This is a genomic window from Pseudomonas sp. HP_14 (genome assembly GCF_055283875.1).
Genome location: NZ_JBTOQI010000033.1, coordinates 230,686 through 288,356 on the forward strand (window position 1 = coordinate 230,686; position 57,671 = coordinate 288,356).

41 protein-coding genes and 4 tRNA genes (2 of these 45 only partly in view) are annotated in these 57,671 nt (G+C 58.0%); 21 read left to right on the forward strand and 24 right to left on the reverse strand.

The window, feature by feature from the left end; genetic code table 11:
• The 3 genes in view from ACYASS_RS18720 to nirB are tightly spaced (at most 55 nt apart) and all read right to left on the reverse strand, a layout consistent with a single transcriptional unit that may run on beyond the window.
• On the reverse strand, positions 1 to 1,214 hold the 5' portion of the coding sequence (locus tag ACYASS_RS18720; RefSeq protein ID WP_463587204.1) for a methyl-accepting chemotaxis protein. The gene continues 415 nt to the left of window position 1, outside the view; only the first 1,214 of its 1,629 coding nucleotides appear in the window; its start codon is at positions 1,212 to 1,214; its stop codon lies off the left edge, out of view.
• 55 nt (positions 1,215 to 1,269) lie between these two features.
• Positions 1,270 to 1,656, reverse strand: a complete 387-nt coding sequence (gene nirD, locus ACYASS_RS18725) for a nitrite reductase small subunit NirD (RefSeq protein ID WP_463587205.1) — start codon at positions 1,654 to 1,656, stop codon at positions 1,270 to 1,272.
• On the reverse strand, positions 1,656 to 4,217 hold the full coding sequence (nirB, locus tag ACYASS_RS18730; RefSeq protein WP_463587206.1) for a nitrite reductase large subunit NirB: 2,562 nt from the start codon (positions 4,215 to 4,217) through the stop codon (positions 1,656 to 1,658). The genes nirD and nirB overlap by 1 nt, the downstream gene beginning before the upstream one ends.
• A 464-nt stretch (positions 4,218 to 4,681) precedes the next feature.
• Between nirB and trhP the strand changes: the two genes are divergently transcribed.
• From trhP to ACYASS_RS18745, 3 genes are all read left to right on the forward strand, one after another.
• Positions 4,682 to 6,037, forward strand: a complete 1,356-nt coding sequence (gene trhP, locus ACYASS_RS18735) for a prephenate-dependent tRNA uridine(34) hydroxylase TrhP (protein ID WP_463587207.1) — start codon at positions 4,682 to 4,684, stop codon at positions 6,035 to 6,037.
• A 168-nt stretch (positions 6,038 to 6,205) separates the two neighbouring features.
• Positions 6,206 to 6,529 carry a helix-turn-helix transcriptional regulator gene (locus ACYASS_RS18740; protein WP_463587208.1) on the forward strand — a complete coding sequence of 108 codons (324 nt, stop codon included), beginning with the start codon at positions 6,206 to 6,208 and terminating at the stop codon, positions 6,527 to 6,529.
• Positions 6,529 to 7,794, forward strand: a complete 1,266-nt coding sequence (locus ACYASS_RS18745) for a type II toxin-antitoxin system HipA family toxin (protein WP_463587209.1) — start codon at positions 6,529 to 6,531, stop codon at positions 7,792 to 7,794. Before ACYASS_RS18740 ends, ACYASS_RS18745 begins: the two co-directional genes overlap by 1 nt.
• A gap of 220 nt (positions 7,795 to 8,014) precedes the next feature.
• On the opposite strand, the gene ACYASS_RS18750 is transcribed toward ACYASS_RS18745, so the two are convergent.
• From ACYASS_RS18750 to ACYASS_RS18765, 4 genes are all read right to left on the reverse strand, one after another.
• A tRNA-Gly gene (locus ACYASS_RS18750) sits at positions 8,015 to 8,090 on the reverse strand.
• 2 nt (positions 8,091 to 8,092) lie between these two features.
• A tRNA-Glu gene (locus tag ACYASS_RS18755) sits at positions 8,093 to 8,168 on the reverse strand.
• Positions 8,169 to 8,271: 103 nt separating this feature from the next.
• Positions 8,272 to 8,347 (reverse strand) — tRNA-Gly (locus tag ACYASS_RS18760).
• Positions 8,348 to 8,351: 4 nt separating this feature from the next.
• Positions 8,352 to 8,427: transfer RNA gene (locus ACYASS_RS18765), tRNA-Glu, on the reverse strand.
• Between the two features lie 286 nt (positions 8,428 to 8,713).
• Here ACYASS_RS18765 and ACYASS_RS18770 point away from each other — a divergent pair.
• Positions 8,714 to 9,472, forward strand: coding sequence for a hypothetical protein (locus ACYASS_RS18770; RefSeq protein ID WP_463587210.1), 759 nt, complete (start codon positions 8,714 to 8,716; stop codon positions 9,470 to 9,472).
• 49 nt (positions 9,473 to 9,521) lie between these two features.
• Here the strand turns inward: ACYASS_RS18770 and ACYASS_RS18775 are convergent, their stop codons facing one another.
• Together ACYASS_RS18775 and ACYASS_RS18780 are read right to left on the reverse strand one after the other, a co-directional pair.
• Positions 9,522 to 10,004: a GAF domain-containing protein gene (locus ACYASS_RS18775; protein WP_463587211.1), complete on the reverse strand. Its 483-nt coding sequence runs from the start codon at positions 10,002 to 10,004 to the stop codon at positions 9,522 to 9,524.
• Positions 10,001 to 10,891, reverse strand: coding sequence for an ATP-binding protein (locus ACYASS_RS18780; protein WP_122665768.1), 891 nt, complete (start codon positions 10,889 to 10,891; stop codon positions 10,001 to 10,003). Before ACYASS_RS18780 ends, ACYASS_RS18775 begins: the two co-directional genes overlap by 4 nt.
• A gap of 203 nt (positions 10,892 to 11,094) precedes the next feature.
• Here ACYASS_RS18780 and ACYASS_RS18785 point away from each other — a divergent pair, with 203 nt between their 5' ends.
• Positions 11,095 to 13,437: a hybrid sensor histidine kinase/response regulator gene (locus ACYASS_RS18785; protein WP_463587212.1), complete on the forward strand. Its 2,343-nt coding sequence runs from the start codon at positions 11,095 to 11,097 to the stop codon at positions 13,435 to 13,437.
• On the opposite strand, the gene ACYASS_RS18790 is transcribed toward ACYASS_RS18785, so the two are convergent.
• Both ACYASS_RS18790 and msrB read right to left on the reverse strand, forming a co-directional pair.
• Entirely contained in the window at positions 13,438 to 13,923 is a 486-nt protein-coding gene (locus ACYASS_RS18790; RefSeq protein ID WP_463587213.1) for a glutathione peroxidase, read from the reverse strand. It lies immediately after the preceding gene.
• A 261-nt stretch (positions 13,924 to 14,184) separates the two neighbouring features.
• Positions 14,185 to 14,583, reverse strand: a complete 399-nt coding sequence (gene msrB / locus ACYASS_RS18795; protein ID WP_463587214.1) for a peptide-methionine (R)-S-oxide reductase MsrB — start codon at positions 14,581 to 14,583, stop codon at positions 14,185 to 14,187.
• A gap of 191 nt (positions 14,584 to 14,774) precedes the next feature.
• Between msrB and ACYASS_RS18800 the strand changes: the two genes are divergently transcribed.
• Both ACYASS_RS18800 and htpX read left to right on the forward strand, forming a co-directional pair.
• Positions 14,775 to 15,986, forward strand: coding sequence for a pyridoxal phosphate-dependent aminotransferase (locus ACYASS_RS18800; RefSeq protein ID WP_122665772.1), 1,212 nt, complete (start codon positions 14,775 to 14,777; stop codon positions 15,984 to 15,986).
• Between the two features lie 323 nt (positions 15,987 to 16,309).
• A complete protein-coding gene (gene htpX, locus ACYASS_RS18805) occupies positions 16,310 to 17,197 on the forward strand; it encodes a protease HtpX (protein ID WP_027902444.1) in 888 nt (295 codons plus the stop codon).
• A 237-nt stretch (positions 17,198 to 17,434) separates the two neighbouring features.
• Here htpX and ACYASS_RS18810 read toward each other — a convergent pair whose 3' ends face one another.
• Complete coding sequence (locus ACYASS_RS18810; RefSeq protein WP_463587215.1) at positions 17,435 to 18,091, reverse strand: thiopurine S-methyltransferase; 657 nt, start codon at positions 18,089 to 18,091, stop codon at positions 17,435 to 17,437.
• Between the two features lie 103 nt (positions 18,092 to 18,194).
• Here ACYASS_RS18810 and ACYASS_RS18815 point away from each other — a divergent pair, with 103 nt between their 5' ends.
• Positions 18,195 to 18,962 carry a DODA-type extradiol aromatic ring-opening family dioxygenase gene (locus tag ACYASS_RS18815; protein ID WP_463587216.1) on the forward strand — a complete coding sequence of 256 codons (768 nt, stop codon included), beginning with the start codon at positions 18,195 to 18,197 and terminating at the stop codon, positions 18,960 to 18,962.
• Between the two features lie 169 nt (positions 18,963 to 19,131).
• Here ACYASS_RS18815 and ACYASS_RS18820 read toward each other — a convergent pair whose 3' ends face one another.
• On the reverse strand, positions 19,132 to 20,841 hold the full coding sequence (locus tag ACYASS_RS18820) for a DEAD/DEAH box helicase (RefSeq protein ID WP_243246608.1): 1,710 nt from the start codon (positions 20,839 to 20,841) through the stop codon (positions 19,132 to 19,134).
• A 386-nt stretch (positions 20,842 to 21,227) separates the two neighbouring features.
• Here ACYASS_RS18820 and ACYASS_RS18825 point away from each other — a divergent pair, with 386 nt between their 5' ends.
• On the forward strand, positions 21,228 to 22,019 hold the full coding sequence (locus tag ACYASS_RS18825) for a crotonase/enoyl-CoA hydratase family protein (protein ID WP_463587217.1): 792 nt from the start codon (positions 21,228 to 21,230) through the stop codon (positions 22,017 to 22,019).
• Positions 22,020 to 22,185: 166 nt separating this feature from the next.
• Here ACYASS_RS18825 and ACYASS_RS18830 read toward each other — a convergent pair whose 3' ends face one another.
• Positions 22,186 to 22,941: a spermidine synthase gene (locus tag ACYASS_RS18830; RefSeq protein WP_243246606.1), complete on the reverse strand. Its 756-nt coding sequence runs from the start codon at positions 22,939 to 22,941 to the stop codon at positions 22,186 to 22,188.
• A gap of 207 nt (positions 22,942 to 23,148) precedes the next feature.
• Between ACYASS_RS18830 and ACYASS_RS18835 the strand changes: the two genes are divergently transcribed.
• Together ACYASS_RS18835 and ACYASS_RS18840 are read left to right on the forward strand one after the other, a co-directional pair.
• Positions 23,149 to 24,495 (forward strand): class II 3-deoxy-7-phosphoheptulonate synthase, encoded by a 1,347-nt coding sequence (locus ACYASS_RS18835; protein WP_463587218.1) that lies wholly within the window; start codon positions 23,149 to 23,151, stop codon positions 24,493 to 24,495.
• 299 nt (positions 24,496 to 24,794) lie between these two features.
• Positions 24,795 to 25,355, forward strand: coding sequence for a hypothetical protein (locus ACYASS_RS18840; protein ID WP_463587219.1), 561 nt, complete (start codon positions 24,795 to 24,797; stop codon positions 25,353 to 25,355).
• Here ACYASS_RS18840 and ACYASS_RS18845 read toward each other — a convergent pair.
• Complete coding sequence (locus ACYASS_RS18845) at positions 25,334 to 26,566, reverse strand: winged helix-turn-helix domain-containing protein (protein ID WP_463587220.1); 1,233 nt, start codon at positions 26,564 to 26,566, stop codon at positions 25,334 to 25,336. The two genes, ACYASS_RS18840 and ACYASS_RS18845, sit on opposite strands and share 22 nt — an antisense overlap.
• 48 nt (positions 26,567 to 26,614) lie before the next feature.
• Positions 26,615 to 26,851, reverse strand: a complete 237-nt coding sequence (locus ACYASS_RS18850) for a DUF1127 domain-containing protein (RefSeq protein WP_463587221.1) — start codon at positions 26,849 to 26,851, stop codon at positions 26,615 to 26,617.
• Between the two features lie 67 nt (positions 26,852 to 26,918).
• Here ACYASS_RS18850 and ACYASS_RS18855 point away from each other — a divergent pair, with 67 nt between their 5' ends.
• Positions 26,919 to 27,800 carry a LysR substrate-binding domain-containing protein gene (locus tag ACYASS_RS18855; protein WP_463587222.1) on the forward strand — a complete coding sequence of 294 codons (882 nt, stop codon included), beginning with the start codon at positions 26,919 to 26,921 and terminating at the stop codon, positions 27,798 to 27,800.
• Between the two features lie 4 nt (positions 27,801 to 27,804).
• Here the strand turns inward: ACYASS_RS18855 and ACYASS_RS18860 are convergent, their stop codons facing one another.
• Positions 27,805 to 28,551, reverse strand: coding sequence for a sulfite exporter TauE/SafE family protein (locus ACYASS_RS18860; RefSeq protein WP_463587223.1), 747 nt, complete (start codon positions 28,549 to 28,551; stop codon positions 27,805 to 27,807).
• 205 nt (positions 28,552 to 28,756) lie between these two features.
• Between ACYASS_RS18860 and ACYASS_RS18865 the strand changes: the two genes are divergently transcribed.
• Both ACYASS_RS18865 and ACYASS_RS18870 read left to right on the forward strand, forming a co-directional pair.
• Positions 28,757 to 29,224 (forward strand): MarR family winged helix-turn-helix transcriptional regulator, encoded by a 468-nt coding sequence (locus ACYASS_RS18865; protein WP_463587224.1) that lies wholly within the window; start codon positions 28,757 to 28,759, stop codon positions 29,222 to 29,224.
• A 499-nt stretch (positions 29,225 to 29,723) separates the two neighbouring features.
• Positions 29,724 to 30,143 carry an organic hydroperoxide resistance protein gene (locus ACYASS_RS18870; RefSeq protein ID WP_020290626.1) on the forward strand — a complete coding sequence of 140 codons (420 nt, stop codon included), beginning with the start codon at positions 29,724 to 29,726 and terminating at the stop codon, positions 30,141 to 30,143.
• Between the two features lie 302 nt (positions 30,144 to 30,445).
• Here ACYASS_RS18870 and ACYASS_RS18875 read toward each other — a convergent pair whose 3' ends face one another.
• Together ACYASS_RS18875 and earP are read right to left on the reverse strand one after the other, a co-directional pair.
• The gene (locus ACYASS_RS18875; RefSeq protein ID WP_027900557.1) at positions 30,446 to 31,015 is read right to left on the reverse strand and encodes an elongation factor P; all 570 of its coding nucleotides are present in this window, start codon (positions 31,013 to 31,015) and stop codon (positions 30,446 to 30,448) included.
• Positions 31,016 to 31,112: 97 nt separating this feature from the next.
• Positions 31,113 to 32,258 (reverse strand): elongation factor P maturation arginine rhamnosyltransferase EarP, encoded by a 1,146-nt coding sequence (gene earP / locus ACYASS_RS18880; RefSeq protein WP_463587225.1) that lies wholly within the window; start codon positions 32,256 to 32,258, stop codon positions 31,113 to 31,115.
• 119 nt (positions 32,259 to 32,377) lie between these two features.
• On the opposite strand from earP, the gene ACYASS_RS18885 reads away from it, so the two are divergent.
• From ACYASS_RS18885 to dkgB, 6 genes are all read left to right on the forward strand, one after another.
• Positions 32,378 to 32,776: a hypothetical protein gene (locus ACYASS_RS18885; RefSeq protein ID WP_463587226.1), complete on the forward strand. Its 399-nt coding sequence runs from the start codon at positions 32,378 to 32,380 to the stop codon at positions 32,774 to 32,776.
• Positions 32,777 to 32,779: 3 nt separating this feature from the next.
• Positions 32,780 to 33,262, forward strand: coding sequence for a GreA/GreB family elongation factor (locus tag ACYASS_RS18890; protein ID WP_463587227.1), 483 nt, complete (start codon positions 32,780 to 32,782; stop codon positions 33,260 to 33,262).
• 123 nt (positions 33,263 to 33,385) lie between these two features.
• Positions 33,386 to 33,583, forward strand: coding sequence for a hypothetical protein (locus tag ACYASS_RS18895; protein ID WP_122665794.1), 198 nt, complete (start codon positions 33,386 to 33,388; stop codon positions 33,581 to 33,583).
• 220 nt (positions 33,584 to 33,803) lie between these two features.
• The gene (locus tag ACYASS_RS18900; RefSeq protein ID WP_243246599.1) at positions 33,804 to 34,349 is read left to right on the forward strand and encodes a DUF1003 domain-containing protein; all 546 of its coding nucleotides are present in this window, start codon (positions 33,804 to 33,806) and stop codon (positions 34,347 to 34,349) included.
• Positions 34,350 to 34,534: 185 nt separating this feature from the next.
• Complete coding sequence (locus ACYASS_RS18905) at positions 34,535 to 35,071, forward strand: PaaI family thioesterase (RefSeq protein ID WP_463587228.1); 537 nt, start codon at positions 34,535 to 34,537, stop codon at positions 35,069 to 35,071.
• A 318-nt stretch (positions 35,072 to 35,389) separates the two neighbouring features.
• A complete protein-coding gene (gene dkgB, locus ACYASS_RS18910) occupies positions 35,390 to 36,193 on the forward strand; it encodes a 2,5-didehydrogluconate reductase DkgB (RefSeq protein ID WP_463587229.1) in 804 nt (267 codons plus the stop codon).
• 144 nt (positions 36,194 to 36,337) lie between these two features.
• Here the strand turns inward: dkgB and ACYASS_RS18915 are convergent, their stop codons facing one another.
• Positions 36,338 to 37,672: a lysine N(6)-hydroxylase/L-ornithine N(5)-oxygenase family protein gene (locus ACYASS_RS18915; RefSeq protein ID WP_463587230.1), complete on the reverse strand. Its 1,335-nt coding sequence runs from the start codon at positions 37,670 to 37,672 to the stop codon at positions 36,338 to 36,340.
• Between the two features lie 310 nt (positions 37,673 to 37,982).
• Positions 37,983 to 39,857, reverse strand: a complete 1,875-nt coding sequence (locus tag ACYASS_RS18920) for an MFS transporter (protein ID WP_463587231.1) — start codon at positions 39,855 to 39,857, stop codon at positions 37,983 to 37,985.
• Positions 39,858 to 40,221: 364 nt separating this feature from the next.
• Between ACYASS_RS18920 and ACYASS_RS18925 the strand changes: the two genes are divergently transcribed.
• Positions 40,222 to 43,695, forward strand: coding sequence for a PAS domain-containing hybrid sensor histidine kinase/response regulator (locus ACYASS_RS18925; protein WP_463587274.1), 3,474 nt, complete (start codon positions 40,222 to 40,224; stop codon positions 43,693 to 43,695).
• A 147-nt stretch (positions 43,696 to 43,842) separates the two neighbouring features.
• Here ACYASS_RS18925 and ACYASS_RS18930 read toward each other — a convergent pair whose 3' ends face one another.
• The 3 genes from ACYASS_RS18930 to ACYASS_RS18940 all read right to left on the reverse strand — a co-directional run.
• Complete coding sequence (locus ACYASS_RS18930; protein ID WP_463587232.1) at positions 43,843 to 45,255, reverse strand: diaminobutyrate--2-oxoglutarate transaminase; 1,413 nt, start codon at positions 45,253 to 45,255, stop codon at positions 43,843 to 43,845.
• Positions 45,256 to 45,382: 127 nt separating this feature from the next.
• Positions 45,383 to 46,873 carry a DASS family sodium-coupled anion symporter gene (locus tag ACYASS_RS18935; protein ID WP_463587233.1) on the reverse strand — a complete coding sequence of 497 codons (1,491 nt, stop codon included), beginning with the start codon at positions 46,871 to 46,873 and terminating at the stop codon, positions 45,383 to 45,385.
• A gap of 384 nt (positions 46,874 to 47,257) precedes the next feature.
• Positions 47,258 to 57,671: the 3' portion of a non-ribosomal peptide synthetase gene (locus ACYASS_RS18940; RefSeq protein WP_463587234.1), read on the reverse strand. 2,639 nt of this gene lie beyond the right edge of the window; 10,414 of the gene's 13,053 nt are visible here — the last part of the coding sequence; its start codon lies off the right edge, out of view; it ends in the stop codon at positions 47,258 to 47,260.

The following is a 57,671-nucleotide window of genomic DNA, read 5'->3' on the forward strand; positions in this document are numbered from 1 at the left end:
GCAAAACCCCGGCCGGCATCACCGGCACGAGCAGCCTCGATCGCCGCGTTGAGCGCCAACAGATTGGTCTGTTCGGCAATGCTGCGGATCACATCCAGTACGCTGCTGATGTCCTGCACCCGCCCGGCCAACTGCTGAATACGCCCGGATGTGTCGGTGACACCGTCCGCCAGCGTACTGATCGAGGCAACGGTTTCCTGAACCTGTTGCCGACCACGCTGGGCGGTTTGTTCCGACTCGCGGGACGCTTCACTGGTACTCACCGCGTTGCGCGCCACTTCATCGACGGCCGCTGTCATCTGGTTGACTGCCGCCGCTGCCTGTTCGATTTCCAGTCCCTGGGCCTGCAGGCTGTTACTGGTCTGGCTACTGACTGCACTCAGTTGCTCGGAGGAACTGGCCACGCGATCCACTGAGCTGGCAATGCCGCGGACCATTTCATTGAGGTTCTGCTGCATGTCACGCATGTTCATCATCAGGCTGCCGCTGTCGCCAGCGCGCAGCGGCACCGCAATCGTCAGGTCACCCTGTGCAATCCGGCTCAGGATCCGCGCCGCCTCATCAGGCTCACCGCCCAACGGACGAATCACGCTACGCGTCACGATCACCGCCGCAGCTACTACTAGCGTGATGCACGCCAACAACAGGGCCAGCAAATTACGCTGCGCATCGCTGTACAAACGTTGCGCGACTTGCTCGCGCTCAGCGAAAACCCGCCCCTGCAACGCCATCAATTCATCCAGGCTTTTATAGACTTCCTGCTCGGCGGGGATGACTTTTTGCTGTAGCTGAGTCATGGCTGCATCGGTTGCACCCTGCTTGATCAGGGTTTGCACCTGAACGAAGGTTGCAACGTACGCCTCGCGATTTTTCTTCAGGGCCTGATAACCGCTTTTGCCTTCAGGCATGTAGAGCAACGGCTCAAGGGTCTCGAACGCCTGACTGATGCGCTTTTTAGTGGCATCGATGGCATCGTGCGTTTGCTGGTTGTCTTTGTTGAGCAGCAAGTCTCGGGTGTTCTTGCCGTTATCACGCACGCCAGTGGCAATGACCATCATGGGTGCGATTTTCGGCCAGTCTTCCTTGACGATGACCACCGCTTGATCCTTGAGTGTCGCCATGTCCTGCAAGGCATAAAGAACCATGCCAGCCAAAGCCAAAGGAGCAATTGCGAAGCCGATGACAATCCGTTTAGCGGTACTCAGTTTGGCCATTTTACTGCTCCATGTTCAGACAACTGCCCGACGGCCAAACCGTCGGGCAGACCACTCACTCCACTGCGAGCTGTACAGCCTGGCCGTCAAAACGCACAGGCCAGACCCGCAAACGCTGCTCCGGATACTCCAGACAGCTGCCATCCTTCAAACGAAAGTGCTGCTTGTACAGCGGCGAGGCAATCACCAGATCGCCCTTGATGCTGCCGATCAATCCACGCCCAATGACATTGACCCCGGACTGAGGATCGCGATTGTCCACCGCGTAAAGCTGACCGTCCTCGGCGTCCGGCAGGTAGAACAGCGCGACCTGCGCGCCGTCCAGCCATACCACCACGCCTGAGTTGGTCACCAGATCTTCGCGGTTGCAAACCGTATGCCACGCGGCATTCAGGTTCTGTGCAAAGGTAGATTCGCTACGCTGGATAGTTGCCAGGCTCATCAGAGTGCCTCCTCGACGACAGGAATAAGGTTCAATTCAGCAGCCGTGGCCGGACGACGCTGGCCGCGCTCTTCAACAAAATGAATGTCCGGGTCAGCACGCTTGTCGTTGACGAAGGTGCGGAAGCGCTTGAGCTTTTCCGGACTCTTGAGGGTGTTGGCCCATTCGCATTCGTAGCGGTCGACCACCAGTTGCATCTGCGCTTCCAGCTCTGCGCCCAGCCCAAGGCTGTCGTTGATGATCACGTCCTTGAGGTAATCCAGGCCGCCCTCCAGGCTTTCACGCCATACCGAAGTACGTTGCAGCTTGTCCGCGGTGCGGATGTAGAACATCAGGAACCGGTCGATGTAGCGGATCAGCGTGTCGTCATCCAGGTCGGTGGCGAACAGTTCGGCATGGCGCGGACGCATGCCGCCATTCCCGGAGATGTAGAGGTTCCAGCCCTTCTCGGTGGCGATCACGCCGACGTCTTTGCTCTGCGCTTCGGCGCACTCACGGGTACAGCCGGAGACCGCGAACTTGAGCTTGTGCGGTGAGCGCAAGCCTTTGTAGCGATCCTCGATGGTCAGGGCCATTTGCACGCTGTCCTGCACACCGTAACGGCACCAGGTACTGCCGACGCAGGACTTCACCGTTCGCGTCGATTTACCATAGGCATGCCCGGTCTCGAACCCGGCTTCGATCAGCTCCGACCAGATGTCTGGCAACTCATGCAGTTGCGCGCCAAACAGGTCGATGCGCTGGCCACCGGTGATCTTGGTGTACAGGTCATATTTCTTGGCAACGACGCCAATGGCGATCAGCTTGTCTGCGGTGATTTCGCCACCCGCGATGCGCGGCACGACCGAGTAAGTGCCGTTCTTCTGCATGTTGGCCATGAAGGTGTCGTTGGTGTCCTGCAAAGGCACCAGCGAGGCGTCCATGATCGGCTGGTTCCAGCACGATGCCAGAATCGACCCCACGGCCGGTTTGCAGATATCGCAACCGGTATGCCCACGACCGTGTTTGGCAAGCAGTTCTTCAAACGTCTGCACACCCTCGACGCGAACCAGCGCGTACAACTCCTGACGGGTGTAGGCAAAGTGTTCGCACAGGCTTTTATCAACGCTGACGCCACGGGCAATCAGCTCGTGTTCAAACACCGTTTTCAATAAAGCGGCGCAACCGCCGCAACCGGTGCAGGCCTTGGTCGAAGACTTGAGCACACCCAGATCGGTACAACCGCCATCAATGGCCGAGCAGATCGCGCCTTTCGTGACGTTGTGGCACGAACAAATAGTCGCGGTTTCCGGCAGCGAAGCAGGACCCAGGGTCGGTGCGCCCGCTGAGCTTGGCAGGATCAGGCTGGCCGGTTCGGCCGGCAGCGTGATTGCGTTCTGCATGTATTGCAGCAGGGTGTCGTAGTAGCTGTTGTCGCCCACCAGCACCGCGCCGATCACATGCTTGCCGGATGCATCGACCACCAGACGGCGATAGCTGGCGGTGGTCTGATCGATGAATTGATAGCTGCGCGAGCCTGGTGTGTGGCCGTGGGCATCGCCAATAGAGCCTACGTCGACCCCCAGCAGTTTCAGTTTGGTGGACATATCTGCGCCCATGAAGGGATCAGCTTCGCCACCGCACAAGGCCGTCGCTACGGCGCGTGCCATCTGGTAACCCGGCGCAACCAGGCCAAAGATGCTGCCGTTCCATGCCGCGCACTCACCAATCGCGTAGATATCCGGATCACTGCTCAGGCACTGGCCATCAATGCTGACGCCGCCGCGCGGACCAATGTCCAGACCGCACTGGCGAGCCAGCGCATCCTGTGCACGAATACCTGCCGAGAACACGATGAGGTCGGTTTCGAGGAATTCGTCGTTGCCGAAGTTCATCCGGTAGCGATATTCCTCACCCGCCGTGATCGACTGCGTACCACGAGCCAGATGCACGCCAACCCCGAGTTGCTCGATACGATCCTTGAGGGCAATACCGCCCTGCTCGTCCAGCTGCACCGGCATCAAGCGCGGCGCGAACTCTACGACGTGTGCTTCGAGGCCAAGGCTTTTCAGGGCATTCGCCGCTTCCAGCCCCAGCAAGCCGCCACCAACCACCACGCCACGAATGGCATTGGTGGCCGCAGTGCGGATTGCATCCAGATCTTCGAGGGTGCGGTAAACCAGACGTGAATCACCGTGGGCGCCTTCAATCGGCGGCACAAACGGGTAAGAACCAGTGGCCAGCACCAGCTTGTCGTAATGCACACTGCCGCTGGCGGTAATGATTTTGTGGCCGTCGCGGTCAATCTCCAGCACTTGAGTGCCCAGGTGCAGCGTGACGCCAGGCGTCTGATACAGCGCAGCATCGGAAAGCGCCAACGACTCCGCGTCACGGCCGGTGAAGTACTCGGACAAATGCACACGGTCATAAGCGCGCATGAGCTCTTCGCCAAACACATGCAGTTGATAGTGCTGCAGCGCGCCACCGGCGATCAATTGCTCGACACAGTGGTGTCCGACCATGCCATTGCCGATCACGATCAGGGTTTTCAGGGGGTTCGAAGGATCAATACTGGCGTTCATAGATAGCACCCGACCAAAGCCAATCACGGAATAAAAAGCAAAAAAAAGCGCCTGAAACCTTGCGGTTTCAGGCGCCTTTGCCTGTTCGTTTGGTGGTTAACCCGGCCTCTATGCCTGATCCACCCATAGTGCCCTGGCCTTGTTGGCTGATCGATCTTCGTTGACCGACGGGGCTGCCCACTCGACTACGTTCGCGGTGGACCTGACTGGAGATAATGCAGCGTTTGTGCCAGCCAGCGCCTAAACCAAAAAACCCTTGTAAAGCCCGACTCCAGATACGGATATACCGGCTGCTCAATGCGATGCGATTCGTCACCCGGCGCATCCCCATGGTGCAAACCGGGCATTTGCGGCTTTATATAAGTGCAGAAATTTTTCTGCAGCGACGTTCAGACATGGATCCAGATCAATAAAAAAGCCAGGCAAGTCGACTACCCTCGCGATTTCGCGACCGACGCCCACTCATGCCAAACCTTGCTGCTTCGACCTCCTTAGCTCCCAGCCCCGCTCCCGAACTGCTGGCCCCGGCCGGCACCTTGAAAAACATGCGCTATGCCTTCGCCTACGGCGCCGATGCGGTGTACGCGGGTCAGCCGCGCTACAGCCTGCGAGTGCGCAATAACGAATTCGACCATGCCACGTTGGCGATCGGCATCCAGGAAGCGCACACGCAGGGCAAACGTTTTTACGTCGTAGTGAACATCGCGCCACACAACGCCAAACTGAAGACCTTCCTCAAAGATCTGGAGCCGGTGATCGCCATGGGGCCCGACGCGTTGATCATGTCCGACCCCGGCCTGATCATGCTGGTGCGCCGTCATTTCCCACAGATGCCGATTCACTTGTCGGTACAGGCCAATACCGTGAACTGGGCCAGCGTCGAATTCTGGCAACTTCAGGGCGTGAGCCGAATCATCCTGTCCCGTGAGCTGTCGCTTGAAGAGATCGACGAAATACGCCAGCGAGTGCCCGCCATGGAGCTGGAAGTTTTTGTCCACGGCGCACTGTGCATGGCCTACTCCGGCCGCTGCCTGTTGTCGGGCTACATCAACAAACGCGACGCCAATCAGGGCAGTTGCACCAATGCCTGCCGCTGGAAATATTCAGCTCGGGAAGCGACGGAAAATCAACTTGGCGACATCGTGCAGACCTTTCAGCCGGAACCGACGCTAGGCCAAGGCACGCCGACTGATCAGGTGTTTCTGCTGCAGGAAGCCAACCGCCCGGACGAACTGATGCCCGCCTTCGAAGACGAGCACGGCACCTACATCATGAACTCCAAGGACCTGCGCGCCGTACAGCATGTCGAGCGTCTGACGCACATGGGCGTGCACTCACTGAAAATCGAAGGCCGAACCAAATCCCACTTCTATTGCGCACGCACCACGCAGGTCTACCGCCGCGCCATTGACGACGCGGTAGCCGGTCGTGAATTCGACCGCAGCCTGATGGGCGATCTGGAATCTCTGGCCCAGCGCGGCTACACCGAAGGCTTCCTGCGCAGGCATGTGCATGATGAATATCAGAACTACCAGCACGGCAACTCGATTTCGGAGAAGCAGCAATTCGTCGGCGAACTGACCGGCGAACGACGTAACGGGCTGGCTGAAGTCCGGGTCAAAAACCGCTTCAATCTGGACGATAACCTTGAACTAATGACGCCCAGAGGCAACATCCACTTCGATCTGGAGTACTTGCAGAACGTAGAAGGCGAAGCCATCGGTGTTGCACCGGGGGATGGCCATACGGTTTACATACCGATGCCTGAAGGAGTGGATTTGAGGTTTGGGTTGTTGATGCGGGATGTGCGAGAGGGGTGAGGCCTACTGATGATGTCCTCTGCCCTTTAAAAAGAATCATGTAAGGCTCACGAGGCAAAAAATGTTAACTATATGGCTCTTTTTATAGAAATGTAATCTATATGGCTCTTTAACCTTGACGAGAGCCATATAGATTACATACTGCGTATCTCACACCGAGACAGCGCTATGAAAACCACACTGCTTGATCAAATCCGCCAACGTCGACTTGCTCTTGGATTAAAAATTCAGGAGATGCCGTTACTTGCAGGTCTCACAAGACAGCAGTACGGCAAAATCGAAGCAGGCGGTAACCCACGACTCAACACACTCGATCAGATTGCTGAAGGATTAGAGTCAGCGTTGGTTCTTGTGCCCAAATCGAGGCTTGCTGCCGTTCAACGGCTTCTTGCCAACGAAGACCAGCCTGCCCTCAATCAACGTTACCCTGAAACTACAGGGCAAACTCAGACAGTGACCGAAGAAGCTGAAAACCCGTGGGGAGACCTCTAATGGTCAAAGAAACGGTTTCAGCTTTACGACTGACCCTTCAGGGTGAAAACGTCGGTTACGTTGCAGGCTACTCCAATGGCAAGAACGTATTTACGCTAGCGCCCGAGTACGTCCACAACGAGAGCCGGCAGCCATTAACACTGTCCCACAGCAACCCCGTATCTCTGGCCCGTCAACTGGCGACAAGCCATCCGTACATCAGCAGCCATAAATTGCACGCAGTGCTCAGCAACCTGCTTCCCGAAGGCGCATTACGGGATTTCCTGTCGCAGGCGATGAAGGTTCATCGGGACAATGAATTCCCGCTGCTCGGCTGGCTGGGCCGAGACCTCCCAGGAGCTCTGATTGCTCACCCGCTGGATGCCTCGGAAATCCCGCAAATGGCTCTCCGGCACCACGGAAAAATCCAGCCTACCGTTATCGATATTCCTGACAGCCGAGCGCATTTTTCCCTGGCCGGTGTGCAAATGAAATTTTCCATGCGAGACCAGGATGGGCGCTACATAACCGGTGCCCCCGACGCTCCGGGAGACTGGATTATTAAAACGCCGTCGACCGTGCATCCTTTTGTGCCGCTCAATGAATACACAGCAATGACACTCGCCGCCCTTGCTGGCGTCGACATCCCCGAGATAAAGCTGATCCCGATGAGCAACATCGAGGCGCTCCCCAACATAAATCTGCCGAACGAGCAGTACGCCTTCGGAATACGTCGATACGATCGATTGCCAGACAACCAGCGCGTCCATTCAGAAGACTTTGCGCAGATTTTCTTTGCCTACGCCCACGACAAATATCGCGCTGCCAGTTATGACCAGATAGGGAAGCTGATTTATCAAAACTCGCGTCAAGGCCAGCGAGACGCCGCGCAGATGGCGGTTCGACTACTGATCAACATCTTGCTGGCGAACGGCGACGCGCATCTCAAGAACTGGAGCATGATTTATCCAGATGGCCGCAACGCCGAGCTCTCACCTGCTTACGACATCGTGGTAACCAAGGCCTACATCCCAGACGAGAGCCAATTTGCTCTGAATATGGGCAGGAGCAAAAACTGGTACGAGGTCTCCATGGAGGACTTCAGGAAGTGGGCGGAATATGGGGATATTCCGTGGCGTCCGGTGCTCTACAACCTCAGAGCGGCGCTGGAGAAAGCACGCACCTTCTGGCCACCTGCGCTGGATGGGAGTCAGATGGCGGAAGATCAGAAGAAGGTTTTGCGTGAACATTGGAAGCAGCTTCATGCTGATTTCCGGATTGGGTGACTTGCAGCGGATCTTTGCCCTGCTACTGACACCACGCTGTCGCACAGCGAACATGTGGCCTGTAGGCGCTGCCGAAGGCTGCGATGGCGGTGTCTGAGGATAAACGTTTCGCAGCCTTCGGCAGCGCCTACAGAAATGCACTTCCCATAAGCGTAAAGCCAGAGATCAAAAAACGCACAAACAAAAACGCCGCTCTATTGAGCGGCGTTTTCGTTAAATATGGAGCGGGAAACGAGACTCGAACTCGCGACCCCGACCTTGGCAAGGTCGTGCTCTACCAACTGAGCTATTCCCGCAATGGCGTCCCCTAGGGGACTCGAACCCCTGTTACCGCCGTGAAAGGGCGGTGTCCTAGGCCACTAGACGAAGGGGACACACTAACTGAAACACATGGTGTGTATTTCAGTGCCCAAATCCAGGTCCGAAGACCGGGTTCTGGTTTCACTCAGCCTCGCCCTAAAGCAAGACTGCATAAACTGGAGCGGGAAACGAGACTCGAACTCGCGACCCCGACCTTGGCAAGGTCGTGCTCTACCAACTGAGCTATTCCCGCAATATGGCGTCCCCTAGGGGACTCGAACCCCTGTTACCGCCGTGAAAGGGCGGTGTCCTAGGCCACTAGACGAAGGGGACACACGTACAACTTCACTGCTTAACTTGCGCTTGGCTAGGTGCTTTACGCTGTAAGTGGCGCGCATTCTATGGATGGATTGAGGGGTCGTCAACCCCAATGTGAAAATTTATCTAAATCAATGACTTCGCCTGCTTTAACCGACCGCTTGGCGCCGTATGCTTCAGCTATTTATGGATTGGCCGACAAACTACAAGCAGTGCATCTATGCGCAATAGTGCTTAGCCACTACACTCACTTCAATTTTTCGACTACAGCTATATAGAGGTTCGCGCGGTGACTCCACTGATGATTACCCTGATGGTAGTAGCCGGCATTGCGCTCCTGATCGCGATCGGCTATCTCAACCATGTGGCAGAAAACTCCAAGCTGGATAAAGCGCGAACGAAGATCGAGCTCAGCGACCGCCTGCGCCGCTGCACTGAAATTTCCGAGACGTTCCCGGGCCAGCTGGTTACCCCTGCTTTAAAGCTGTTGATGACCCGTCTTGAGCTCAATGTCACGCAACGCATGCTGGCCTTGGACAAGACCAACGCACAGCTGAAAACCCGCGTCGATGAACTGAACACCCTGGTTGCGCAAGGCGATGCCATTGCGGTGAGCAACCCGGCGAGCCCGATCCTGACTGAAGCCAAGGCCAAAGACGTACGCTTTCTGTTAGAAGCGCTGCATGGCCAGGTCACTCGCGCCGCTCACGACGGTTTCCTGCAGACCAGCGAAGCCAAGCACTGGATTCGCGAGATCCGCAACATTCTGGTGATGCTGCATATCGAGTTCTTCAACAACCTGGGCCAGGCTGCACTGCAACAGGATCAGCCAGGTCAGGCGCGTCTGGCGTTCGAGCGTGGCGTGCAGTACCTGAAAAACCAGCCCGACCCTGTGACCTATCAGGCCGCTTTGCTGGCGATGGAAAAACAGCTGGCCCGTGCCAACTCCATGGTACTGACCAACATCGCACCGACCGAAGACGACGACAACGCCCTGACCGAAGGCCTGAAGGCTGACGACACCGAATCGGAATGGAAGAAAAAGGTCATCTACGACTGATAGACGACGGATTGGCGCATACGCCCGGGGCGTGTGCGCCAATGAGGTTTCAGCAATCAGTTGCTTTCAGAAAGATAGCTGCCAACTGCTCTATGCCCGCCTGATCCAGCTCCGAAAAACGTCCAACGCTCGGACTGTCCAGATCCAACACCCCAATCAAGCGCCCTTCCTTCACCAACGGCACAACCAGTTCGCTGTTCGATGCGCTGTCGCAGGCGATATGGCCCGGGAACTCATGCACATCTTCTACACGCTGGGTTTGCCGACTCTGCGCAGCGGCGCCGCACACACCACGGCCAAAAGGGATACGGACACAGGCAATCTGCCCCTGAAACGGCCCCAGCACCAGTTCTTCATTACGATTCAGGTAAAAGCCCGCCCAGTTCAGGTCATCGATCTGGCTGTACAAAAAGGCCGAGAACTGCGCGGCGTTCGCGATGAAGTCTTTCTCGTCCGCCAGCAGGGACTCCAGTTGAGCGGCCAGCAAGCTATAGCCATCCAGCCCCGCGCCAGCACTTTGCAAATCAATCATGGTTGTTGCTCCAACAATTTCAAACCTACCCAGTAACGTGCGAATTGATAGGCACACCGGCCATTGCGGTTGCCCCGTCCGGTCGCCCAGCGGATCGCGTGCTTGTCCAGTTCCTCATCGCGCTGCCAGGCAAGACCGGCAGCCAGAGCGAGTTGCGTGATCCAGTGCTCAACCACATTCAGGTAATGCTCCTGAGTGAAGGGATAGAACGACAGCCACAGACCAAAACGATCCGACAGGGCAATTTTGTCTTCTACCGCTTCGCTTGGGTGCAACTCGCCATCAACCTGTTGCCAGTTGAGATTGTCGCTCTCCTTTTCCGGTACCAGATGACGCCGGTTGGAGGTGGCGTAGAGCAATACGTTGTCCGGTGCCTGCTCCAGAGAACCATCAAGCACACTCTTCAGAACCCGGTAGTCGCTCTCCCCTGCCTCAAAAGACAGGTCGTCGCAAAACAATACGAAGCGCTGCGGCAGCTTTTGCAGTTGCTCGACGACACGTGGCAAATCACCCAAATGGTCGCGTTCGATTTCAATCAGCCGCAAGCCCGCCTGGGCATACTCGGCGAGCAGCGCGCGAATCAGCGAAGATTTACCCGTCCCGCGCGAACCCCAGAGCAACGCATGGTTAGCGGGCAAGCCATCAATGAACTGACGCGTATTGCGCCCTAACTGCTCACGCTGAAGATCCACCCCAATCAAATCAGACAAGCGCATGTCGAGGCTGACCTCAAGCGGCAACAGATAACCGCTACGGCCTTCACGAACCCAGCGTGCCGCCATGGCGTGTGACCAGTCGACCGCTTCGCGGGGCGCAGGTAGCAGGGGCTCCAGTCGCGCCAACACGGCGTCGGCGCGTTCGAGAAAAGCATTCAAACGAGAATCCACAATGGCTCCTTGATTAATACGCGGTAAACACGGTGGAACAGGCTTGAGCCGTTACACATATGAATAAAAATGTGCCGACGCCCTCCCGGCTAAAGCCGGCCCACCTTCATTTCAATCCAGTTAACTATAAGTTGCTTGATGAGAGCCAGCGCCGATCGGCTATGCTTGCCCCCGCGAAGGAAACGAGAAGTGGCAAAACCCTTATGGATATAGCGTTTACTAACCGGCTCTCGTATAAACAGGCTCGCCTGACAGTGCTGCTCGGCTTCATTCTGGGAACGCTGCTAAGCGTGTTTCAAATTGCCATCGATTATGCCAGCGAAGATGCTTCCATCGATCGTGAAATTCGCTCTCTGCTGGAAATCAGCCACAACACCGCTTCGCGTATTGCCTACAACATCGACGCCGAACTGGCTCAGGAACTGACGCTGGGTCTGCTGCAATCACCTGCGGTAGTCGGTGCCAGACTGACCGATAACAACAATGTGGTGCTTTCCAGTGTCGAGCGCCCGTTCTCGCAGAGTCGCTACCGGATCGTCAGTGACTTCCTCTTCGGTGAGAGCCGCCAGTTCGAAGCCCCCCTGAATCTGGCGCATTTACCCAATGAATCGATTGGCACGCTGCGCCTGAACGTCGACACCTTTGCTTTTGGCAACCATTTCCTGCAGCGCTCGGGCATCACGCTGCTCAATGGTTTCATGCGCAGCCTGATTCTGGCGGGCGTGCTGACTTTGCTGTTCTATATGACGCTGACCAAACCCTTGGTGGGCGTGATACGCGCCCTGGCTAAACGTGATTCAAGCAACCCGACACCGACCCCGCTGCAATGCCCGCCGAAACACGAAAACGATGAAATTGGCGTGCTGGTAGATGTCGCTAACCGCCAGTTCGCCAGCATCGCCTCGGAGCTGGCGCGAAGAGTAGAAGCCGAAGACCGTTTAACGGCGCATCGCAATGAACTGGAAGACATCGTCTCTGCCCGCACCACTGAGCTGAAGGCCAGCAACGCGCGGCTTAGCAAGTCCAATGAAGAGCTGAAGATAGCGCGCAGTACCGCACTGGAGATGGCTCAGGCCCGCACGGCGTTCCTGGCCAACATGAGCCATGAAATCCGCACGCCGCTCAACGGCCTGCTGGGCATGCTCGCTCTGGCCCTGGACAGTTCGCTTAATGCCGAGCAGCGCCAGCAACTGTCGATCGCCCATGACTCCGGCAAGGTATTGGTCGAACTGCTCAACGACATCCTCGACATGTCCAAATTCAACGCAGGCCAATTGCAGATGGAGCGCATCCCCTTCGATCTGGGCGTACTGGTCGAAGACACGGCAAACCTGCTATCCCAGAATGCCGCACCCGGCGTCGAGCTGACGTGTTTCATCGATACGCAATTCCCGTCGCTGGTTCTGGGTGACCCCACGCGAGTCCGGCAGATCGTCAGCAATCTGCTCTCCAACGCGCTGAAGTTCACCCGTTTTGGCCGGGTAGATGTGCGATTAAGTAATGACCTGGACCCCGAAACCCAGGAAAACAGCGTTCGCATTGAAATCAGTGACACCGGCATCGGTATCGCCCAGGAAGCACAGGCAAGAATTTTCCAACCCTTTACCCAGGCTGAAGCAGCGATTACCCGACAGTTCGGGGGAACAGGGCTGGGCCTGGCCTTGACTCACAACTTGTGTGAGGCAATGTCCGGTCGCTTGAGCATTCAGTCGCAGTCCGGCTTCGGCAGCCAGTTCTGCGCCGACCTGCCCTTGCCCATCCATCATGCTGCCGTCGTCCCGCCACCGCTCAAGGGGCACGTCGTGGTAGTCAGCAAGGCAAGCAGCGGCCTGCTGGAACTGCTGGGCAACCTGCTTCCTGAATGGGGCATCGACTTTCGGCGCTGGAACATGGACGAGCAGATGCTGGACATGAGTGCCGAGACCCGCCCCGACCTGGTGATCACGGATTGCCCGGAATGTCTGTTCGGCATGCGCCCGGCGATTGATGTCCCTATCCTTCTGGTCACCGCTTACGGCAATTTCATGCCCAGCGATCAGGTGGGCGCCCTGGCGCCCTTGCAGCAGCATGCCCGACCATTGGCGCGCAATGTGCTCTATCAAAGCCTGACCAGGGCCCTGCAACCGGACCACGTGCCAGACCTCAATACAGAGGCGACTGACAGCAGAGGTTTGCGCCCGGCTAGAATTCTTCTGGTGGAAGACAACCCGGTGAATCAACTCGTGGCCAAAGGCATGTTAAGCAAACTGGGCTGCGAGGTAACGGTCAGCAGCCACGGAGGCGAAGCACTGGACCAACTGGAGCACAACACCTTTGACCTGATCCTGATGGACTGCAACATGCCCGTCATGGATGGCTACGAAGCCAGCCGCCAGATCCGCCACAGCGGACGCTGGCCACAACTGCCTATCATCGCACTGACCGCCAACGCCATGCCCGAAGAGCGCGAACGCTGCCGGGCTGCTGGCATGAGTGACTATCTGGCCAAACCGTTTCGCCGCGCCGAGTTGATCAGCCTGCTGGACCAATGGCTGCCTGCAGACTGATTACTTGAGCAGCGCTTCAATTTCGCGGGAGAGGTCCTCCGGCTTGGTCAGCGGTGCGAAACGCTTGACCAACTGACCATCCTTGCCAATCAGGAATTTGGTGAAATTCCATTTGATGCGCTCTGAGCCCAGCAGCCCAGGTGCCTGCTTTTTCAATTGAACGAACAACGGATGTGCGTCGCTGCCATTAACATCGATTTTCTTGAACAGCGGGAAACTCACCCCGAAATTCATCTCGCAGAACTCGGAGATTGCCCCCTCATTACCGGGTTCCTGCTTACCGAACTGGTTGCAGGGGAAGCCCAATACGACCAGCCCCTGATCCTTGTAATCCTGCCAAAGCTTCTCAAGCCCTTTGTACTGCGGCGTGAAACCACACTTGCTGGCCGTGTTGACCACCAGCACAGCCTTGCCGGAGAAATCCGCCAGGGTTTTCGATTCGCCCTTGATGGTCGTTACCGGAATGCTCAGCAGATTGGCGCTCATGACAGTGATCCTTGTTGAAAGCGGGTCATGAAATTAGCGCGCCAGTGCCTGGCGCGCATCTCAATTTCCGGGAGTGATGGAGGCTTATAAGTGGCTCGGGGCTGTGACACTGCTTATGCGGCCGTGATTTGAAATGCAAACCAATGTGGGAGCTGAGCTTGCTCGCGATAAGGCTGGACGCGATCTAAAGTGAATCGCGTCCAGCCTTATCGCGAGCAAGCTCGGCTCCCACAAGTCAAGCATGCAGGGTGACCCATCCTTTTAAGCGTCGCGAGGCACCAGATCCAGGCACACCGAGTTGATGCAGTAACGCAGGCCGGTGGGCGGCGGACCGTCAGGGAATACATGTCCCAGGTGCGCATCGCATTTGGCGCAAACCACTTCGGTGCGAATCATCCCGTGGCTGACATCTCGTACCTCAACCACCGCGCTGCCCTCAAGAGGCGCATAGAAGCTTGGCCAGCCGCAGCCGGAATCAAACTTGGTGGTGGAATCAAACAGCGGCTCATTGCAACAGATGCAATGGTAGACGCCATCCGTTTTGGTGCTGTTGTATTTACCGGAGAACGGACGCTCGGTACCCTTGAGGCGGCAAACGTTGTACTGCTCCGGGTCAAGCATGGCCCGCCATTCCTCCAGCGTTTTGTCCAACTTTTCCACAGGTACACCTCCGCAGTCGAAAAAGCCTGATCTGTATCTTCTCCACAGATCAGGTGGCACGTATCATTGCGCCTCGTTAGGCGCCAGTCTGTCACTCACGTTTCGTCCATACAAACTCATTTTACGGCGTCATACCCGGCGAACCAGGTTTACAACTCGCTACGGCTCGTCCATTTTCGGGATCAATCACCATGCAGTTCAGCAAATCGAACAAGCTCGCCAACGTCTGCTACGACATTCGCGGCCCAGTGCTCAAGCACGCCAAACGCCTGGAAGAGGAAGGTCATCGTATCCTCAAGCTGAACATCGGCAACCCTGCGCCATTTGGTTTCGAAGCGCCGGACGAAATCCTGCAGGACGTGATTCGCAATTTGCCGACAGCCCAGGGCTACAGCGACTCAAAAGGCCTGTTCAGCGCACGTAAGGCCGTCATGCAGTATTACCAGCAGAAGCAGGTCGAAGGTGTCGGCATCGAAGACATCTATCTGGGCAACGGCGTATCCGAGCTGATCGTGATGTCGATGCAGGCCCTGCTCAATAATGGCGACGAAGTGCTGATCCCGGCCCCGGACTATCCGCTGTGGACCGCTGCCGTCAGCCTTGCTGGCGGCAACCCGGTGCACTACCTGTGCGACGAGCAGGCCAACTGGTGGCCGGATCTGGCCGACATCAAGGCCAAGATCACCCCGAACACCAAAGCCATGGTGATCATCAATCCGAACAACCCGACCGGCGCCGTGTACTCCAAAGAAGTACTGGAAGGCATGCTGGAACTGGCGCGTCAGCACAATCTCGTGGTCTTTTCCGACGAGATCTACGACAAGATCCTGTACGACGACGCCGTGCACATCTGCACCGCCTCTCTGGCGCCTGACGTGCTTTGCCTGACGTTCAACGGCCTGTCCAAATCCTATCGTGTTGCGGGTTTCCGCTCCGGCTGGGTGGCCATCTCGGGTCCCAAGCACAACGCGCAGAGCTACATCGAAGGCATCGACATCCTGGCCAACATGCGCCTGTGTGCCAACGTGCCGAGCCAGCATGCCATTCAAACTGCACTGGGCGGCTACCAGAGCATCAACGATCTGGTGCTGCCAGCCGGCCGCTTGCTGGAGCAGCGTAACCGCACCTGGGAACTGCTTAACGATATCCCCGGCGTCAGCTGCGTGAAGCCGATGGGCGCGCTGTATGCGTTCCCACGCATAGACCCCAAGATCTGCCCGATTCACAACGACGAGAAGTTCGCCCTCGACCTGTTGCTGTCGGAAAAGCTGCTGATCGTTCAAGGCACCGCCTTCAACTGGCCATGGCCAGACCACTTCCGAGTGGTCACCCTGCCGCGCCTTGACGACCTGGATCAGGCCATCGGGCGCATCGGCAACTTCCTCAAGACATACCGCCAGTAACATTGAAAGATTTACGCTGAGGCGTCGATTTCCCAAACGACGCCCGGCGCAATTCTTCCCGTCTCTCTGCGGTCATAGCGATACCCGGACAAAGGGATCGCTTTTGGTCAGCAGCGCTTGTGCCGTGACACAAAAAAATCAAACCGCGCGAAACCCGACAGAGGCCAGCCGCTCTGGGGCGGGACCTGTTTGCCCAAAGCGAATGGTACTGGTTCGCACAAAACGACACAGTTTGAAATAGTCGCCGGGTTGAATAGCCGCTGACATCACCTTATATACCCCGCAACGCGTTACATATTCGTCAAGAGGAGAACATCCAAACCATGATGCGCATTTTGCTGTTTTTGGCCACTAACCTGGCGGTCGTGCTGATTGCCAGCATCACCCTGAGCCTTTTTGGCTTCAACGGGTTCATGGCGGCCAATGGGGTTGATCTGAACCTCAATCAGCTGCTGATCTTCTGCGCTGTTTTTGGTTTCGCTGGCTCGCTGTTCTCGCTGTTCATCTCCAAGTGGATGGCGAAAATGAGCACTGGCACCCAGATCATCACCCAACCGCGTACCCGCCATGAACAATGGCTGGTGCAAACCGTTGAGCAACTGTCCCGCGACGCTGGCATCAAGATGCCGGAAGTCGGGATCTTCCCTGCCTACGAAGCCAACGCCTTCGCTACCGGCTGGAACAAGAACGACGCACTGGTTGCCGTTAGCCAGGGCCTGCTGGAACGCTTCTCCCCCGATGAAGTGAAAGCGGTCCTTGCACACGAAATCGGCCACGTTGCCAATGGCGACATGGTGACCTTGGCGCTGGTGCAGGGCGTGGTGAACACCTTTGTGATGTTCTTCGCCCGGATCATCGGTAACTTCGTCGACAAGGTGATCTTCAAAACCGAAAACGGTCAGGGCATCGCCTATTACGTGACCACGATCTTTGCCGAACTGGTTCTAGGCTTCCTGGCCAGCGCGATCGTCATGTGGTTCTCGCGTAAACGTGAATACCGCGCAGACGAAGCCGGTGCTCGACTGGCAGGCACCAGCGCCATGATCGGCGCTCTGCAACGCCTGCGCTCCGAACAGGGCGTGCCGGTGCAGATGCCTGACAGCCTGACGGCTTTCGGCATCAACGGTGGTCTGAAGAGCGGCCTGGCCGCGCTGTTCATGAGTCACCCGGCTCTGGAAGATCGTATTGAGGCGCTGCGCCGCCGCGGTTGATCCATCCAAAAAACCGGCCTCAGTGCCGGTTTTTTTTATCTGAGTGCATAGCCTTCGACTTCTACCGTGTGGCGTGGGGCATGACGCGGTGTTGTGTCAGGCACGCCGCCCTCGCGAACAAGTTCGCTCCTACCGGTTAGCGCGGTGTCAGGTAGGAGCGAACTTGTTCGCGAGAGGGTTTCACACGGTGAGTCAATTCTGGCGCGTCGTAAAGAAGTTCGCTCCAGGTCATACCCTTCAGCGTCGAACTAACCGATAAGCCCGCTCCTCCAGACGCTCCACACCACGCTGCTCAAATTTCACGCTGCCTTTGAGGACATCACTGGTCTGCAATATGTCCAGCTTCCAGCCCTCCCCCAGCAATCGCTGCACCTCCTCGTCCGGAACAGAGAACGGTGGCCCCTCAATCTTGGCCTGATCGTAATCCAGCGTGATTAGCAGCCCTCGGCACTCAGCAGGCAACACCGAAGCAAGGTGCGCGACATATCGCTCACGCATCTCAGGCGGCAAGGCAATCAATGCCGCGCGATCGTAAAGAGCACTGCAACCAGCGACATCTTCCGCGCGCAATGCAAAGAAGTCACCGCACCACAACTCAATCCCTTTGCCGCTATAAACCCTGAAAGCATCGCGCTGACTGATGACGGGCTCCACCTGCTGCTCGCTGAAAAACTCCTGAACCGCTTTTTCCGACAGCTCGACGCCCAGCACCCGATGCCCCTGCTCGGCCAGCCAGAGCAGATCCAGGCTCTTGCCACACAGCGGCACCAAAACGCTCGTGCCCTGCCCGACAGCCAGATCAGGCCAGAACGTCTTGAGATAGGGATTGGCTTGCCGCTGGTGAAAACCAATCTGGTTCGCGGCCCAACGCTGGTGCCAAAATTCGGCCTCCATGAATACTCCTTATAATTCGATCAAAACGCCCAAAAACTTATATTAGATTTAGATCAATGATCTGACTGAATATGGTGCCACTTTAACCCTCAGGACACTCGACATGTTCCCTAGCCTGTTTATCTCTCACGGCTCGCCGATGCTTGCGCTGGAACCCGGCGAAAGCGGTCCGGCCCTGGCACGTCTTGCAGCAGAGATGCCCAGGCCCAGGGCTATTGTTATTGTTTCGGCTCACTGGGAAAGTCAGGAGTTGCTGGTCAACGCCAATCCCCAGCCAGAAACCTGGCATGACTTCGGCGGTTTCCCTGCCGCCCTGTTTGCGGTTCAGTACCCGGCTCCAAGCCTTCCAGAGCTGAGTGTTGAAGTCGTCGAGCTGCTGAATGCCGCTGGACTGCCAGCAAGAACGAACAGCCAGCGACCTTTTGATCATGGTGTATGGGTGCCACTTTCGTTGATGTACCCAAACGCTGATATCCCTGTCGTTCAGGTCTCCCTGCCCAGCCGTGAAGGTCCTGCCCTGCAAACAAGGGTTGGCCAGGCGCTGGCAAGCCTGCGTGATCAGGGGGTATTGATCATCGGCTCGGGTAGCATCACTCACAATTTGCGCGAACTGGACTGGCATGCAGGGCCGGAAAGCGTGGAGTCATGGGCCAAGGTGTTTCGTGACTGGATGATCGAGAAGCTGGCCAGCAATGACGAAGTCGCCCTGCACGACTACCGCGCGCAGGCGCCCAATGCGGTACGCAACCATCCGACTGACGAGCATTTACTGCCGCTGTATTTCGCACGAGGCGCCGGTGGTGAGTTCAGCGTGGCGCACAAGGGTTTCACGATGGGGGCTCTGGGGATGGATATTTACAGGTTTGGGTAGGCCACAGTCCTGACGCCAATCTGTAGGAGCTGCCGAAAGCTGCGAGACAATATTCCTGATGCACCGCCATCGCCCCCTTCGGCAGCTCCTACAGAAACAGGAAATCCAGACAAAAAAATCCCCGAACCAGTCGGGGATTTTTTATTCAGACGATCAACTCAAGCGTTGATCAATCTTCGCGATAGCGACGCAGCTTCAACTGCTTGCCAGCAACGCGGGTGTCCTTGAGTTTGGTCAGCAGACGCTCAAGGCCATCTTCCGGCAGTTCAACCAGGCTGAAGCTGTCGCGCACCTGGATGCGGCCGATTGCTTCGCGGGCCAGGCCGCCTTCGTTGAGGATTGCACCCAGCAGGTTCTTGGCAGCGATACCATCACGCGCACCCAGCGCGGTACGGCAACGAGCACGACCTTCGGCCAATGGAACCGGAGCACGACGCTCACGATCACCACTGCGTTCTGGACGGTCACTCGACGAACGATCGCTACGCTCACGCGGTGCGTTGTTCGGCACCAGTGGACGCTCGCGCTCGATGGCTGCCAGGGTCAGAGCCTGACCGTTGGTAGCTTTGCGCAGCAGAGCTGCGGCCAGGGCACGCGGGCTGCAACCGATGTCAGCAGTCAGACGATCGAGCAGATCACCATGAGTCGACTCGGCATCACCCACCAGCGGCGACAGGCTGTTAGTCAGTTTCTTGATGCGGGCATCCAGAACAGCCTGAGCATCCGGCAGGCGGACTTCAGCAACTTTCTGACCGGTTACACGCTCGATCACTTGCAGCATGCGGCGCTCACGCGGAGTCACCAGCAACAGCGCACGACCTTCGCGACCGGCACGGCCAGTACGGCCGATACGGTGAACGTACGACTCTGGGTCGTACGGCATGTCAACGTTGAATACGTGAGTGATGCGCGGAACGTCCAGACCACGAGCAGCAACGTCAGTTGCTACCACGATGTCCAGGCGGCCATCCTTGAGGGAGTCGATAACGCGCTCACGCTGGTTCTGTGCGATGTCGCCGTTCAGCGCAGCAGCCTTGTAGCCTTTGGCTTCAAGGGCGCTGGCCAGATCCAGAGTTGCCTGCTTGGTGCGCACGAACATGATCAGGGCGTCGAAATCTTCGACTTCCAGCAGGCTCAGAACAGCAGAAGTTTTCTGGTCAGCGTGAACCAACAGGTGAGCCTGTTCGATCGCGGTAACAGTCTGGGTCTTGGTCTGGATCTTGACGTGCTTCGGATCGCGCAGGTGGCGCTCGGCGATGGCACGGATCGACTGCGGCAGGGTAGCCGAGAACAAAACGGTCTGACGGGTTTCCGGCATAGCCTTGAAGATAACTTCCAGGTCGTCCATGAAGCCCAGTTTGAGCATTTCGTCTGCTTCGTCGAGAACCAGGTGGTTCACGGTAGCAAGAACTTTCTCGTCACGACGCAGGTGATCGCACAGGCGGCCCGGAGTGGCGACAACGATTTGTGCGCCATTGCGGATTGCTTTCAGCTGTGGGCCCATCGGCGCACCGCCGTAGACAGCCACAACAGTAACGCCTGGCATTTGCTTGGCGTAGGTCTCGAAAGCGGTGGCCACTTGCAGGGCCAGTTCGCGGGTCGGCGCCAGGATCAGTGCTTGCGGCTCGCGCTTGCTCGGGTCGATACGATGCAGGATAGGCAGTGCGAACGCGGCGGTTTTACCGGTACCGGTTTGCGCCTGACCGATCATGTCGTGGCCGGCAAGAATAATAGGGATCGATTGCTGCTGAATGGCCGAAGGCTCTTCGTAGCCAGTCGCGACGACTGCTGCAACAATATTAGGGTGAAGTTCAAGAGCGGCGAAGCCGCCGATTTCCTGGGTCATGGGTCTGCCTCTAGTGCATCCGCAAAGACCCATGCTCCAAAGCTGCGCGTGCCGTGTACGACCCTAAAGTCACCCTGGCTGCTTTGTCGGCGGGGATTTGCGAAAACGTTTGATGAATGGATCGCCTAGGATAGTCCGCAGAGCGAACAAGCAGCCGAAGCTGGCTTCGGGGAATTGCAATACCTTGACGAGGGTCCTGTTAAAGACCGGCGCGCACTATACCGGAATTACGCAAAAAAAGGAGGATTTTTTTCATCACTAATCATGGCTGATGTCCAAGACCTACAGGCTTTGCGCAAACCAGCAACAGTGTCTATTTTGCAACAGGCCCGGTATTACGGGAGAACCTGCTTAAACGGTTCACCCGATCAGTCAGACAGTCCGCCTCCGATCCTACTCCACGCGCAGGGACTTCCTACATGACTTCCTCTACGAAAGGCCGCGTCAGCCGTGAACTGCACGACCACGTCATGCTCATTGGCCTGGACCGTGTTGCCAAGCGCAACGCATTCGACCTGGAGCTTCTCAACCAGTTAAGCCTGGCTTACGGAGAATACGAACGAGACGATCAGGCCCGGGTACTGGTGGTATTTGCTCACGGCGAACACTTTACTGCCGGGCTGGATCTGGCCGAGGCGGGTCCGGCCCTGATCAACGGCTGGCAAGTCCCCGAGGGTGGCTGTGATCCGTGGGGTGTGTTCGCAGGCCCAAGGGTCAGCAAGCCGGTCATCGTCGCCGCGCAAGGCTATTGCCTGACGCTGGGCATCGAGTTGATGCTCGCGTCGGATATCAACCTGTGTGCAAGCACCACGCGCTTTGCACAATTGGAAGTCCATCGCGGGATTTTTGCGTTTGGTGGTGCCACGCTGCGCCTGCATCAGATCGCCGGATGGGGCAACGCCATGCGCTGGCTGCTGACCGGAGATGAGTTCGATGCTCAGGAAGCCTGCCGCATGGGACTGGTTCAGGAAGTAACCGCGCCTGAAGACCTGCTTCCTTATGCATTGCTTCTGGCGGGGCGCATCGCCGAGCAGGCACCCTTGGCGATTCGCGCAACGATTGCGTCTGCCCGTCAGGCTGTGCTCAAAGGTGAAACAGCCGCAGCTCAGGCGCTGCCGGGCATGGTTAACCGGATAATGAACACCGAAGACGCCAAAGAAGGCCTGCTTTCCATGCAGGAGCGCAGGCCGGGTGTCTTTAAAGGCGTGTGATCTGAGTCGCACAGTGGAGGCGTGACACAGCCTGTAGGAGCTGCCGAAGGCTGCGATGGCTATGTGTCAGGATAAATGCATCGCAGCCTTCAGCAGCTCCCAAAGAAATGCGCCCCAAAGGTCGTTCGCCGTGTCTGGCCATGGGCAACGCCTGAAGGCTCTGTCTTCAGGTTGCTGGACGGACGTCCTTGATCAATGACGCCAGCGAATAACCGAGGCGTGGTGCCAGCTCTTCAGCACGAGCGTTCAGCGATGCCATGTCCAGCTCCTGGTCGAGATCTGCCGGGACGATCAGGATAACGTTGCCCTCCTTCACCGGCAGCTCCCAGTAGTGCCGGTGATAGAGGCCGCGCAACAGCGCCGCACCCAACGGTTTACCGTCATCCGCTGCCCATTGATTGATCACCAGCCATCCGCCTGAATTCAGACGCTTCTGACAGCTCTCGAGGAATTTCCAGGCCAGATGCCCGACGCCAGGACCGACATCGGTATAGAGGTCGACGAAAATCAGGTCAGCCGGTTCAGCGGTTTCCAGCAGTTCAAGCGCATCTCCGATGCGGATGTACAACCGGGGATCATCATCCAGCCCCATGAATTCAATAGCCAGCCGCGGCACGTCAGGCCGCAACTCGATAGCCTCAACATCTTCCAGCGGCAAAAACTTGAGGCAAGCCTGAGTCAGGGTCCCGGCCCCCAGCCCAAGAAACAGCGCGCTCTCAGGGGCCTCGTGGCACAAAGCACCAATCAGCATCGCCCGGGTGTAATCGTACTCAAGCCAGCTGGGATCGGCCGTAAAGGTGCAGCTTTGCTCAATGGCGTCGCCGAATTCCAGGAAGCGGTAGTCGTCGACTTCCAGTACGCGAATCATGCCGAAATCGTCGTGTACCTCGGCCAGAATCCGCTCCACCCGCTCCTCAGTCATTGCTTCTCCTAACGGCGAGCCCAAGTCTGGCCTGTTGATGCGATCACCGGACCGCGTAAAAAAGCGAATTGTCGATCAAGCACAGCAACAAGGTCACGCTCTTTCTCTTTAATTGCCGCACCGGGGCTCCGATCATCCCTTGTTCGCTGGCGACGACTCGGCGAACTGCTAAGATGCCGGTCCGATCGCACTGACCATGAGTTCATGATGAGCCAACCCTGGAGCCCCGACAGCTGGCGGGCACTGCCCATTCAGCAGCAACCTCAATACCCCGATGCTGCGCACTTGTTAAAGGTCGAGCAGACATTGGCAAGCTATCCGCCTCTGGTGTTCGCAGGCGAGGCCAGAGAATTGCGTCGACAGTTCGCCGAGGTGACCCAGGGTCGTGCCTTCCTGCTACAGGGTGGTGATTGCGCAGAGAGCTTCGTCGAATTTTCCGCCGCCAAGATCCGCGACACCTTCAAAGTGCTGTTACAGATGGCAATCGTCATGACCTTCGCCGCTGGCTGCCCAGTGGTAAAAGTCGGTCGGATGGCCGGCCAATTCGCCAAACCGCGCTCGGCCAACGATGAAACCATCGACGGCATGACCTTCCCGGCGTATCGCGGCGACATCGTCAACGCTATCGGCTTCGATGAGAAAAGCCGTGCTCCAGACCCGGATCGCCTGATCCAGGCCTATAACCAGTCCACGGCGACCCTGAACCTGTTGCGCGCCTTCGCCCAAGGCGGTTTTGCCGATCTGCATCAAGTGCACAAGTGGAACCTGGACTTCATCGCCAATTCGGCCCTGGCTGAAAAGTACAGTCAACTGGCTGACCGTATTGATGAAACCCTGGCGTTCATGCGCGCCTGTGGCATGGACAGCTCGCCGCAATTGCGCGAAACCAGCTTCTTCACCGCCCACGAAGCCCTGCTGCTGAACTACGAAGAAGCGTTTGTACGCCGCGACAGCCTGACCAACGATTACTACGATTGCTCGGCGCACATGCTCTGGATCGGCGACCGCACCCGCCAGCTGGATGGCGCTCATGTGGAGTTCCTGCGCGGGGTGAACAACCCCATCGGCGTCAAGGTCGGGCCAAGCATGAACACCGATGACCTGATCCGCCTGATCGACATCCTAAATCCGGATAACGATCCGGGCCGCCTCAACCTGATCGCCCGCATGGGCGCGAACAAGGTCGGCGACCACTTGCCACAGCTGATTCGGGCAGTTGAGCGCGAAGGCCGCAAAGTACTGTGGAGTTCCGACCCGATGCACGGCAACACGATCAAAGCCAGCAGCGGCTACAAGACCCGCGACTTCGCGCAGATCCTCGGTGAGGTGAAACAATTCTTCCAGGTGCATCAGGCAGAAGGCACGTATGCGGGCGGCATCCATATCGAAATGACCGGCCAGAACGTCACTGAATGTATTGGTGGTGCCCGACCGATCACTGAGGATGGCTTGTCAGATCGCTATCACACCCACTGCGACCCACGGATGAACGCGGACCAGTCGCTGGAGCTGGCGTTTCTGATTGCAGAGACGTTGAAGCAGGTCAGACGATAGTTTTTGCAGGAGCTGCCGAAGGCTGCGAATGGACTTCACAACGCAAGTACATAGCACTCTTCGGCTGCGCCTAAATAAAATCACGGCGTGATAGTAGCGTAACGCCCTTCATTAATCGCAGAAAAGCCCTACATAACCTCATAACTCCCCTCCCTAAACTGATCGCCCACTTATTTCAGGACGATCATCTGTGGCCCATCTCAAACGCTCTAAACAACTCAGAACTCGTCACCGAAAAATCAGCACGCCCCACCCCGCAACCGGCATTAGTGGCAGTTAGCTGAGTGGCGAAAAGAAAAATGAATTCAGTTCTTCAGCACATCAGCTATGTATGCCTTAGCCTGACGCTACTTGCACCGTCAGCCTTACTGGGTCAGTACCTGTCTAAACCAGGGCACCGCAGGCTGGCATTCAAAGTGGGTTTTGTTTACAACTCCGGAATGGCGCTGGCGCAGGTAAATTTCTTCATGAAAGGCGAGTTCCTGTTCCTAAGTACTCTTGATAGTTCATACATCGTGTTCCTGGGCCTCGTCTTTTCAATTTTTCACCTGCGTAGCAACGCAGCGTTGAGCCCCAAAACTTGCGGAAAAACAGATGCATTGCGCACGACAGACCTGCGTAGCATTTATTTATTCGACCTGTATTTGGACCGGCTTCTTTTCTGGACGAAATGGGGTTTGATCATCTTGATAACCTCTGCAGTTTACACGGTCATGATTGGCTACCTTTTGCTCCAGATACCTTTGGAAACATCGCTCGACATGAACACCCGTAGAGCCTTGGGCGGTATTTTATATTTGGCCCTTGTCGTACTAGTAACGTATCTCACCCAAAGACACTACAGAATCAAAATCCGCTGATTGCTATCGATCTCGCCCCTCAACCTCACACCACTCGCCCGTGCACAATTAACCTGCACCTCAGCCAACCCCAACCAATCGGCCATCTGCCGCAGATTCCGCGCCAGCGCCTGCATCCCCTCTTCGTCCAGGCCCGGCTGCTCTTCGTGCACCGCGTGTACGGCAAGGCGCCCCAGCGATCGTTCGGCGCGCAGATCGACTCGCGCAGCAATGCGCTCGTTATGCAGAAACGGCAGCACGTAGTAGCCGTAAACCCTTTTGGCCTGCGGTGTGTAGATCTCCAGCCGATAGCGAAAATCGAACAGCCGTTCAGTACGGGCACGCTCCCAGATCAATGAATCGAACGGCGACAGCAATGCACTGGCAGACACCTTGCGTGGCGCTTTGCTGTCCGGGAGACAGAATGCCGGTTGCCGCCAGTCTTGAATCCGAACCCTCTGTAGATCGCCCGCTTCCACCAGCTCTGCCAGCGCGCGTCGACTCGGCAGCGGATCCTGCCGGAAGTAATCACGCAGATCCTTTTCGGTGCCGACACCCAACGCGGTGGCTGCATGCAGCAACAGGGCACGCTGCGCCTGATCCTCGCTGATCTCGGGGTGATCAAGCACAGCACCAGGCAGCACTCGCTCGGGTAAGTCATAGAGCCGCTCAAAACCACGACGCCCTGCGACTGTCAGTTCTCCAGCCGCAAATAACCACTCCAGCGCCAGCTTTTCAGCACTCCAGTCCCACCAGGGACCGGCGCGCTCCTGACGGGTACTCAAACTTCCCGCCCCCAGCGCACCTTGCTCACGCACAGCCTGCAGGACGCGGGCGACAGTCGGCTGTTGCTCACGACCAAATGTCGCCAGCTGGCGGTAAATACCGTCTCCTTGAGCGGCGCGACGCATGCGCCAGCGCATCAGCGGATAGAGGCTCACAGGCAATAGCGAGGCCTCATGCCCCCAGTACTCAAACAATTTACGCTGCCGCCCCTGACTCCACGCGGCCTGATCAAGCAACGTCCGGGGGTAGTTACCCAGTCGGGAAAACAGCGGCAGGTAATGCGAACGAACCAGCGCATTCACTGAGTCAATCTGCAGCAAGCCGAGCCGCTCGACCATCTGTGTGACATGAGCAGCCTTGATCGTGGCTGGCGGCTGTCGCCCGTTGAAACCCTGGGCAGCCAGTGCCAATCGACGTGCTTGCTTGAGCGACAATTCTAAAAGCATAAGGGGCTCCTGAAGAGCCCCAACGCTAACCGATACGCCACGCTGATGTCAGCGTTTCATCGGGTCGTTCCAGAAGTGCTGCTCGGCTTCCTGATAAGCATCGGCACGACTCAACCCGAGATCCTTCAACGCAGAATCGCTCAAGGTCGCCAACTGCTGACGCTGACGATGCAGGTCGTACCAGCGGGAAGCGTGTTTCTTGAGCGACTTGAGCAAACGCTCGATCCAGGAATCCTGAGACAGGGTTTTCAATACCAGCACATAACCTTTTTGACCTTTCATCATCTTGCCCTCCATGTGGGATGACTAAAGTCTCGCGCCGAGGCTAAGATCAATCCAACGAATGTTTCTTATGAGCTGCATCTGGGAGATTGATGTATTGGCCAACTATCCGAATATTGATACGGAGCTTTTGCGTACCTTTGTAGCCATCGCCGATCACGGTGGGTTTACCCGAGCGGGCGAAGCAGTCAACCGTACGCAATCTGCAGTCAGTATGCAGATGAAGCGACTGGAGGATGACATCCTGCAGCGCTCGCTGTTTCAGCGCGATGGCCGCACTGTGAGCTTTACCGCGGAAGGTCAGGTGTTGCTCGGTTATGCACGGCGCATCCTGAAATTGCACAGCGAAGTCTTCAATACCCTGCGTGAGCCGCACATGGTGGGCAGGGTGAAGATCGGCACGCCTGACGATTACGTCATGCGCTTCCTACCCGGCATTCTGTCGCGTTTCGCGCAGGCGTATCCGCTGATTCAGATTGAAGTGCATTGCGAATCCTCCTCGGCGCTGCTGCAACGCCAGGACATGGACCTGAGCATTGTCACTTGTCGTCCTGGCACTGAAACCGGACAGATTCTGCGTCAGGAGCATTTCGTCTGGGCTGAGGCCGTGGGTTTCTGCCCGCATGAACAAACCCCGATGCCCATTGCGATGTTCAACAGTGACTGCTTCTGCCGTGATTGGGCATGCACCGCGCTGGACGCGGCGCAACGTGATTACCGCGTCGCGTACACCAGCGCCAGCTTGTCAGCACTGATGGCGGTGGTCAGCGCAGGGCTGGCGGTCACGGCACAAATGCAAAGCCTGATGACCCCGGACCTGCGCATTTTGGGTGAAGCGGAAGGACTACCCCCCCTGCCCTCTGCGAGCATCGTTCTGCTGCGCAACCCGAAAAGTGTTTCGCCGATTACTGAATGCCTGGCCGAACACATCGCCGAAGGTTTCAAGCTCTAGGCTTTCAGGCCTTAAAGGCCAGGATTACCGCGCAGATCACCAGAAAGCCGCAGAACAACGAGCGCAGCAAACGCTCAGGCATCGAGTGCGCCAGCTTCACGCCCCAACTGATGCTGGCCAGCCCGCCGACAGCTAACGGAATGCCCATGCTCCAGTTGACGTGATCATGCAGGGCGTAAGTGAACAGTGTGATTGCCGTGCTGGGTGTGGCCAATGCCAGTGCGAGGCCTTGCGCAACCACCTGAGTAGCGCCGAAAAAGCTGGTCAGAATGGGCGTTGCAATCACCCCGCCGCCAACGCCGAAAAGACCGCCAGTGATCCCCGACCCCACTCCCAATAACCAGAGACGGTTAACGTGGCGCAGCTCACTGCTGGCCTTATCCTTGCGCCAGAACATCTGCGCCAGATTGAAAACAGTCAGCAAGATCAGAAACGCGATGAAGGCCAGACGCATGTGTTGCGGGTCCAGGCGCACCGCCCACAGCGAGGTCAGCCACGCCAGACAAAAACTGGGGATGATCAGCATCATGGCGTTACGCAGGGAAATACGGTTGCGCTGGTTATAGCGCCACAGCGCCAACAACACGTTAGGCAACACCATCAGCAAAGCAGTGCCTTGAGCCAGTTGCTGATCGAGCCCGAACAGAACACCTAAAGCAGGAATCGCAACCAGGCCACCACCAATACCGAACAACCCGCCCAGCGTGCCCATCGCGGCACCCAACGCTACAAACATCAGCACTTCAATCACGCCACGATCCCCACTCAAACGATGCGCGCATGCTACGCAGTCTGACTGCTCAGGCAAATAACCGATGTGCGCTATTACGCATGTTTCATGCATGCATCCGGGGCCCACGACCGGCAACCTGCAAGCACCGAATGGAATTTATCTGGCGCAATAAAGATCACAGCACTAAATTGTCGCCATGACACACGCTAGAGAGGACCACCCCATGAGCGCTGACGCCAGCCCCACTGCCGACAGTAACTGCCAAGCGTTGCAGCTCGACAACCAACTGTGTTTCGCCCTGTATTCGACTTCATTGATGATGACCAAGGTCTACAAGCCACTGCTCCAGGCACTGGGCCTGACTTATCCACAGTACCTGGCGATGATGGTGCTCTGGGAACAGGACGGCCTCACCGTTGGTGAAGTGAGCACTCGCCTGCTGACTGACCCGGGCTCCTTGACGCCGCTGCTCAAGCGCCTCGAAGGCGAAGGGCTGCTCAGCCGTACCCGTAGCAAGGAAGATGAACGGGTCGTACTGCTTCGCCTCACAGAGCAAGGCCGCGCCCTCCAACAAAAAGCCCTGACCGTGCCCGGTTGCATTCTGACCGCCAGCGGTCTGGAGATTGAGCAGTTGCAGAAGCTGCAAGGCGAGCTGATAAAGCTGCGCGCAAATCTGCAGGACAGTGTCTGAAGGCGTTGCCTTTCTTTGATTGACCACTGATCAGAGGCAGCACGAGCTTGCTGTCTCGCGCCAAACACAGAACCTGTAAGAGCTGCCGAAGGCTGCGATCGCGGCGTGTAAGGATAAATGCTTCGCAGCCTTCGGCAGCTCCTACGGAAAATGTATTTCAATCCTGAAGCTTGCATGTCGTTTGACTAGCTCGCTTGCCCACGATTCGATTTTTACGCCGACATATCTTTCATCTGCGCGGACATCATCGCGGGCAAGCGCGCTCCTACAGGTCCCCGCGTACTGCGCGACAGCGCTTTGCCAGGGACACTAGGGCGACCTCCTGCATACCTTGCGTTTGAATCCAGATTCAAAAATTTCAAAATATTATCTTGCGCACAAACTATTAGCGCGATACATTAATTCCGTACCCCGTTAGCGCACACCTTTGCAGCGCAAACAGACAAGCTTTGAACCACTCTGATCACTACGATCTTCCGACCCTGAATGAGGTGACACCATGGATACTCTTTACACCGCAATCGCAACTGCAACCGGCGGCCGTGACGGTCGTGCTGTTTCCAGCGACAACATCCTGGACGTGAAACTCGCTACACCAAAAGAACTCGGCGGCGCGGGCGGTGCGGCCACCAACCCTGAGCAACTGTTTGCTGCTGGCTACTCGGCCTGCTTCATCGGCGCGCTGAAATTCGTTGCTGGTCAAAGCAAGCGCAGCATCCCGGCTGACGCCTCGATCACTGCCCACGTCGGCATCGGCCAGATCCCTGGCGGTTTCGGTCTGGACATCGACCTGAACATCAACCTGCCAGGCCTGGAACAAGCTGATGCCGAGCAACTGGTCGAAGCTGCTCACCAAGTGTGCCCGTACTCGAACGCCACCCGTGGCAACGTTGATGTACGTCTGCACGTAACCGTCTGAAGCCGACGTTTGTTCTGAAACATTAAATGCCTATCTGAATTGGAATGCTTTTAATGTAGGAGTGACCGGGGTGGCGATCCACATTGCTCGCGATGGCGATATATCTATCGAAAAAGTATCGTCTGACTTAACGACATCGCGAGCAATGTGGATCGCCACCCCGGTCACTCCTACAGGGTCCCGTGTCTGATACGGGACGGCGCGTCGTAGGGACAGAGATGTCCTTTCGGCGCCAAAACAAGCGCCCACAAAAAAGCCCGCATCGCTGCGGGCTTTTTTGTTGAACGCGGTAAAAACTGTGCTTATTTAGCACGGCCTTTGTAGGAACCGCCTTCGCGAGTATCGATCTCGATGCGGTCACCGATTTCGATGAAATCAGCCACTTGCAGTTCGGTACCGTTGGCCAGCTTGGCAGGCTTCATCACCTTGCCGGAAGTGTCGCCACGAGCCGAGCCTTCGGTGTAGTCAACTACGCGAACGATAGTAGTCGGCAGTTCAACCGAAACCAGACGCTCTTCGAAGAAGATCGCTTCGCAAACGTCGGTCATGCCTTCTTCCACGAATGGCAGAACGGCTTCGATGTCTTCAGCGTTCAGCTCGTACATGGTGTAGTCGGTGGTGTCCATGAACGTGTAAGTGTCGCCGCTGATGAAGGACAGGGTCGCTTCTTTGCGGTCGAGGATCACGTCGTCCAGTTTGTCGTCAGCGCTGTAAACGATCTCGGTCTTGTAACCGGTCAGCAGGTTTTTCAGCTTGGTTTTCATGATGGCGCTGTTACGACCGGACTTGGTGAATTCAGCTTTCTGAACCAGCCAAGGGTCGTTTTCGAGACGAATCACGGTACCGGGTTTGAGTTCTTTACCAGTTTTCATTGCGTATATCCGAATTTGGATGGAATTTGCCGAGGCTCTGTACGAGAAACCGCTTCGCGCGTGTCACACGAAGGTCTTTTTCGTACAGAGCCTAATCTCAAGGCCGCGTATCATACGAAACTCCACAAAACAGTACCAGCGCCGTCGCAAGATCAACATGGGAAGCTTGTTGCAGACACCAGCGCTCGGCATGGTTTGTTATATCGGGCCAGTGTTCAAGCAGCGTATGCCAACTTTCAGCGCCAGCCGTTCCCGCGTTCCAGGTATGCCAGAAATCACTCAAAGCCTTGCCAGCATCGGGCGAGAGCCCCGCGAGGTAGAGTTCCAGAAACGCATCGAGCTTGACCCAGTGGGCATCATCGTCCTGTTCGTAGATGTGCCAGAGCAAGGGCTGCCCTGCCCATTGCGCCCTGACAAAAGAGTCTTCGCCGCGCACCACGTTGAAATCACAGCACCACAACAGGCGGTCGTAATCTTCCTGTCTGACGAACGGCAGTACCTGAACCGTCAGTGCTCCGCGCGTTTCCTGCATTCCAGCCCGAAGCGGTTCAACACCCAGCCAGCCCTGCAGATCACCGAGTATGCGCCCCTCCGGCACCAGCAGACGGGTCGCCCTGCTATCGCCTGCCAGCGCATCCAGCCAGGCCCCGATGCCAGGGTTCTCATAGGCAAATACCGAGATCAATCGTGCATCGTCTTCAGGCGTCACGCCCAGTGCTTGCAAGAAGCGCGAGCGCTCCTGCCTGTTTTGCTGGAACGCCTGCCGTGTGGCGATCAAATCGCGCTCACGCAACAGACCACCGGTGGTCGGGAGAAAGCCTGGAAAGAAGAAGGATTTGCGCAACCCGTTCGATTGCAACGAAGGCAGACCATGGCAACCGCTCACCCACTCTTCAGCGCTGAGGTATTCCAGATTGATCCACACCGGCCGTGGTGAACATTGAACAATGGCCTCTTCATAAGCGGGTGGCAGACGGCATGCGAACGCCTCGACAACCACATCCGGGATTTCAGTGGCTTGCCACTCTTTCGGCCATTGATGGACGCTAACGCCTTCACGCCACTGTTGCGTAGCCGAGGCTTCGGCGCCGGGGCACACGCGCACAAACGCGCTTAGATCATCGACCCACAGCCTCACTTCCAGGCCGTGCTCAGCCACTAGCTGCCGGGCCAGACGCCATGTCACGCCGATGTCGCCGTAGTTGTCGACGACGCTGCAAAAAATATCCCAAGAGGCTTTCATTCCGGGCTCCCTGAGGATGAATGATAAAAAACGTCGATTGTCCTTCAGACAACCGGCATTCACCAGCCTCTGCTCATGGCACAATCGCAGCATCTGCAGTCCACGCCGAGAACTTTGCCATGCCTACCCACAGTCGCCGCGAGCTGAATGTTTCTGTTCAACCACTGAAACTGATCGCCTGTATCGCCATTGGCATCTGGCTCGGTTTCATCGCCGTGGTATTGACTGGCGTGCTGTTCTACAAGGCCCTGCCTGCGGCTGAGACCCAAGTGATCAATAACGTCGCCGCGCAATTGAGCACCCCGCCCGCAGTCAAACCAACGCCCGAGGCGGAAAAAACCATGTTCGAGAAGTACGAACAGAGCTTGCGCGAGAGCGAGGCACGCCAAGCGTGGGAGCAGGCGCAGGAACAGCAGCAGAAAAACTTCAGCGCCCCCAAATGCAACTTTTGGCTGCAGCAGGACCGCACTGCGCCCAGCGAGAAAAGCCGTGCCAATGTTCTCCAGTTCTGCGGATAAATCATGAACAAGCAAGACGTGTTGCAACTGATCATCGACAAATTGCAGGTTGATCTGAATATCGCCCAGCGCGCCGCGCAGACGGCCTATGAAACCGCTACCCACGAAGAAAAAATTGCTGAAAACAAATACGACACGCTTGGGCTGGAGGCCTCCTACCTGGCTGCTGGCCAGGCACGACGAGTGGAAGAAATTCGCCTGTCACTGGGGCTCTATCAAAAGCTGAGCCTGTTGCCATTCAGCGAGACCAGGGGGATTCAGTCCGGGGACCTGATCACGCTGGAAAACCACAACGGCGCTGAACAGCATCTGTTTCTGGGACCCGATGCCGCCGGTCTGAAGATTCAATACGGTGAGCAGATACTCACCGTTATTACGTCACGCGCCCCGTTGGGCCAGATGTTACTGGGCAAACAGCCTGGCGATGAAGTTGAAATCAACGTCAACGGCAGCCGACAAAGCTTCGAGGTCACGCAGATAGTGTGACCGGCTATCCATTTGCAGGGTTGATCGCTCCAACTTTTTCTGGGTAAGGTGACTCTGTCGCCACAAATAGTGACCGGGACTACATAACCGGAAGCAAGGACTCACAAAAGTAGGAGATATTTCATGACGAACGTCATTGCTTTCCCTGACGCCCATGAACGTGATCGCCTCAAGTCAAGTGACCACCCTGGGCTGAGATACCTGAACAAGAAAGAGCGACTGCTGATCGACCAGTTACGTCTGACCAGCCATGCAGGACGCCAGTATGTCTATGACTACGCGAGCATCATGCATCTGTCCAAGCCATTACATCCGGATTGACTACTCGCGGTCTCCAGATTTGATGAGAATCCTGTGGGAGCGAATTTATTCGCGAAGAGGCTGGTCAGTCGATCATGTCAAGCGCATGCAAGGCTGCCCTCGCGAATAAATTCGCTCCTACCGATTTGAGCTGCCTATTCAGCCCATGTTCAGTTCATGACTCCGCATGCGGGCACAAACGCCTATAGTGGCCGCACGCCCCGGTAATCTGGTATCCGTCATGAACCCCGCAGGATCTGAACACGACCTCTCTGAACAGCACACAACATCAGAATCGATCGACAAGAAAGCTGTCGACCACCTGCGCTTTCACAAACATCACGCGCACCTGGCGAGCACTTTCGGCAACGATGGGTTTGCCCTAAAGGCCGAGGCCTTTGCCCGCTTTTTTGGTACACCGGCCTTCCTCGGAGCCCAGACCGTCATCGTCCTGCTTTGGGTCGTGTGCAACGTCACCGGCCTGACTCAATTCGATCTATACCCGTTTATCTTGCTGAATCTCGCATTCAGCCTCCAGTCGGCCTACGCAGCGCCACTGATCCTGCTGGCTCAGACCCGCCAGTCAGCGCGCGACAAAGCCAATGCCGACGCGGATGCACAACACCGCGAAGATCTGGCAGCGCAAATGCTCTCGCTGCTGGAACAGAACACCCGCCTCACCGAACTGACCAAGTCGCTCACCGAGCGTATCGAGACGCTCACCTCTGACATGCACAAGCATTTCGTAAAACGCGAGCCGGCCGATTGCGACAAAAAGCCGGGCTGATCGGCCGCTTTTGAACAGCGCTACGCCCCCCCCCCGCTCAGGTTAGAAGCCCGGCGAACCATGGCCTGAGCCGTCACTGGCTGCAAACACCCTCACGAGCAGTTTCCACTTCATATTGCGCTCATCATAAAACTACAGGATTATGGTCGTAATTCAAACCGCAACAGCCTTGTGGAGTGCCTGCCATGCCAACCCTGTCTCGCGACGAGAAACTAAGCCTCTGGTTGCAAGAAGAAAAAACCGTCCGTGATCGCCTGGGCGCAGCGGGCACCCTGCGTATGGCCGACGTGGCCGCACTGGAGCCCTATGAATTCTTCGAGGGTATCGGCCGTGGCGAGCTACCCTGCCCGCCTATTGGTGAGCTGATGGATTTTGTGCCGCTGCACTGGTCGCAAGGCGAGTTTGTTTTTCAAGGCACGCCAGATGAGCGGCACTACAACCCGTTGGGCAGCGTACATGGCGGTTACGCGGCAACGTTATTGGACTCATGCATGGGTTGCGCGATTCATACCCGACTCAAGAAAGGCCAGGGCTACACCACGCTGGACCTGCGTATCAGCTACGTCCGGGCACTGAACCTTGCCGTCGGCCCCGTACGCGCCGAGGGCAAGGTGATTCACGTCGGTCGCTCGACTGCATTGGCCGAGGGCCGACTGTATGACGTCGATGACCGGCTCTACGCCATTGGCAGTACGACCTGCATGATTCTCAGCATGAGTTAACCTTAAAAGCAGACAACCTACTGATTTAAAAAGAATTTTCTGTAGGAGCTGCCGCAGACTGCGAAGCGTTTATCCTGACTCACAGCGATCGCAGCCTTCGGCAGCTCCTACAGTTCAAGGGTGTGCGGCACGACAGAGATGTGCCGGACAGATGCGCTAAATCTTGAACCCTGCGCGTCTGGTACTGACCAACCTCACAAGCCCATTCGTGACGCACAGGTAAATATCCCTTTCCCGCCCCACTGTTTTTCTCTGCGGTTCGAGCCGGGATACTGCGCTCACGTCTTGTTTATTGAATCAATTGAAGGAGCACCGCACATGACCGTCCCAGCATTCGGCCTCGGCACTTTTCGCCTCAAGGATCAGGTTGTCATTGACTCGGTGACCAACGGTCTTGAAGTTGGCTATCGGGTGATCGATACCGCACAGATCTACGGCAACGAAGCAGAGGTTGGCAAAGCCATCGCCGCCAGCAGCGTGCCGCGCGATGATTTGTTCATTACTACCAAAATCTGGACTGACAATTTTGCCGCCGACAAGCTGATACCGAGCCTGAAGGAAAGCCTGGCGAAACTGCAGACCGATCACGTTGATCTGACCTTGATTCACTGGCCTTCGCCTGAAGGCAAGGTCTCGGTCAAAGAATTCATGACCGCGTTGCTGGAGGCTAAAAAGCAGGGGCTGACCAAGCAGATCGGCATTTCCAACTTCACGGTTGCCCTGATGAAGGAAGCTATCGAGGTGGTCGGCGCCGAGAACATCGCGACCAACCAGATTGAACTGCATCCGTACCTGCAAAACCGCAAAGTCGCTGACTTCGCCAAACAGCACGGTATCCAGATCACGTCATACATGACCCTAGCCTATGGCGAAGTACTCAAGGACCCGGTGATCGAACAGATCGCCAAACGCCACAATGCTTCAACCGCGCAGGTCACTCTGGCCTGGGCTATGCAACTGGGCTACGCGGTGATCCCTTCCTCGACCAAGCGCAGCAATCTGGAAAGTAACCTCAAGGCTTGCGAGCTGAAATTGAGCGACGAGGACATGGCACAGATAGCAGCACTGGATCGCGGCCACAGACTGACCAGCCCTGCGAGCCTTGCGCCAGAGTGGGATTGATCAGCGTCTGATTGAAATGCGATACCTGTGGGAGCCGGGCTTGCCCGCGATAAGGACACCGCGAATCTCTGTTAGATCGCGTCGACCTTATCGCGGGCAACCCGGCCCCCACAAGAGATCGCATTTCAATTCAATCAGGTGTGCTTAGCCCACCGCCAGCAACCGCTCCAGCACCGATTGATCACGCCCTGCCCGTGCCACGTTGGCGTACAACGACTCGGCAATTTCATCGGCACGGATCGGCAACACCGACAACAACGTGTCACTCAGGCCGTGGCTGGACTCGCAAAAGCCCTGCATATAGATCGAAGCCTTGCAGCGGCTGTCGGTCTTGATCCGGTAGTCGCGGTCTACTTCGAAATCCCCCAGGTACTCACTGAGCGGCTCCAGCAGGTGCCGGTGCAACTGGCGCTCGTAACCGGTGGCCAGCACCACCGCGTCATAGGTTTGCACGCTGCTTTCACCATTGGCCAGGTTGCCCAGCGCTACCTCAATGCCGTTGGCGGTAGCCGTCGCGTTCTGCACCGAGGTCAGGCTGCGGAACGTGTGGCGGGCGATGCCGGAAACTTTCTGGCGATAGAACACACCGTAAATTCGCTCGATCAGATCGATGTCGACCACCGAATAGTTAGTGCTGTGATACTCGCGAATCATCTGTTCGCGCTGGGCACCGTTCTGGCTGAACATCAGGTCAGTGAACTCCGGCGAAAACACCTCATTGACGAACGGGCTGTCATCGGCAGGTTTAAGTGCCGACCCGCGCAGGATCATGTCGACCTGAACAGACGGATAGCTGTCGTTGAGGTCAATGAACGCCTCGGCAGCGCTCTGCCCCCCTCCGATGATAGCGATGCGCATTGGCTTGCCATTGGCGCAGGCTTGCTGGGCCATGGACTGCAGATACCTGGAATGGTGGAACACCCGCGCATCGTTTTTCAGGCTCGAGAAAGCCTCTGGAATACGCGGGGTGCCGCCAGGGCTGACGACCACCGAACGGGTGGTCCGCACGTGACTCTGTCCCTGGGTATCACGGGAAATCACTCGCAATGCTTCCACTTGCTGTTTGTGCAGCACCGGCTCGATTGCAGTGACCTCTTCGCCATACCGGCTTTGGTCGTTGAACTGCGCAGCCACCCAGCGCAGGTAATCGTTGTACTCCATCCGGCACGGGTAAAAAGTGCCCAGGTTGATGAAGTCCACCAGACGACCGTGCTGCTTCAGGTAGTTGACGAAAGAAAACGGGCTGGTGGGATTGCGCAAGGTAACCAGATCCTTGAGGAAGGAAATCTGCAACTCACTCTGCGTGACCAGCGTGTTGCCGTGCCAGCGATAATCAGCCTGTTTGTCGAGGAACAACGCATCCAGCGCACCCTCCCGCTCGCCCCTCTCCTGCAGGGCAATCGCCAGTGCCAGATTGGATGGACCAAAACCGATACCGATCAAATCGTGAACCACGGCAGATACAAGAGCCTGTGTCATTCCAGTGTCCTCGGGGGATGTTTCGTACTCGTCAATCGAATGGCCAGCAAGGTGGCCTGTTGAGTAGGAAACGAGGGCAAGGAAACAAAATTTAACGAATGGCCGAGAACTGGCATCGACGCCAGGGGCGGAACAGCCGATGCGACGGTTATGTGGTCTACAGGGGGTGCGACACCACTAAGGAATATCTGTAGGAGCTGCCGCAGGCTGCGATCGCGGTGTGTCAGGTCTGATGCATTCGCAGCCTTCGGCAGCTCTTACAGCGGGTACGTTTCAAATCAATGATTTCGCGAACTTGATAAACCGCGGTTTAACGCAGCTCCCCACGCAACAACACCACCTGCTCGCGAGCGGCTGCCGGGGCCGATGCCTCACCGCTCAGCGCTGGACCGGCGACAACGGCTACCCGCGACCAGAGTCGCCGGAACAAGCCCTTGTCCGGAGCGCGGCTGAAGAAGCTGCCCCACAGGCCTTGCAACGCCAGCGGAATCACCGGCACGGCGGTTTGCTCAAGAATGCGCGTCATGCCGCTTTTGAACTCGTCTATTTCGCCGTCGCTGGTCAACTTGCCTTCCGGGAAGATGCACACCAGTTCGCCTTCGCTCAGGTACTGGGCAACTTTTTTGAAAGCCTGATCGTAGATCTGCAGGTCCTCGTTGCGCCCGGCAATGGGAATGGTCCCGGCGGTGCGGAAGATGAAGTTGAGCACCGGCAGGTTGTAGATTTTGTAGTACATGACAAAGCGAATCGGCCGCCGAACCGCCCCGCCGATCAGCAAGGCATCTACAAAGGACACGTGGTTGCAGATCAACAATGCCGGTCCGTCATCGGGAATCGAGTCAAGGTTCTGGTGTTTGACCCGGTACATGGAATGGCTCAGCAGCCAGATCATGAAGCGCATGGTGAACTCAGGCACCACCTTGAAGATGTACACATTGACGGCAATGTTCATCAACGAGATGACGAGGAACAACTCCGGAATCGACAACTTCGCGACGCTGAGCAGCAGGATCGAGACGATGGCCGATACCACCATGAACAGCGCATTGAGGATGTTATTAGAGGCAATGACCCGCGAGCGCTCGCTTTCCAGCGTGCGCGATTGAATAAGCGCGTACAGCGGCACGATATAGAAGCCGCCAAAAATCCCGATCCCGAGAATATCGAGCAGCACCCACCACGCCTGGCTGAAACCGAGCACGCCCAACCAGTCATTTGCCATGACGTTCTGCGGCATCTCTCCCGAGTGCCACCACAACAAAAGACCAAACACGGTCAGCCCCATGGAGCCGAACGGCACTAGACCAATCTCCACCTTACGTCCGGAGAGACGCTCGCAGAGCATCGACCCCAGCGCAATGCCGATGGAGAAGACGGTGAGAATCAGGGTGACAACGGTTTCGTCACCGTAGAGCCACTCTTTGGCGTAGGACGGGATCTGCGTGAGGTAGATCGCGCCGACAAACCAGAACCACGAGTTGCCGACGATTGAGCGTGACACCGCTGGCGTCTGCCCGAGCCCCAGGCGTAACGTGGCCCAGGTCTGAGTGAAGATATTCCACTCCAGCTTCATCTGTGGCGCAACGGCCGCAGCCCGAGGAATGCCCTGGCTGGCGAGGTACCCCAGACACGCGGTCAGGACCATGACGCTGGCGACGATCATTTCGTAATGGGCGGTGGACATCATCACACCGGCGCAAATGGTCCCGGCCAGAATCGCCAGAAAAGTCCCCATTTCCACCAGCCCGTTGCCGCCCACCAACTCCTCTTCGCGCAGGTGTTGCGGCAGGATCGAATACTTCACCGGCCCGAACAGCGCCGAGTGGGTGCCCATGGCAAACAACGCCAGCAACATCAGCCACAGGTGCCCGAACAGAAACCCCACCGCTCCGACCAGCATGATGCCGATCTCGGCCAGCTTGATCAGGCGAATCAGGGCGTCCTTGGCGTACTTTTCACCAAACTGCCCGGCCAGCGCCGAGAACAGAAAGAACGGCAGGATAAACAGCAAGGCGCACAGGTTGACCCAGATCGAACGGTCACCGTCGATGTTCAACTTGTAAAGAATGGCCAGAATCAGCGATTGCTTGAGGATGTTGTCGTTGAACGCCCCAAGGGACTGGGTAATGAAAAACGGCAGGAAACGGCGCTTTCCAAGCAGGGAGAATTGTGACTGATGGCTCATCGTCCGCGATCCTGAATGACTTGGGCCACATTGAAGACGTTAGATGACGGAATGTCGATAGGACGTTTCCGATTGTTGCGAATGCGAGCTCTTCCGGGGGCGTTCGACGTGTTCTGACACCGGGCTATCATGGAACACATCAAGTGATCTGTAGGAGCTGCCGGAGGCTGCGAAAGCAATCTGTCTGACATACCGCAATCGCAGCCTTCGGCAGCTCCTACAGTAAGCACGTTTCAACTCGACGAATCGCATATTGGCAAATTCACCGGCTGCGACCCTATGCCGCTTCACGACTAAAGTCGCTCCTACAATCGCGAACCTTCATGCGAGACTAGCCAGCTTGTCATTGAGGCTCTGAATGTCTATGTCGCTGTCCAGCGGGCTGATTGCAGCCGTCGCCCTCGCTTATATGGCCATCATGTTTGCCATCGCCTTTTACGGCGACCGGCGCAGCACCTCGCTGCCTCCCCGGTTACGGGCGTGGGTGTACAGCCTGTCGCTGGCGGTTTACTGCACCAGCTGGACTTTCTTTGGCGCGGTAGGCCAGGCCGCCGAGCAGTTGTGGTCGTTCCTGCCGATCTACCTCGGCCCTGTGGTGCTGATGCTGCTGGCACCCTGGGTGTTGCAGAAGATGGTCCTGATCAGCAAGCAGGAGAACATTACTTCTATTGCCGACTTCATCGCCGCCCGCTACGGCAAGTCTCAGTCCCTGGCGGTGGTCGTTGCGCTGATCTGCCTCGTTGGCGTGCTGCCCTATATCGCCTTGCAGCTCAAAGGCATTGTGCTCGGGGTGAACATCCTGATTGGCGCAGTTGCCGATGCCACCGGCACCCGCGCGCAGGACACCGCACTGATCGTATCGCTGGTGCTCGCGCTGTTCACGATCGTCTTCGGCACGCGCAATCTGGACGTGACCGAGCACCACCGCGGCATGGTCATGGCCATTGCCTTTGAGGCGCTGGTCAAACTGTTCGCGTTCATGGCGGTGGGCGCGTTCGTGACGTACGGCCTGTACGACGGCTTTGATGATCTGTTCAATCAAGCGCTGATTGCGCCAAGGCTTGAGGAATACTGGAAAGAAACCATCAACTGGCCGTCCATGGTGGTTCAGACCGGCGTGGCGATGATGGCGATTGTCTGCCTGCCGCGACAGTTTCACGTCACTGTCGTGGAAAATATCGACCCGCAGGATTTGCGTCTGGCCAAGTGGGTGTTCCCGGCCTATCTGGTGCTGGCAGCGTTGTTCGTGGTGCCAATCGCACTCGCCGGGCAAATGCTGCTGCCTGACTCGGTACTGCCTGACTCGTTCGTGATCAGCCTGCCATTGGCGACCACACATCCGTCGCTGGCCTTGCTGGCCTTTATCGGCGGCGCCTCGGCGGCCACCGGCATGGTGATTGTCGCCAGCGTGGCGCTGTCGACGATGATTTCCAACGACATGTTGCTGCCCTGGCTGCTGAGCCGCAAAACCGCCGAACGCCCATTCGAAGCCTTCCGCCACTGGATGCTGTCGGTACGACGGGTCAGCATCGTGGTCATTCTGTTACTGGCGTATGTCTGCTATCGGCTGCTCGGCTCGACAGCCAGTCTGGCGACCATTGGCCAGATAGCCTTCGCAGCCATTACTCAGCTTTCGCCCGCCATGTTCGGCGCACTGTGGTGGAAACAAGCCAACCGCCGTGGTGTTTTCGCCGGGCTGGGCGCAGGAATTTTCCTTTGGTTCTACACACTGGTATTACCGATCTCCGCTGAAAGCCTCGGCTGGTCGCTGGAAAGCTTCCCGCTGCTGGCCTGGCTGCACGGCAATCCGTTGGGGCTGCCGATTACGCCCCTGACGCAAGGCGTGGTGCTTTCGCTGGCGGGTAACTTCATTCTGTTCGGCTGGGTCTCGGTGATCTCGAAAACACGGGTTTCGGAGCACTGGCAGGCTGGCCGCTTCATCGGTCAGGACGCCAGCGTCAGCAGCGGCAACCGGCCGCTGCTGGCTGTACAGGTCGAAGACTTGCTGAACCTCTCTGCCCGGTTTGTTGGCGAAGAACGCGCCCGCCAGAGCTTCATTCGCTTTGCCTACCGACAAGGCAAAGGCTTCAACCCCAACCAGAACGCCAATGGCGACTGGATTGCCCACACCGAACGCTTGCTGGCCGGTGTACTGGGCGCGTCATCGACCCGGGCCGTGGTGAAAGCAGCCATCGAAGGCCGCGACATGCAGCTCGAAGACGTGGTGCGCATTGCCGACGAAGCCTCGGAAGTCCTGCAGTTCAACCGTGCTCTGCTGCAAGGCGCCATCGAGAACATTACGCAAGGGATCAGCGTGGTCGACCAGTCGCTGAAGCTGGTGGCGTGGAATCACCGCTATCTGGAGCTGTTCAATTACCCCGAGGGGCTGATCAGCATTGGCCGGCCGATTGCCGACATCATTCGCTACAACGCTGAACGCGGTTTGCTTGGCCCTGGTGAGGCGGAAGTCCACGTGGCCCGGCGTCTGCACTGGATGCGTCAAGGTCGTGCTCACACCTCGGAGCGCATGTTCCCCAATGGCCGGGTCATCGAGCTGATCGGCAACCCGATGCCAGGTGGCGGCTTTGTCATGAGCTTCACCGACATTACCGCCTTCCGCGATGCCGAACATGCGCTCAAGGGTGCCAACGAAAGCCTTGAGCAGCGGGTGGCCGAGCGGACCCACGAACTGTCGCAATTAAACCTGGCACTGACCGAAGCCAAGGGCACCGCAGAGACCGCCAACCAGTCGAAGACCCGCTTCCTTGCAGCGGTCAGCCATGACCTGATGCAACCGCTGAATGCCGCACGATTGTTTTCCGCAGCGCTTTCACATCAAGACGACGGCATGTCTGCTGACGCCCGCCAACTGGTGCAGCATCTGGACAGTTCACTACGCTCGGCCGAAGACCTGATCAGCGACCTGCTGGATATTTCCCGCCTGGAAAACGGCAAGATCACCCCCGATCGCCAACCGTTCGCCCTGAACACACTGTTCGACACACTGGGCGCGGAGTTCAAAGCGTTGGCGCAAGAACAAGGCCTGACGTTTCGGGTACGCGGCACCGCGCTGCGGGTCGACAGCGATGCCAAGTTGCTAAGGCGCATCCTGCAGAACTTCCTGACCAATGCGTTCCGGTATGGCAAGGGTCCGGTGTTGCTGGGTGTACGCCGTCGGGGCACCTACCTGAGCCTTGAAGTCTGGGATCGGGGTCCCGGCATTCCGAAAGACAAGCAGCGGGTGATTTTCGAGGAATTCAAACGCCTGGACAGCCATCAGACCCGCGCCGAAAAGGGCTTGGGGCTGGGGCTCGCCATCGCTGACGGGTTGTGTCGTGTGCTGGGCCACACCTTGCAGGTACGTTCATGGGCGGGCAAAGGCAGCGTGTTCAGTGTCTGCGTGCCACTGGCCCAGCATCAGACGGTCCCCGTCAGCGTGATTGCCGACGCTAACCGCACGGCGCTGACCGGTACGCAGGTGCTGTGTATCGATAATGAAGACAGCATTCTGATCGGCATGAACAGCCTGTTGACTCGTTGGGGTTGTCAGGTCTGGACCGCTCGCAGCCGCGAGGAATGCCAGGCGCTACTGGACGAAGGCGTACGCCCGCAGCTGGCGCTGGTGGATTACCACCTGGATGACGGCGAAACCGGCACCGAGTTGATGGCCTGGCTACGCACCCGCCTCGGCAACCCGCTCCCGGGAGTCGTGATCAGCGCCGACGGCCGCCCGGAACTGATTGCTCAAGTGCACGCAGCCGGGCTGGATTACCTGCCCAAACCCGTCAAGCCCGCGGCGTTGCGGGCACTGTTGAGTCGGCACGTGATGTTGGGCTAACGACAAGCCCTGTAGGAGTGAGCTTGCTCGCGATAGCGGTAGATCTGTTAAGTAGATATCGTCTGATCTGACGCTATCGCGAGCAAGCTCACTCCTACAGAAAAGCTTCTAAATTCGGATAGTTATTTTATGTTTGATGAGAGCGGGTTAAACCCGCTCCACCGCCGCGGCCAGCGCCTTGGCAAAACGCCTTGCCACTTCATCCACCTGCTCGGCGGTGATCACCAAGGGTGGCAGGAAGCGCACGACACTGCCGTGACGACCACCCAGCTCCAGAATCAACCCGCGCTTCAGGCATTCGTTCTGCACCAACGGTGCCAGTGTGCCGAATGCCGGAGGATGGCCCAAACCGTCGACAGCGCCTGTCGGGTCGACCAGCTCAACCCCGAGCATCAAGCCACGACCACGAATGTCGCCCATCTGCGGGAAATCGCGTTGCAGTACCCGCAGGTGCTCGGTCAGGCGAGCGCCCATCGCGGTCGCATGGCCAGCGATATCATGCTGTTTGAGATAAGCCATGACGGCAGAACCCGCCGCCATCGCCATCTGATTGCCACGGAAAGTCCCGGCATGCGCCCCCGGGAGCCACTTGTCCAGCCACTCGCGATAAACCACCACGGCCAGCGGCAAGCTGCCGCCGATGGCTTTTGAGAGCACCACAACGTCCGGCACAATGCCCGCGTGCTCAAAGGCAAACATTTTTCCGGTGCGGGCAAAACCGCTCTGAATCTCATCGACGATCAGCGCAACTCCGGCCTTTTCGGTGATCCGGCGCAGGCCGCGTAGCCAGTCCAGGTCAGCCGGGATCACCCCGCCCTCGCCCTGCACCACTTCAACAATGACGGCCGCGGGCAGTTGCACGCCAGCCTCCGGGTCATTGAGCAGGTTTTCCAGATAACGCAGGTTGACCTTCACACCCTCGGCGCCACCCAGCCCGAACGGGCACCGATAGTCATAGGGAAACGGCAGAAATTGCACACCATTGCTGAGCAAGGCCGCCATGGGCTTTTTGGGCCCGAGACTGCCCATCAGGCTCAGTGCGCCCATGCTCATGCCGTGATACCCCCCTTGGAACGACAGCACGGTCGTGCGCCCGGTCGCGGTGCGCACCAGCTTCAATGCGGCTTCCACTGCGTCGGTCCCGGTGGGGCCGCAGAACTGAATTTTCGCATCGCGGGCAAAGGTTTCCGGCAACAATCCGAACAGGTCCTGGACGAATTGATCCTTGACCGGGGTAGTCAGGTCGAGGGTATGCAGCGGCAGACCGTCATCGAGTACCTTGCGAATAGCGGCGATGACCACCGGATGGTTATGCCCCAAGGCCAGAGTCCCGGCTCCCGCCAGGCAGTCAATAAAGGTGCGACCTTCCACATCTTCAACGTAGATACCCTGCGCGCGTTTCAGCGCCAACGGCAGACGTCGGGGATAGCTGCGAGCATTGGATTCCTGTTGCTTCTGACGCTCCAGCAGCGGTGAGTCTTCGAACTGATAAAGCACTTCTTCCGGCTCGCTGTTGAACCGGGCAGACAAATTTTCATTGCGACTGATGGCGACTGACATCCTTCAAACCCTCGATAGCATGCGGTGGATGCAAAGCACGGAAGTGGGCATCTGCCACGCCATTCAGCGCCGGTAGATTCCTGTCTAAAGGAAACGCACCAGCGCAGTCGGGATTTACTGCTGCCGCCTACATCCAGCCCAACCATTTCCAGTAGGTAGCGCCGAATACCAGCATCAACAGATAGCCGATCACGGTGACCGGAATGCCGACCCGGGCAAACTGCCGGGCGGTGAAGGTTTCAGTGCCCAGACAGACCATGTTCTGCGGCGCATTGATCGGCAGAATGAACCCGTAACTGACGGCAAACCCCAGCAGCATGGTCATGCCCAGTCGGTTGAAATCCCCGGGCAGGGTTTGCAGCACAGCGATGAGGATCGGCAACATTGCCGAAGTCAGTGCCGTGGCACTGGCGAAGCCCAGATGGATCAGAATCAGAAAGCCCGCCAGAATGGCGAACACGCTCAATGGCCCAACCTGATCCAGTCCGGTACGGCTGACCACCTGAACACCCAGCCACTGTCCCGCCTGAGTGGTGAGCAACGCCGTACCCAGGCTGATGCCGACCCCGAAGACAATCACCGTGCCCCAAGGGATTCGCGACTGCACGTCTTTCCAGGTCATCACGCCCCAACGCGGCAATAGCAATAGGACCAGCCCGGCGTAAGTCGTGGACGTTGTGTCAAAGCTATGAAGTTTGCCCTCGGTGGCCCACAGCAACAGCAAGCCAATGGATACGGTCATCAGGCGCTTTTGTGCCCCTGTCATGGGGCCTATTTCTGCAAGGGACTGGGCAACCGCCTCTTTGCCGCCAGGAATATTGTCATTTTCCGGGGGCAGCAGTTTGAGCACCAGAACGATCAGGACGCCCGACATGACGATCGCCCAGGGGGCACCGGCAATCAGCCAGTCGAGCCATGACACACGGGCGCCGAGCATCTTGTCCATGAAGCCTGCTGTCAGCAGGTTTTGCGCAGCAGCGGTCTGAATCCCGACATTCCAGATGCTGGTCCCCTGAGCCACAATAATCATGATCGCGGCAGCAACATTGGAACGTTTGTCCATACCAAACGCAGCAATCACGCCCATCATGATCGGCACCACACACGCACTGCGCGCGGTGGCACTGGGCACCACCAGGCTGAGCAGGATGGTGACGACAATCGCACCCAGCATGATTCGTCGCGTGCTGGTGCCGATGCGTGACAACGTGACCAGAGCGATACGCCGATCCAGCCCGGTATGGGTCATGGCAGCGGCAATGAACAATGCGCCTGCCACCAACGCCAATGCCGAGTTGGAGAAGCCTGTCAGGGCCATGGTAATCGCGGCAGAAGAACCGTAGATCACGGACGGGTCTTTAAGGGTCGGCGCCGTGCCGATCAGGAACGCCATTAGCGAGGTGATCATGATTGCACTGGCTTCGTACGACACCGCTTCGGTGATCCACACCACCACAGCAAACGCCAGAATCGCCAGCATGCGCTGCCCGGCAATGGGTAGGTCCGCCGGGAATGGCAGCAACAGCACGGCAACCATGACCGCGATGCCAACCAGCAGACCTCTGGGTAACTTGACCTGGGCGGGTGGCTGCTCGGGGATGGTTGAAGAGGCGTTCATGGGCTTTCCTTGATCCGGCACAACGCAAACAGGGCGCTTGCACAATTTGCATCATGCGCTCCCGGGTGGTGCCTGCCATTGAGATGGATCAACGAATGGCCAACGCCCCTGTTTTACAACGCCGGTGGCAGCCAGGCGGGTGAGTTGTCCCGGGCGAGTCTCGTGAGGTATCCGTAATTCGTGGGGCTAGAAGTACCTATTGAATTGAAATGCCGTCCCCTGTGGGAGCGAGGCTTGCCCGCGATACATAAGACGCAGCTAAAAGGCATACCGCGTTATCGTTTATCGTCGGAATGCCGCCCAGACCAAGCCTCGCTCCCACAGCTCAGAATTTCAAATCCGGAATTGCGGTTTCCGGGGCCCCACCCGTGCTCTGCACCATCATCAATCCAACGCCTCCAGCTGTGCCATCAAGTCACTCAACCGATCCACTTTCTCCTCGGTCATTTCACTCGACTCAAGCCCGTCGATATAAGCGGCCAGTTGCTCCACCGTGCTGCACTCGAACATCGCTCGCAGCGGCACGTTGCGTTGCAATGCGTTCTGCACACGGGAAGCAATTTGCGTGGCCAGCAATGAGTGACCTCCCAGTTCGAAGAAGTTGTCGTAGATGCCGACTTGTTCGACTTTAAGCACTTCAGCCCAGATGTCCGCCAGGGTCTGCTCAAGCTCATTGCGTGGTGCGACGTAGGCCTGGCTTTGCAACTGGCCGATGTCGATCCCGGGTAGAGCCCTGCGATCCAGTTTGCCGTTGGCGTTACGTGGCAGTTGGTCGAGGATGAGCCAGTGCAGCGGCACCATGTAATCCGGCAGGGAGGCTCGCAGGCGCGCTTTGATGACTTCCGGGAGCTCGCCCTCTTGCGCCTCGACAGGCACCAGATAGCCGACGAGGTATTTACCGTTCGGTCCCTCCTGCACCGCCACAGCGGCATCACGAATTTCTGGCTGTTCATGCAGGCGTGCTTCGATTTCACCCAGCTCGATCCGGAAACCGCGAATCTTCACCTGATGGTCGATACGCCCCACGTACTCAAGCACACCATCCGCCCGACGCCGCGCCAGATCGCCGCTGCGATAAAGCCGCTCACCCGGTGCTCCGAATGGATGCGGCACGAAAACCTGTGCCGTACGCAACGGATCGTGCACATAGCCTCGGCCAACGCCAATGCCTGCGATGCACAACTCACCCACTGCACCGAGTGGCACCAGTTCCAGCGACTCATCCAGCAGGTATAAACGGTTGTTATCGGTCGGCGTACCGATCGGCAGATAGCTGCCTTGAGTCGACGCCTGATCCACCCGGAAGAACGCCACGTCGTCGGAACACTCGGCCGGACCGTAGGCGTTTACCAGCCCGATGCGTGGATAAGTCTGCAGCCATTGATGCGCCAGTTCAGGCGGCATGGCCTCCCCGGTCGGCAGCATCCAGCGCAAACGCTCCAGCGGCGGATGATCTTCGACCAACATGCCCTGAATCAGCGACGGCACACTCTCCAGCACGGTGACGCCACTGCTTTCAACATGCTTGAGCAGGCCCAATGGATCATGGGCAAGCGCATTAGGCACGATGTCCACCCGCGCACCGAACAGCGGCGCGGCGAGGAACTGCCAGACCGAGATATCGAAGCTTTGCGACGCCGTCTGGGCGATCACATCAAACTGATCCAGGCTCAGGTACGGTGCTTTGCTCAACTGGTTATTGAGCATGCCACGCTGCTCGACCATCACGCCTTTGGGTTGGCCGGTGGAGCCGGAGGTAAAGATCACATAGGCGAGGTTATCCGGGCCGGAATAAATTCCGGGGTTTTCTGTCGAGTGCTCGCCCTGTTGTACGTCCTCCCACACCAGTAAACGAGGTTTGCCCGCGCAGGAAAACGCTTCCAGCAGGCTCATCGCCTGTTCTTTATAGGCTGCCGTACACACCAGCAATGGCGTGCGGCTCTGCTCGATGATCCCGCTCAAACGTTGCGCTGGCAGGCCTGGATCCAGAGGCAGGTATCCCGCCCCGGCCTTGAAGCTACCGACGATCATGCCCAGCAAATCCAGCCCGCGCTCAGCCAGCAACGCTACCGGTTGATCAACCTGTACGCCGGCATTGCGCAGGGCGTGGCCAAGGCGGTTGGCATTCTGGTTCAGGTCCTTGTAGCTCCACTTCTGCTCCAGGCAGGTCGCAGCGATACGTTGAGGGTGTGCCTCGACCCGAGCTTCGAACAATCGCACGTAGCCCTGCTCCAACGGGTAATCACGCTGGCTCTGGTTGCAGCCTTGCAACAGCCACTCGCGCTCGACCTCTGCCAGCATCGGCAGCTCGGCCATGTCGCCCTGAATGCCGTCCGCCAGTGCCAGCAACAGGCGTTTGAATTCACCCAGCAGGCGCTCAACCGTTTCGCTATCAAAGTAACGCTGGTCGAAGGAAAGATGCAGCCCAAGGTCGTCGCCTGGATAACACACCGCCGTCAGCGGGAAATTGGTGTGAGTGCGGCCGGAATCAGAACTGGCGCTCAGGCTTTGGGCGCGGTCCAGTACCGAGACTTCAACCGGGGCGTTTTCGAACACAAACAGACTGTCGAACAGCGGCTGACCTTTAGGCAGTTCACTGCACTCCTGAATCTGCACCAGCGGCATGTACTCGTGCTCGCGCAGCTGCAGGTTGCTGTCCAGCAGGCCCTGCAGCCAGTCCAGTACCGTGCAGCGCTGATCGTTGGCTGGCAGGCTGACCCGTAACGGAATGCTGTTGATGAACAGGCCAACCGTGCGCTGCATCTGCGGCATGTCTACCGGACGACCCGCTACCGTGACACCAAACACCACGTCAGCGTCGCCACTCAAACGCCGCAAGGTCAGCGCCCACGCCGCCTGGGCGAAGGTGTTGACGGTCAACTGGTGACGCTGGGCCAGGTCTTTCAGGCGCTGACCATCGGCGGCATCAAGGCGCGTGTAGCGATCGCCGACGATCATGCCGCCACTTTGCCCGGCATGCTCGCGCAACAATGGCCGATCTGTCGGAATGTAGGTGGTGCGCTCAAAGCCCTGCAAATTAGTGCGCCACCATTGCTTCGACTGAGCAATGTCCTGACGTTGCAGCCAGCCAATGTAGTCGCGATAACGCGGTGGCACCGCCAGTTGTGCTTCACGCCCCTCGCCCAGCGCGGTATAGATTTCAAAGAAATCGCTCATCAGCAAGCCACGGCACCAGGCATCGATCAGAATGTGGTGGTTACTCATCATGAACCAGTAACGCCCCTCCGCGACCCGGATCAGACGCAGCTGGAATGGCGCCTCATGAAGCAGATCGAAACCGGCTTCACGCTCGCTTTTGAGCAGGGTTTGCAGACGTTCTTCATGCGTGGCTTCTGGCTCGGCACTCCAGTCGACGAACTCGATTCGCGTACCGCCCGGCTTGTGAATGATTTGCAGCATCTGCTCGCCGCTGTCCCAGCAGAACGAAGCGCGCAAAGCTTCATGACGAGCCACGACGGCTTGCCACGCTTGAGCAAAACGCTGCGGGTCGATCTCGCTGTTGATGCGATAGCGGTCCTGCATGAAGTAGATACCGGTACCCGGCTCAAGCAACGTATGCAGAAGCAGGCCTTCCTGCATGGGCGTCAGCGGATAGACATCTTCGATGCAAGAGACGGGAACCGGCAGCGCGTCCAGTTGGGCTTGAGTCAGACGTGCCAGCGGGAAGTCCGAAGGAGTCAGCCCGCCTGCTGCATCGTCCAGGCAATGAGCGATCAGGCCTTGCAGTTCATCGACATAAGCCATAGCCAGCGTTTCGATCGTCGCTGCCTCGAAGCGTTCATGGCTGAAGGTCCAGCGCAGCACCAGTTCACCGCCATACACCTGACTGTCGATGCTTAATGCATTCGGCAGCGGTGCATGCTCGTCGTGAGTCGGGCCGACCGACGCGTCCAGCGGTTTGAACAGCGCGTCGTCGGCAAAGCTCTGATCGAACTGCCCCAGATAATTGAAAGTAATCGAGGCCTCAGGCAATGCGGCCATGCTTTGACGACATGTCTCGTCAGCCAGATAACGCAGCACGCCATAGCCCAGCCCCTTGTGTGGCACCTGACGCAGTTGCTCTTTGATCACCTTGATCGATGCAGCACGACCCGTCGCTTCCGCCACATCCTGCGGCGTAAGCCTTAGCGGATAAGCACTGGTGAACCAGCCGACACTTCGGGTCAGATCGATGTCATCGAACAGGGTTTCACGGCCATGACCTTCGAGTTGAATCAGCGCAGACTCCTCGCCGGTCCAGCGGCACACCACCCGCGCCAGCGCCGTCAGCAACAAGTCGTTAACCTGCGTCCGATAGGCCGCCGGAGCCTGCTGCAGCAGCTGTCGGGTGTGCTGTGCATCCAGACGCACGCTGAAGGTTTGAGCCTGAGCATTTAGCTGACGGCCTTGCGGATGATCGAACGGCAACTCGCCGCTGCCAGTCAATTGGGTCTGCCACCACTGAAGCTCTTCGCGCAGTGGCTCGCTGCTGGCGTATGCCTGTAAACGTTGGGTCCAGTCCCGGAACGCGCTGGTCTTGGCGGGCAGCGGCTGCTCACGATAAACCGCTTGAAGATCATCGAGCAGAATCCGCCACGACACGCCGTCCACCACCAAGTGATGGATCGTCAACAGCAGTTGCTGAGCTCCGTTGTTATCGCTGATCAGAACCCCACGCAATAGCGGGCCACGCTGGAGATTGAGGCTACGTTGCGCATCGGCGAACAGCTCCGGCGAAGCGTTTTCAGCACGCCAGAGCACTGCGCACTGTTCCAGTGGTGCGTGCTCGGCATGCCATTGACCGCTGTGTTCGGTGAAGCGCAGGCGCAGCGCGTCATGCTGCACCAGGACTTGACGCAAGGCTTGCTCCAGCCGCGCCGGGTCGAGGTTTTCGCTAGGTTGCAGCAGCACCGTCTGGTTCCAGTGCTGGCGCTGCGGGATGTCGCTGGCAAAGAACCAGTGCTGAATAGGCGTTAGTTGCGAGGCACCCAGCACCGGCCCTTGCTCGGCAAGCATCTGCTCGGCGCGAGTCGCAACGTTGGCCAGCGTCTGCACGGTCTGATGCTGGAACATGTCTCGCGGGCTGAAATGAATCCCGGCCTGCCGAGCGCGGCTGACCACCTGGATCGACAGGATCGAGTCGCCACCCAGCTCGAAGAAGTTGTCCAGCAAACCGACGCGTTCGACGTTCAACACCTCACGCCAGATCGCCGCCAACGCTTGCTCAAGCTCATTTTGCGGGGCCATGAATTGCTGGCGGCTGTGCTCCGGATCAGGCGCAGGCAAAGCACGACGGTCGAGCTTGCCGTTGGCGGTCAGCGGCATGCTATCGAGCACAATAAACTGAGCAGGAACCATGTATTCCGGGAGCTGACTGAGCAAATGCTTCTTCAAGGCATCGCGTAACTGAGCCGCGTCGCCCTCGCCGACCACATAGCCCACCAGCTGTTTTCCGCTCGGCGCCTCCAGGGCCAGCACCACAGCTTCGCGCACTGAAGTGTGCTCCAGCAGACGGTTTTCGATTTCGCCCAGCTCAATGCGGAAACCACGGATTTTCACCTGATGGTCGATACGCCCCAGATACTCCACCAGCCCGTCGGCACGTTGCCGGACCAGATCACCGGTGCGGTACATTCGCCCGCCGTTTGCCGAGAACGGATCGACCACAAAGCGCTCTGCGGTCATACCGGGACGCTGGTGATAACCACCCGCCAGCCCGGCACCGCCGATGTACAACTCGCCCGTCGCGCCCTGAGGAACGAGGGCCAGATCGGCATCAAGAATGTAAGCACTGCGAGCGCCGACAACACGACCGATCGGCACAGTCGCCAGGCCCTCCTCCAACGCCTCGGGAGCCAGACAGGCCAGCGGCATGACGACGGTTTCCGTAGGGCCATAGGCGTTGAAAAACTGCTGTGGTTTAAACACTGCGCGAATGCGCTGCAAGTGCTCACCGGTCAAGGCTTCGCCGCCAGTAATGCACATACGGATCGGCAGCGTTTCATGCTGGCTGGCCAACCATTGCGCCAACTGGCTGCCATAGCTGGGGGTGAAGCCGAGGATGTTGACGCGCTGCTCACGAATCAACTCGCAGATTTCCTGAGCGCCCCATTGCCCTTGAGCCCGCAAGACCACACGGGCACCACAGAGCAATGGCACCAACAAGCGTTCAGTGGCTGCGTCGAAGTTGATCGAGTAGAAGTGCAGTTCGCAGTCGTCGTTGCGCATGCCGAAACACTGAATGACCGCACGGCAATGCATCGCGATTTCGCCATGACTGACCACGACGCCCTTTGGCTTGCCGGTGGAGCCGGAGGTGTAGATCAGGTAGGCCTGATGCTGCGGCAGGGTCAGGTTGGGCAGTTCAGCGTCGTCGAAGCTTGCCCAGATATCCTGTGGGAGCGAATTCATTCGCGAAGACGATATTCCTGACGACAGAGATTCGGTGGGTGTACTGGCCTCTTCGCGAATAAATTCGCTCCTACTGGTCAGGGTGAATTTCACGACTCCCTCAGGCAATTCCCCCAACGCCCCAAGCAACTTCTCATCACCCAGCAGCAAGCCAATGCCGCTGTCTTCGATCATGTAATGCAGGCGGTCCAGCGGATACTCCGGATCCAGCGGCACATAAGCGCCGCCCGCCTTGAGAATCGCCAGCAGACCTATGACCATTTCGTGGGAGCGCTCAAGGGCCAGCCCGACTCGCACTTGCGGACCGACACCTAGCTCGCGCAGGGCACGAGCCAACTGGTTGGCGCGTCGATTGAGCTGATCGTAAGTCAGTGTCTGCCCGGCAAAGGTCAGGGCGCCAGCGTCCGGTGCCTTGCGGACCTGTTCGGCGAACAACTCATGAATACAGTGCGGCAGGTCATGCTCGCCGCTCTCTTCTGCCAGCCCGGACAGTAACTGGTCGCGCTCAGCCGATTCAAACAGCGGCAGCTCGCTCAAGCGCTGTTCAGGATCCGTCAGCAAACCTTGCAGTAACGTGCGCCAGTGCTCGGCCATGCGAGCAATGCGCGCCTCGTCGAACAAGTCGCAACTGTAGGTCAGGCAGCAACCCAAGCGCTGATCAAGGTCGGTCACTTCCAGGTTGAGGTCGAACTTGGTCGCCGCTGCATCGTTGACCAGATAATCCACGGTCATCCCGGCCAAGGTGCGGCTTTGCTGGAACTCCCAACGCTGCACATTGCACATCACCTGGAACAGCGGGTTATACGCTGCACTGCGGGGTGGTTGCAGTGCCTCGACCAGATGATCGAACGGCAAGTCCTGATTGGACTGACCTTCAATCACCGTCTGGCGTACTTGATCGATCAGTTCGGCGACACTCATCTGCCCATTGAGCTGGCAACGCAGCACCTGAGTATTGAGGAACGCACCGATCAGCCCTTCACTTTCCGGGCGAATCCGGTTGGCCACCGGCGCACCAATGCGCAAGTCCTGCTGACCGCTGTAGCGGTAGAGCAATACGGCCAACGCGGCGGTCATGGTCATGAACAGGGTCAGCCCCTGTTCGGCGTTGAACTGACGAACCTGAGCCGCCAGCTCGTCGCCCAGATCGAAGCGATACAGGCCGCCGCGATGGCTTTGCACAGGCGGACGCGGGCGGTCGCCGGGCAGTTCCAGCAGCGGATATTCATTACCGAGTTTGGTCGTCCAGTAATTCAGTTGGCGCTGACGCTCACCGGACTCCAGCCACTGCCGCTGCCACACGCTGTAATCCAGATACTGCACTGCCAACGGCTCAAGCGGCGACTGGCGATCGTCGACGAACGCTTCGTAGAGCGCGCTGAGCTCCCGGGCAAAGATATCCATTGCCCAGCCTTCAGTGACGATGTGATGCAGGGTCAGAACAAAATAGTGCTCCTGCTCACCCGCTTTGACCAGGCAGGCACGCAGCAGTGGGCCACGCTCAAGGTCGAATGGCTCGTGAGCCTGAGCATCGGCAAATGCCTGCAAGCGCTGATCACGGGGGCTGTCATCCAGCGCGGAAAAGTCCTGCCACTGCATGCGCAAATTCAAGTCAACCTGCACCTGCTGCCAGGCCACGCCGTTGACGCTAGGGAAAGTAGTGCGCAGGGTTTCGTGACGAGCGATCAATGCATGCAATGCCGCTTCGAATCGGCTGATATCCAACACACCGCGCAAGCGTGCCATACCGCCGACGTTGTAGGCCGGGCTGTTCGGCTCCAGTTGCCAGAGGAACCACATGCGCTGCTGGGAATAAGACAACGGTACCCGCTGACGGCGGTCGACGCGCTCGATCGGCAGTTGGCGGTTGCTGTCGCCGGCCAGTTGAATCAGACGGACCTGTTCGGTAAACGCAGCCAGTTCACTGGCGTCGAACAAAACACGCAACGGCAGCTCGACATCGCATGCCTGACGGGTACGAGAAACAATCTGCGTCGCCAGCAACGAATGGCCACCCAGCGCGAAGAAGTCATCGCTCAGCCCGACCCGCTCAAGGCCCAGCACCTCACACCAGATCGCAGCAATTTGCTGTTCAAGCTCAGTCCGCGGAGCAACGTGTTCACGTTGTTGCCATTGCGGGTCCGGCAAGGCGCGGCGATCCAGTTTGCCGCTGGGACTCAGCGGCATGCGGTCCAGACGCACCAGTTGCGCAGGTACCATGTACTCCGGCAGCTCTGCAGCCAGCGCGGTTTTCAATGGCTCGGCCGCAATGTCGGTGTCGGCGGTGTACCAGCCGATCAGTTGCGCGCCGCCAGGGCCTTTGCGTACCAATACCGCCGCCTGACGCACACCGGGCTGCGCCAGCAGTCGTGCTTCGATTTCTTCCGGTTCAATCCGGAAACCGCGCAGTTTGACCTGCTGATCGAGACGCCCCAGATAGTCAATGACGCCATCGGCGGACCAGCGCGCAAGGTCACCCGTGCGGTACAGCCGAGCGCCCTCTTCGCCCAATGGATCCGGCACAAAGCGCTCGGCGCTCAGCCCTGGACGTCCGAGATAACCACGCGCCAGACCGATGCCACCAATGCACAGCTCACCCGGTACTCCGGCAGGCACCGAGTTCAACTCGTTGTCGAGAATCCGGCACAGCACGTTGCCCAGCGGTCGACCAATCGGCGAGCGCTCGCCATCGTCAGCCTGGCAATGCCAATGGGTGACGTTGATCGCGGTCTCGGTCGGACCATATCGGTTGTGTAGTTGCACGTTCGGCAGTTGCTTGAGTACCCGATTGCGTAGCTCAGTCGGCAGTGCTTCGCCTCCGGAAAACACACGCTTGAGACTGGTGCACTGCGTCACGCCAGAATCTTCGATGAACAGATGCAACAGCGGCGGCACAAAGTGCAGGGTCGTCACGTTGAACTGCTGAACAAGTTCGATGATCCGTGCAGGATCGCGATGCTCCCCCGGCGCGGCGATCAGCAACCGGCAGCCAGAGATCAGGGGCCAGAAACATTCCCAAACCGACACATCAAAACTGACCGGGGCTTTTTGCATCAAGACGTCGTTGGCGTCGAGGTCGTATGTGGTCTGCATCCATTGCAAGCGTTCGGCCAGGGCCGCGTGTGTGTTGCCGACGCCCTTGGGCTGACCCGTTGAGCCGGAGGTGTAAATCACGTAAGCAAGGTTGTCGCCAGACAGATGCAGACCAGGCGCGTTGCACGGCCAGTTGTCCAGGTGCAGATTATCGAGGGTAATCGCGGTGATGGCTTCGCTGACCGGCAAGCCCGGCAACAGATGGCTCTGGGTCAATAGCAGTTCGACCCCGCTGTCGTGCAGCATGTAACTCAGGCGCTCGCGGGGGTAATCCGGGTCCAGCGGCACATAGGCGCCACCCGCCTTGATGATCGCCAGCAAGCCGATCAGCAACTGCGGCGAACGCTCGGCGCAGATACCTACGCAAACGTCCGGGCCGACGCCCTTGTCGCGCAAATAGTGAGCGAGACGATTGGACTGAGTATCCAGGCTGGCGTAGTCCATTTGCCCGCCGCCCCAGACCAGCGCGATACGTTCGGGTGTCTGCGTGGCCTGCTCAGCCAACAGTTGCGGCAACCAGCGGGTGGCAGGCACGCAAGGCGCCTGACTCCAGTCCAGTTGCTGAGCCTGCTCAACCGCGCTGAGCAAAACAAGGTCGCCAATGCACCGGTCGGGTTGATCACTGACTTGCTGCAACAACGCTGTGAAGTGTTCCGCCATACGCCTTACGGTCTGCACGTCAAACAGCTCTGCGGCGTAGTCGAAATGCAGTGCCAGACGCCCCCGATGATCTTCCTCACTGTGCAGCTGCAGGTCGAACTTGGCCTCCCGGCTGTGCCACGGCAGCTCGTCGGCCAGCAAACCCGGCAAACGGCGCAAGGCGCTCAGGTCTCGCTGCTGGTGGTTGAACATCACCTGAAACAAGCCTTGCTCGCGGGCCTGCGGGAAGGCTTCAAGCAATTGCTCAAAAGGCAGGTCCTGATGAGCCTGAGCGCCTAACGTCGTGTGCAGGGTTTCGTCGAGTAATTGGCTGAACGGTTTGCGCGCGTCAACCGTAGCGCGCAGCACCAGAGTATTGATGAAGAAGCCCACCAGGCCTTGAGTTTCAAGGCGAGGACGGTTGGCACCCGGCACGCCGATGCGGATGTCCGTCTGCCCGCTGTAGCGATGCAGCAAGCTCTGGAATGCCGCCAGCAGGACCATAAACATCGTCGCCCCTTGCTCATGGGCGGTGTAACGCAAGGCGCTACTCAAACCCTCATCAAGCAGGACGCTGTAGCGCGCTGCCTGATGCGTGCGCAAGGCGCTGCGCGAATGATCCGTCGCCAGACTCAATACCGGCTGCTCGTCACCC

What these genes read in the sequence shown, in the direction of transcription:
- ACYASS_RS18855 (WP_463587222.1), top strand. Translation starts at nt 26,919, where the DNA reads ATGAGCTGCATCTGGGAGATTGATGTATTGGCCAACTATCCGAATATT.
- ACYASS_RS18820 (WP_243246608.1), bottom strand. Translation starts at nt 20,841, where the DNA reads ATGGGTCTTTGCGGATGCACTAGAGGCAGACCCATGACCCAGGAAATC.
- ACYASS_RS18775 (WP_463587211.1), bottom strand. Translation starts at nt 10,004, where the DNA reads ATGATTGATTTGCAAAGTGCTGGCGCGGGGCTGGATGGCTATAGCTTG.
- ACYASS_RS18930 (WP_463587232.1), bottom strand. Translation starts at nt 45,255, where the DNA reads ATGTCAGTCGCCATCAGTCGCAATGAAAATTTGTCTGCCCGGTTCAAC.
- ACYASS_RS18825 (WP_463587217.1), top strand. Translation starts at nt 21,228, where the DNA reads ATGACTTCCTCTACGAAAGGCCGCGTCAGCCGTGAACTGCACGACCAC.
- ACYASS_RS18830 (WP_243246606.1), bottom strand. Translation starts at nt 22,941, where the DNA reads ATGACTGAGGAGCGGGTGGAGCGGATTCTGGCCGAGGTACACGACGAT.
- ACYASS_RS18800 (WP_122665772.1), top strand. Translation starts at nt 14,775, where the DNA reads ATGCAGTTCAGCAAATCGAACAAGCTCGCCAACGTCTGCTACGACATT.
- ACYASS_RS18815 (WP_463587216.1), top strand. Translation starts at nt 18,195, where the DNA reads ATGTTCCCTAGCCTGTTTATCTCTCACGGCTCGCCGATGCTTGCGCTG.
- ACYASS_RS18925 (WP_463587274.1), top strand. Translation starts at nt 40,222, where the DNA reads ATGTCGCTGTCCAGCGGGCTGATTGCAGCCGTCGCCCTCGCTTATATG.
- ACYASS_RS18745 (WP_463587209.1), top strand. Translation starts at nt 6,529, where the DNA reads ATGGTCAAAGAAACGGTTTCAGCTTTACGACTGACCCTTCAGGGTGAA.
- dkgB (WP_463587229.1), top strand. Translation starts at nt 35,390, where the DNA reads ATGACCGTCCCAGCATTCGGCCTCGGCACTTTTCGCCTCAAGGATCAG.
- ACYASS_RS18850 (WP_463587221.1), bottom strand. Translation starts at nt 26,851, where the DNA reads ATGATGAAAGGTCAAAAAGGTTATGTGCTGGTATTGAAAACCCTGTCT.
- ACYASS_RS18920 (WP_463587231.1), bottom strand. Translation starts at nt 39,857, where the DNA reads ATGAGCCATCAGTCACAATTCTCCCTGCTTGGAAAGCGCCGTTTCCTG.
- ACYASS_RS18895 (WP_122665794.1), top strand. Translation starts at nt 33,386, where the DNA reads ATGACGAACGTCATTGCTTTCCCTGACGCCCATGAACGTGATCGCCTC.
- ACYASS_RS18915 (WP_463587230.1), bottom strand. Translation starts at nt 37,672, where the DNA reads ATGACACAGGCTCTTGTATCTGCCGTGGTTCACGATTTGATCGGTATC.
- ACYASS_RS18810 (WP_463587215.1), bottom strand. Translation starts at nt 18,091, where the DNA reads ATGGAGGCCGAATTTTGGCACCAGCGTTGGGCCGCGAACCAGATTGGT.
- ACYASS_RS18770 (WP_463587210.1), top strand. Translation starts at nt 8,714, where the DNA reads ATGATTACCCTGATGGTAGTAGCCGGCATTGCGCTCCTGATCGCGATC.
- ACYASS_RS18790 (WP_463587213.1), bottom strand. Translation starts at nt 13,923, where the DNA reads ATGAGCGCCAATCTGCTGAGCATTCCGGTAACGACCATCAAGGGCGAA.
- htpX (WP_027902444.1), top strand. Translation starts at nt 16,310, where the DNA reads ATGATGCGCATTTTGCTGTTTTTGGCCACTAACCTGGCGGTCGTGCTG.
- ACYASS_RS18870 (WP_020290626.1), top strand. Translation starts at nt 29,724, where the DNA reads ATGGATACTCTTTACACCGCAATCGCAACTGCAACCGGCGGCCGTGAC.
- nirB (WP_463587206.1), bottom strand. Translation starts at nt 4,217, where the DNA reads ATGAACGCCAGTATTGATCCTTCGAACCCCCTGAAAACCCTGATCGTG.
- ACYASS_RS18835 (WP_463587218.1), top strand. Translation starts at nt 23,149, where the DNA reads ATGAGCCAACCCTGGAGCCCCGACAGCTGGCGGGCACTGCCCATTCAG.
- ACYASS_RS18865 (WP_463587224.1), top strand. Translation starts at nt 28,757, where the DNA reads ATGAGCGCTGACGCCAGCCCCACTGCCGACAGTAACTGCCAAGCGTTG.
- ACYASS_RS18935 (WP_463587233.1), bottom strand. Translation starts at nt 46,873, where the DNA reads ATGAACGCCTCTTCAACCATCCCCGAGCAGCCACCCGCCCAGGTCAAG.
- earP (WP_463587225.1), bottom strand. Translation starts at nt 32,258, where the DNA reads ATGAAAGCCTCTTGGGATATTTTTTGCAGCGTCGTCGACAACTACGGC.
- ACYASS_RS18740 (WP_463587208.1), top strand. Translation starts at nt 6,206, where the DNA reads ATGAAAACCACACTGCTTGATCAAATCCGCCAACGTCGACTTGCTCTT.
- ACYASS_RS18785 (WP_463587212.1), top strand. Translation starts at nt 11,095, where the DNA reads ATGGATATAGCGTTTACTAACCGGCTCTCGTATAAACAGGCTCGCCTG.
- trhP (WP_463587207.1), top strand. Translation starts at nt 4,682, where the DNA reads ATGCCAAACCTTGCTGCTTCGACCTCCTTAGCTCCCAGCCCCGCTCCC.
- ACYASS_RS18885 (WP_463587226.1), top strand. Translation starts at nt 32,378, where the DNA reads ATGCCTACCCACAGTCGCCGCGAGCTGAATGTTTCTGTTCAACCACTG.
- ACYASS_RS18905 (WP_463587228.1), top strand. Translation starts at nt 34,535, where the DNA reads ATGCCAACCCTGTCTCGCGACGAGAAACTAAGCCTCTGGTTGCAAGAA.
- ACYASS_RS18845 (WP_463587220.1), bottom strand. Translation starts at nt 26,566, where the DNA reads ATGCTTTTAGAATTGTCGCTCAAGCAAGCACGTCGATTGGCACTGGCT.
- nirD (WP_463587205.1), bottom strand. Translation starts at nt 1,656, where the DNA reads ATGAGCCTGGCAACTATCCAGCGTAGCGAATCTACCTTTGCACAGAAC.
- ACYASS_RS18890 (WP_463587227.1), top strand. Translation starts at nt 32,780, where the DNA reads ATGAACAAGCAAGACGTGTTGCAACTGATCATCGACAAATTGCAGGTT.
- ACYASS_RS18900 (WP_243246599.1), top strand. Translation starts at nt 33,804, where the DNA reads ATGAACCCCGCAGGATCTGAACACGACCTCTCTGAACAGCACACAACA.
- ACYASS_RS18875 (WP_027900557.1), bottom strand. Translation starts at nt 31,015, where the DNA reads ATGAAAACTGGTAAAGAACTCAAACCCGGTACCGTGATTCGTCTCGAA.
- ACYASS_RS18840 (WP_463587219.1), top strand. Translation starts at nt 24,795, where the DNA reads ATGAATTCAGTTCTTCAGCACATCAGCTATGTATGCCTTAGCCTGACG.